The 55,313-nt window shown below is 68.8% G+C and carries 53 protein-coding genes (1 of these 53 running past the window's edge); 27 read left to right on the forward strand and 26 right to left on the reverse strand.

The annotated features are described in order from the left end of the window. Positions 1-21: 21 nt before the first annotated feature. On the forward strand, positions 22-486 hold the full coding sequence (locus tag CYR75_RS14725) for a PTS sugar transporter subunit IIA (RefSeq protein WP_101500722.1): 465 nt from the start codon (positions 22-24) through the stop codon (positions 484-486). A 100-nt stretch (positions 487-586) separates the two neighbouring features. Continuing rightward, the gene (locus CYR75_RS14730; protein WP_101500723.1) at positions 587-778 is read left to right on the forward strand and encodes a hypothetical protein; all 192 of its coding nucleotides are present in this window, start codon (positions 587-589) and stop codon (positions 776-778) included. On the opposite strand, the gene mutY is transcribed toward CYR75_RS14730, so the two are convergent. Next, positions 775-1,800: an A/G-specific adenine glycosylase gene (gene mutY, locus CYR75_RS14735; protein WP_101500724.1), complete on the reverse strand. Its 1,026-nt coding sequence runs from the start codon at positions 1,798-1,800 to the stop codon at positions 775-777. The two genes, CYR75_RS14730 and mutY, sit on opposite strands and share 4 nt — an antisense overlap. Before the next feature lie 84 nt (positions 1,801-1,884). On the opposite strand from mutY, the gene CYR75_RS14740 reads away from it, so the two are divergent. Genes CYR75_RS14740 through CYR75_RS14750 form a run of 3 tightly spaced genes read left to right on the forward strand, consistent with a single transcriptional unit; the run spans position 1,885 to position 4,219 of the window. Continuing rightward, positions 1,885-2,412, forward strand: coding sequence for a DUF721 domain-containing protein (locus CYR75_RS14740; protein ID WP_101500725.1), 528 nt, complete (start codon positions 1,885-1,887; stop codon positions 2,410-2,412). Further along, positions 2,412-3,089 carry a DsbA family protein gene (locus CYR75_RS14745; RefSeq protein WP_101500726.1) on the forward strand — a complete coding sequence of 226 codons (678 nt, stop codon included), beginning with the start codon at positions 2,412-2,414 and terminating at the stop codon, positions 3,087-3,089. Before CYR75_RS14740 ends, CYR75_RS14745 begins: the two co-directional genes overlap by 1 nt. Beyond that, complete coding sequence (locus CYR75_RS14750) at positions 3,086-4,219, forward strand: CaiB/BaiF CoA transferase family protein (protein ID WP_101500727.1); 1,134 nt, start codon at positions 3,086-3,088, stop codon at positions 4,217-4,219. The genes CYR75_RS14745 and CYR75_RS14750 overlap by 4 nt, the downstream gene beginning before the upstream one ends. Positions 4,220-4,270: 51 nt before the next feature. On the opposite strand, the gene lpxK is transcribed toward CYR75_RS14750, so the two are convergent. The 4 genes from lpxK to CYR75_RS14770 form a co-directional block, all read right to left on the reverse strand. Then, positions 4,271-5,284 (reverse strand): tetraacyldisaccharide 4'-kinase, encoded by a 1,014-nt coding sequence (gene lpxK, locus CYR75_RS14755; RefSeq protein WP_101500728.1) that lies wholly within the window; start codon positions 5,282-5,284, stop codon positions 4,271-4,273. Beyond that, a complete protein-coding gene (locus tag CYR75_RS14760) occupies positions 5,281-6,444 on the reverse strand; it encodes a 3-deoxy-D-manno-octulosonic acid transferase (protein ID WP_101500729.1) in 1,164 nt (387 codons plus the stop codon). Before CYR75_RS14760 ends, lpxK begins: the two co-directional genes overlap by 4 nt. 92 nt (positions 6,445-6,536) lie before the next feature. Beyond that, the gene (locus CYR75_RS14765) at positions 6,537-6,782 is read right to left on the reverse strand and encodes a DUF4170 domain-containing protein (protein ID WP_101500730.1); all 246 of its coding nucleotides are present in this window, start codon (positions 6,780-6,782) and stop codon (positions 6,537-6,539) included. Between the two features lie 45 nt (positions 6,783-6,827). Next, entirely contained in the window at positions 6,828-7,544 is a 717-nt protein-coding gene (locus CYR75_RS14770; RefSeq protein WP_101500731.1) for a CbiX/SirB N-terminal domain-containing protein, read from the reverse strand. A gap of 85 nt (positions 7,545-7,629) precedes the next feature. On the opposite strand from CYR75_RS14770, the gene CYR75_RS14775 reads away from it, so the two are divergent. Beyond that, positions 7,630-8,250 (forward strand): NnrU family protein, encoded by a 621-nt coding sequence (locus tag CYR75_RS14775; RefSeq protein WP_225972764.1) that lies wholly within the window; start codon positions 7,630-7,632, stop codon positions 8,248-8,250. Positions 8,251-8,305: 55 nt separating this feature from the next. Here CYR75_RS14775 and CYR75_RS14780 read toward each other — a convergent pair whose 3' ends face one another. After that, on the reverse strand, positions 8,306-9,337 hold the full coding sequence (locus tag CYR75_RS14780) for an NAD(P)/FAD-dependent oxidoreductase (protein ID WP_101500732.1): 1,032 nt from the start codon (positions 9,335-9,337) through the stop codon (positions 8,306-8,308). Between the two features lie 48 nt (positions 9,338-9,385). Between CYR75_RS14780 and mnmD the strand changes: the two genes are divergently transcribed. Beyond that, complete coding sequence (gene mnmD, locus CYR75_RS14785; protein ID WP_101500733.1) at positions 9,386-10,042, forward strand: tRNA (5-methylaminomethyl-2-thiouridine)(34)-methyltransferase MnmD; 657 nt, start codon at positions 9,386-9,388, stop codon at positions 10,040-10,042. A gap of 6 nt (positions 10,043-10,048) precedes the next feature. Here mnmD and CYR75_RS14790 read toward each other — a convergent pair whose 3' ends face one another. After that, positions 10,049-12,505 carry a lytic transglycosylase domain-containing protein gene (locus CYR75_RS14790; protein ID WP_158644677.1) on the reverse strand — a complete coding sequence of 819 codons (2,457 nt, stop codon included), beginning with the start codon at positions 12,503-12,505 and terminating at the stop codon, positions 10,049-10,051. 111 nt (positions 12,506-12,616) lie between these two features. On the opposite strand from CYR75_RS14790, the gene dapA reads away from it, so the two are divergent. Next, positions 12,617-13,492, forward strand: a complete 876-nt coding sequence (dapA, locus tag CYR75_RS14795; protein WP_101500734.1) for a 4-hydroxy-tetrahydrodipicolinate synthase — start codon at positions 12,617-12,619, stop codon at positions 13,490-13,492. A gap of 65 nt (positions 13,493-13,557) precedes the next feature. On the opposite strand, the gene CYR75_RS14800 is transcribed toward dapA, so the two are convergent. From CYR75_RS14800 to CYR75_RS14825, 6 genes are read right to left on the reverse strand one after another with little or no spacing between them, the layout of a single operon-like run. Continuing rightward, entirely contained in the window at positions 13,558-13,962 is a 405-nt protein-coding gene (locus CYR75_RS14800) for a Na+/H+ antiporter subunit G (RefSeq protein ID WP_192876663.1), read from the reverse strand. Positions 13,963-13,971: 9 nt separating this feature from the next. Next, positions 13,972-14,241 carry a K+/H+ antiporter subunit F gene (locus CYR75_RS14805; protein WP_101500735.1) on the reverse strand — a complete coding sequence of 90 codons (270 nt, stop codon included), beginning with the start codon at positions 14,239-14,241 and terminating at the stop codon, positions 13,972-13,974. Further along, positions 14,238-14,726 (reverse strand): Na+/H+ antiporter subunit E, encoded by a 489-nt coding sequence (locus CYR75_RS14810; RefSeq protein WP_101500736.1) that lies wholly within the window; start codon positions 14,724-14,726, stop codon positions 14,238-14,240. Before CYR75_RS14810 ends, CYR75_RS14805 begins: the two co-directional genes overlap by 4 nt. Beyond that, complete coding sequence (locus tag CYR75_RS14815) at positions 14,723-16,324, reverse strand: monovalent cation/H+ antiporter subunit D (protein ID WP_101500737.1); 1,602 nt, start codon at positions 16,322-16,324, stop codon at positions 14,723-14,725. The genes CYR75_RS14810 and CYR75_RS14815 overlap by 4 nt, the downstream gene beginning before the upstream one ends. After that, the gene (locus CYR75_RS14820; protein ID WP_101500738.1) at positions 16,321-16,686 is read right to left on the reverse strand and encodes a Na+/H+ antiporter subunit C; all 366 of its coding nucleotides are present in this window, start codon (positions 16,684-16,686) and stop codon (positions 16,321-16,323) included. Before CYR75_RS14820 ends, CYR75_RS14815 begins: the two co-directional genes overlap by 4 nt. Further along, entirely contained in the window at positions 16,686-19,532 is a 2,847-nt protein-coding gene (locus CYR75_RS14825) for a monovalent cation/H+ antiporter subunit A (RefSeq protein WP_101500739.1), read from the reverse strand. The genes CYR75_RS14820 and CYR75_RS14825 overlap by 1 nt, the downstream gene beginning before the upstream one ends. A 140-nt stretch (positions 19,533-19,672) precedes the next feature. Here CYR75_RS14825 and ruvC point away from each other — a divergent pair, with 140 nt between their 5' ends. The 5 genes from ruvC to CYR75_RS14850 are packed head-to-tail and all read left to right on the forward strand — an operon-like array spanning position 19,673 to position 23,144. Next, positions 19,673-20,167 carry a crossover junction endodeoxyribonuclease RuvC gene (gene ruvC, locus CYR75_RS14830; protein ID WP_101500740.1) on the forward strand — a complete coding sequence of 165 codons (495 nt, stop codon included), beginning with the start codon at positions 19,673-19,675 and terminating at the stop codon, positions 20,165-20,167. Next, positions 20,164-20,847, forward strand: a complete 684-nt coding sequence (ruvA, locus tag CYR75_RS14835) for a Holliday junction branch migration protein RuvA (RefSeq protein ID WP_101500741.1) — start codon at positions 20,164-20,166, stop codon at positions 20,845-20,847. Before ruvC ends, ruvA begins: the two co-directional genes overlap by 4 nt. Before the next feature lie 6 nt (positions 20,848-20,853). Next, the gene (locus tag CYR75_RS14840) at positions 20,854-21,699 is read left to right on the forward strand and encodes a M48 family metalloprotease (protein WP_101500742.1); all 846 of its coding nucleotides are present in this window, start codon (positions 20,854-20,856) and stop codon (positions 21,697-21,699) included. After that, the gene (gene ruvB / locus CYR75_RS14845; protein ID WP_101500743.1) at positions 21,686-22,717 is read left to right on the forward strand and encodes a Holliday junction branch migration DNA helicase RuvB; all 1,032 of its coding nucleotides are present in this window, start codon (positions 21,686-21,688) and stop codon (positions 22,715-22,717) included. Before CYR75_RS14840 ends, ruvB begins: the two co-directional genes overlap by 14 nt. 19 nt (positions 22,718-22,736) lie before the next feature. Next, the gene (locus CYR75_RS14850; RefSeq protein WP_101500744.1) at positions 22,737-23,144 is read left to right on the forward strand and encodes a PaaI family thioesterase; all 408 of its coding nucleotides are present in this window, start codon (positions 22,737-22,739) and stop codon (positions 23,142-23,144) included. Positions 23,145-23,455: 311 nt separating this feature from the next. Here the strand turns inward: CYR75_RS14850 and CYR75_RS14855 are convergent, their stop codons facing one another. The 4 genes from CYR75_RS14855 to asd are packed head-to-tail and all read right to left on the reverse strand — an operon-like array spanning position 23,456 to position 27,476. After that, on the reverse strand, positions 23,456-23,941 hold the full coding sequence (locus tag CYR75_RS14855; RefSeq protein WP_101500745.1) for a peroxiredoxin: 486 nt from the start codon (positions 23,939-23,941) through the stop codon (positions 23,456-23,458). Positions 23,942-24,000: 59 nt separating this feature from the next. After that, positions 24,001-26,031, reverse strand: a complete 2,031-nt coding sequence (gene recQ / locus CYR75_RS14860; protein ID WP_101500746.1) for a DNA helicase RecQ — start codon at positions 26,029-26,031, stop codon at positions 24,001-24,003. Between the two features lies 1 nt (position 26,032). Then, positions 26,033-26,323 (reverse strand): YggT family protein, encoded by a 291-nt coding sequence (locus CYR75_RS14865; RefSeq protein ID WP_101500747.1) that lies wholly within the window; start codon positions 26,321-26,323, stop codon positions 26,033-26,035. Between the two features lie 4 nt (positions 26,324-26,327). Next, complete coding sequence (gene asd, locus CYR75_RS14870) at positions 26,328-27,476, reverse strand: aspartate-semialdehyde dehydrogenase (RefSeq protein ID WP_264080893.1); 1,149 nt, start codon at positions 27,474-27,476, stop codon at positions 26,328-26,330. A gap of 130 nt (positions 27,477-27,606) precedes the next feature. Between asd and CYR75_RS14875 the strand changes: the two genes are divergently transcribed. The 6 genes from CYR75_RS14875 to CYR75_RS14900 all read left to right on the forward strand — a co-directional run bounded on the left by CYR75_RS14875 (position 27,607) and on the right by CYR75_RS14900 (position 33,677). After that, positions 27,607-28,167, forward strand: coding sequence for an acyl-CoA thioesterase (locus tag CYR75_RS14875; RefSeq protein ID WP_101500748.1), 561 nt, complete (start codon positions 27,607-27,609; stop codon positions 28,165-28,167). A gap of 105 nt (positions 28,168-28,272) precedes the next feature. Beyond that, positions 28,273-29,631 (forward strand): MFS transporter, encoded by a 1,359-nt coding sequence (locus CYR75_RS14880; protein ID WP_101500749.1) that lies wholly within the window; start codon positions 28,273-28,275, stop codon positions 29,629-29,631. Then, on the forward strand, positions 29,628-30,512 hold the full coding sequence (gene mepA / locus CYR75_RS14885; RefSeq protein ID WP_404825356.1) for a penicillin-insensitive murein endopeptidase: 885 nt from the start codon (positions 29,628-29,630) through the stop codon (positions 30,510-30,512). Before CYR75_RS14880 ends, mepA begins: the two co-directional genes overlap by 4 nt. Then, positions 30,485-31,402 (forward strand): esterase-like activity of phytase family protein, encoded by a 918-nt coding sequence (locus tag CYR75_RS14890; RefSeq protein ID WP_101500751.1) that lies wholly within the window; start codon positions 30,485-30,487, stop codon positions 31,400-31,402. The genes mepA and CYR75_RS14890 overlap by 28 nt, the downstream gene beginning before the upstream one ends. 99 nt (positions 31,403-31,501) lie before the next feature. Beyond that, positions 31,502-32,116, forward strand: a complete 615-nt coding sequence (locus CYR75_RS14895) for a queuosine precursor transporter (RefSeq protein ID WP_101500752.1) — start codon at positions 31,502-31,504, stop codon at positions 32,114-32,116. Positions 32,117-32,417: 301 nt separating this feature from the next. After that, positions 32,418-33,677, forward strand: a complete 1,260-nt coding sequence (locus CYR75_RS14900) for a PP2C family protein-serine/threonine phosphatase (protein ID WP_101500753.1) — start codon at positions 32,418-32,420, stop codon at positions 33,675-33,677. 161 nt (positions 33,678-33,838) lie between these two features. On the opposite strand, the gene CYR75_RS14905 is transcribed toward CYR75_RS14900, so the two are convergent. Beyond that, positions 33,839-37,276, reverse strand: coding sequence for an indolepyruvate ferredoxin oxidoreductase family protein (locus CYR75_RS14905; protein WP_101500754.1), 3,438 nt, complete (start codon positions 37,274-37,276; stop codon positions 33,839-33,841). 178 nt (positions 37,277-37,454) lie between these two features. On the opposite strand from CYR75_RS14905, the gene CYR75_RS14910 reads away from it, so the two are divergent. Beyond that, positions 37,455-38,468, forward strand: coding sequence for an NAD-dependent epimerase/dehydratase family protein (locus tag CYR75_RS14910; RefSeq protein ID WP_101500755.1), 1,014 nt, complete (start codon positions 37,455-37,457; stop codon positions 38,466-38,468). A gap of 305 nt (positions 38,469-38,773) precedes the next feature. Here the strand turns inward: CYR75_RS14910 and CYR75_RS14920 are convergent, their stop codons facing one another. The 3 genes from CYR75_RS14920 to CYR75_RS14930 are packed head-to-tail and all read right to left on the reverse strand — an operon-like array spanning position 38,774 to position 41,789. Continuing rightward, positions 38,774-39,790: an ABC transporter substrate-binding protein gene (locus CYR75_RS14920; RefSeq protein ID WP_101500757.1), complete on the reverse strand. Its 1,017-nt coding sequence runs from the start codon at positions 39,788-39,790 to the stop codon at positions 38,774-38,776. Beyond that, positions 39,763-41,127: a sensor histidine kinase gene (locus tag CYR75_RS14925; protein WP_101500758.1), complete on the reverse strand. Its 1,365-nt coding sequence runs from the start codon at positions 41,125-41,127 to the stop codon at positions 39,763-39,765. The genes CYR75_RS14920 and CYR75_RS14925 overlap by 28 nt, the downstream gene beginning before the upstream one ends. After that, the gene (locus tag CYR75_RS14930) at positions 41,124-41,789 is read right to left on the reverse strand and encodes a response regulator transcription factor (protein ID WP_101500759.1); all 666 of its coding nucleotides are present in this window, start codon (positions 41,787-41,789) and stop codon (positions 41,124-41,126) included. The genes CYR75_RS14925 and CYR75_RS14930 overlap by 4 nt, the downstream gene beginning before the upstream one ends. Positions 41,790-41,889: 100 nt before the next feature. On the opposite strand from CYR75_RS14930, the gene CYR75_RS14935 reads away from it, so the two are divergent. The 4 genes from CYR75_RS14935 to CYR75_RS14950 all read left to right on the forward strand — a co-directional run bounded on the left by CYR75_RS14935 (position 41,890) and on the right by CYR75_RS14950 (position 45,969). Then, positions 41,890-42,846: a Bug family tripartite tricarboxylate transporter substrate binding protein gene (locus CYR75_RS14935; RefSeq protein WP_101500760.1), complete on the forward strand. Its 957-nt coding sequence runs from the start codon at positions 41,890-41,892 to the stop codon at positions 42,844-42,846. Beyond that, entirely contained in the window at positions 42,846-43,286 is a 441-nt protein-coding gene (locus CYR75_RS14940; protein WP_101500761.1) for a tripartite tricarboxylate transporter TctB family protein, read from the forward strand. Before CYR75_RS14935 ends, CYR75_RS14940 begins: the two co-directional genes overlap by 1 nt. Before the next feature lies 1 nt (position 43,287). Continuing rightward, positions 43,288-44,814, forward strand: coding sequence for a tripartite tricarboxylate transporter permease (locus tag CYR75_RS14945; RefSeq protein WP_101500762.1), 1,527 nt, complete (start codon positions 43,288-43,290; stop codon positions 44,812-44,814). Between the two features lie 90 nt (positions 44,815-44,904). Beyond that, positions 44,905-45,969, forward strand: a complete 1,065-nt coding sequence (locus CYR75_RS14950; RefSeq protein ID WP_101500763.1) for an AbrB family transcriptional regulator — start codon at positions 44,905-44,907, stop codon at positions 45,967-45,969. Between the two features lies 1 nt (position 45,970). Here CYR75_RS14950 and CYR75_RS14955 read toward each other — a convergent pair whose 3' ends face one another. Next, positions 45,971-46,843 (reverse strand): dienelactone hydrolase family protein, encoded by an 873-nt coding sequence (locus CYR75_RS14955; RefSeq protein WP_101500764.1) that lies wholly within the window; start codon positions 46,841-46,843, stop codon positions 45,971-45,973. Continuing rightward, positions 46,840-48,522 (reverse strand): alpha/beta hydrolase, encoded by a 1,683-nt coding sequence (locus tag CYR75_RS14960; protein ID WP_101500765.1) that lies wholly within the window; start codon positions 48,520-48,522, stop codon positions 46,840-46,842. The genes CYR75_RS14955 and CYR75_RS14960 overlap by 4 nt, the downstream gene beginning before the upstream one ends. A 233-nt stretch (positions 48,523-48,755) precedes the next feature. Here CYR75_RS14960 and CYR75_RS14965 point away from each other — a divergent pair, with 233 nt between their 5' ends. Further along, complete coding sequence (locus CYR75_RS14965; protein ID WP_101500766.1) at positions 48,756-50,915, forward strand: DEAD/DEAH box helicase; 2,160 nt, start codon at positions 48,756-48,758, stop codon at positions 50,913-50,915. 84 nt (positions 50,916-50,999) lie between these two features. Next, positions 51,000-52,256, forward strand: coding sequence for an MFS transporter (locus tag CYR75_RS14970; RefSeq protein ID WP_101500767.1), 1,257 nt, complete (start codon positions 51,000-51,002; stop codon positions 52,254-52,256). 6 nt (positions 52,257-52,262) lie between these two features. Here the strand turns inward: CYR75_RS14970 and CYR75_RS14975 are convergent, their stop codons facing one another. Next, complete coding sequence (locus CYR75_RS14975; protein ID WP_101500768.1) at positions 52,263-52,922, reverse strand: DsbA family protein; 660 nt, start codon at positions 52,920-52,922, stop codon at positions 52,263-52,265. Positions 52,923-53,112: 190 nt separating this feature from the next. Here CYR75_RS14975 and CYR75_RS14980 point away from each other — a divergent pair, with 190 nt between their 5' ends. After that, positions 53,113-54,579, forward strand: a complete 1,467-nt coding sequence (locus CYR75_RS14980; protein WP_101500769.1) for an inorganic phosphate transporter — start codon at positions 53,113-53,115, stop codon at positions 54,577-54,579. Positions 54,580-54,639: 60 nt separating this feature from the next. Here the strand turns inward: CYR75_RS14980 and CYR75_RS14985 are convergent, their stop codons facing one another. Next, positions 54,640-55,101 (reverse strand): tellurite resistance TerB family protein, encoded by a 462-nt coding sequence (locus CYR75_RS14985; protein WP_101500770.1) that lies wholly within the window; start codon positions 55,099-55,101, stop codon positions 54,640-54,642. Between the two features lie 112 nt (positions 55,102-55,213). Continuing rightward, positions 55,214-55,313 carry the final stretch of a polyphosphate kinase 2 gene (gene ppk2 / locus CYR75_RS14990; RefSeq protein WP_101500771.1) on the reverse strand. 806 nt of this gene lie beyond the right edge of the window, so only the last 100 of its 906 coding nucleotides appear in the window; its start codon lies off the right edge, out of view; it ends in the stop codon at positions 55,214-55,216.

The following is a 55,313-nucleotide window of genomic DNA, read 5'->3' on the forward strand; positions in this document are numbered from 1 at the left end:
CGCCGCAAGGACCAAGGTGACATGCAACTCAGCACGATTCTCAAACCCGCCGCCGTGCGTGCCCTTCCGCAGGTCACGTCGCGCAAGCGGCTGTTTCAGGACATCGCCGCCCTTGGCCGTCAGGTCTATGGCCTGGACGAGGGGCGGACGCTGGATGCCCTGCAGGAACGCGAAAGCCTGGGCCCGACCGGCGTCGGCAATGGCGTGGCCCTGCCCCATGCGCGGCTGCACCAGCTCAAGGATGTGGCGGGGGTGTTCGTCAAGCTGGATCGCCCGCTGGATTTCGACGCCGTGGACCGCCAGCCGGTCGATCTGGTCTTTGCGCTGTTCGCGCCCGATGACAGCGGAGTGGACCACCTGAAGGCCTTGGCGCTGGTCTCGCGCACCCTGCGCGACGCCGATCTGCGCGCCAAGCTGAGGGCCAATTCCGACCCGGCGGCGCTGCATGCGATCCTGACCTCGGGGCCGGGGATGAAGGCCGCCTGATCGCGGCTGCTTGGCAAACGCCCGATCCGCGCTATCATCACCTTTCCGGCGGCCCCCAGACGGCCCAGCCGTGACGATCCGCCAGCGACAGGAGGATGCGATGGCCAAGACCCCATTCGACCGTGAACGCAGCATCGGCAGCGGCAGGCTGCGCGCTTTTACCGTGAAAGAGCGCGAATCGGGCCTGCACCCGACCATCCTGATCCTGCATCGCCGCCCGCATCAGCGCAGCCAGCAGGACAGCCGCAAGCTGGGCGAATATGCCCGCATCGCGCGCGGCTGGCAGGTCTAACCCCCCTCGATTTCCGGCAGCACCCGCGCCCAGACCTTCCGCATCAGCCCCGGCAGGTCGCGGGACGCAAATTCCGGGCGCGGCAGCCAAGAACCGCGCGCCGCATTGGCAGGCGCAGGCAGCAGCGCCAGATGCACCTGCAGGCGCAGCGCGAAATGGGTGAAGACATGCTCGACCGGCTCCAGCATCTGCCACTCGGCCATCAGCGGCGCCGGGCTGTCGCTGTTGTCCCAGCCGGTCGAGGGGAAGGCGAGCGTGCCGCCCAGCAGCCCCTTGGGCGGGCGCCGCTCCAGCAGGATCAGATCCGGCGTCAGCGCCACCCAGGCGGTGCCGATGCGCTGCGGCTTGGCGGGCTTGGGGCTGCGGCGGGGCAGTTCGGGCGCGATGCCGGCGCGGAACGCCGCGCACATCGCGTTCAGCGGACACAGCGCGCAGGCCGGGTTGCGCGGGGTGCAGATCGTGGCCCCCAGATCCATCATCGCCTGCGCGAAATCCCCCGGCCGGGTCTGCGGCGTCAGCGTCGCGGCCAGCCGGGTCAGTTCCGGCTTGGCAGCGGGCAGCGGGGTTTCGACCGCGAACAGCCGCGCAACCACACGTTCGACATTGCCATCGACCACGGTCTCGGGCTGGTCAAAGGCGATCGCCGCAATCGCGGCCGAGGTATAGGGACCGATCCCCGGCAGGGTCATCAGCGCGGTCCGGTCCTGCGGAAACCCGCCCTGCGCCACCACCTGCCGCGCGCAGGCCAGCAGGTTGCGGGCGCGGGCGTAATAGCCAAGCCCCGCCCATTCCGCCATCACCTGCGCGTCATCGGCGGCGGCCAGCGCCTCGACCGTCGGCCACAGCGCGGTAAAGCGCAGGAAATAGGCCCGCACCGCCGCCACCGTGGTCTGTTGCAGCATGATCTCGGACAGCCAGACGCGATACGGATCGGCCCGCCCGCCCCCCGGCGGCACCCGCCAGGGCAGGCTGCGGGCGTGGCGGTCATACCAGGCCAGCAGGGCGGGGGCGACTTCACGCATGGTTCACGGCTTTTTTGCCCCCTCTGACTGGCATAAGATGCGCAGCTTGATACAGTCGGTCCGTTCTTACCCGCGAGGCATCGCATGTCACAGCCCCCCCGCAGATCGCGCGGCTTTCGTCAGGCCTCGAGCCTGCTGGCCAGCCAGATCCGCCGCGCCGCCGAGGGGCGGGGCTTTGCCGTGGCCCGCCTGCTGACCCATTGGCCCGAGATCGCCGGCCCGGATATCGCCGCCAAGGCGCGTCCGGTCAAGGTCAGCCACCCGCGCAGCGGCTTTGGCGCGACGCTGACGCTGCTGACCACCGGTCCTTATGCGCCGCTGCTGGAAATGCAGCTTCCCGTCCTGCGCGAACGGGTGAACGCCTGCTATGGCTATAACGCCATCGCCCGCATCACCGTGACCCAGACTGCCGTGTCGGGCTTTGCCGAGGGGCAGGCGGTGTTCGATGCCGCCCCCAAGCCTGCCGCCCCTGCGGTCCCCGATGCCCAGATCCAGCAACAGGCGGCGCGCATCGCCGCCGATATCGACGATCCCGCACTGCAGGCCGCCATCGCGCGTCTTGCGGCGCTGAAACTGGTCCGCGCGGCCAAACCCAACCGAAAGGCCCCTTGATGAGCTTCGATTTCCGCCGCTTCCTGTCCGTCTCGCTGATTTCCGCCGCAATGGCGCTGCCCGTGACGGCGCAGACCGCGCCGCAACCGGCCGACACCCCGGCCGACGCCGCTGCCGCCCAGCCGCAGATCCAGCCCGACCTGTTTCTGGGGGCCGAGGACGCGCCGCTGACGATCTATGAATATGCCAGCTATACCTGCCCGCATTGCGCGAATTTCCATCAAGAGAACCTGCCCAAGCTGAAGGCCGAATATATCGACACCGGCAAGGTCCGCTTCGCGCTGCGCGATGTCTATTTCGATCAGGTGGGCCTCTGGGCCGGGATTCTGGCCCGCTGCGACAGCGACAAGTTCTATCCCGTCGCTGGTCTGCTGATGGAGGAGCAGTCCGACTGGCTGGGCGCCCAGAACAGTCAGGATCTGGTCGCCAATCTGCGCAAGATCGGTGCCAAGGTTGGGATGACCGGCGACCAGATGGATGCCTGCTGGAACGATCAGGCGCAGGTCGCCAATCTGGTCGCGACCTTCCAGCAGAATGCCGAGGCCGACAAGATCAACGCCACCCCGACCTTCATGATCGGCGGCGAGCAGGTCGAGAACATGGCCTGGGACCAGCTCAAGGCGCGGATCGACGGAAAACTGGCCGAGGCCGAAGCCGCAGCCCCGGCGGCCCAGTGATGACGCCGCTCGCCGGGTTGAAGGTGGTCGAACTGGCGCGGATTCTGGCGGGCCCCTGGGCCGGCCAGATCCTCGCCGATCTGGGCGCCGAGGTGATCAAGGTCGAGGCGCCCGAGGGCGACGACACCCGCCGCTGGGGTCCGCCCTTCATCGAGCGTGAGGGCGACCGCAGCGCCGCCTATTTCCACGGCACCAATCGCGGCAAGACCTCGGTCACCGCCGATTTCCGCACGCCCGAGGGGCAGCAGAAGGTCCGCGACCTGATCGCCGACGCCGACATCCTGGTCGAGAATTTCAAGGTCGGCGGGCTGGCGAAATATGGCCTCGATTTCGTCAGCCTGTCCGCGCTGAACCCGCGGCTGATCTATTGCAGCGTCACCGGCTTTGGCCAGACCGGCCCCTATGCCCATCGCGCGGGCTATGACTTTATCATCCAGGGCATGTCCGGGCTGATGAGCGTCACCGGCGAGCCCTCGGGCCAGCCGCAAAAGGTCGGCGTGGCCGTCACCGACATCTTTACCGGCATCTATGCCGCGACGGCGATCCTTGCCGCCGTCGAGATGCGCCACCGCACCGGGCGCGGGCAGCATATCGACATGGCGCTGATGGATGTGGCCGTGGCGATCATGGCCAATCAGGCGATGAACTATCTGGCGACCGGGCAGGCGCCGGTGCGGATGGGCAACGCGCATCCGAACCTTGTGCCCTACGCGGTCTTCGACTGCGCCGATGGCTGGATCATCATCGCGACCGGCAATGACGCGCAATACCGCCGGCTGTGTCAGGTTCTGGGCCTGCCGGCGCTGGCCGAGGCACCCGATTATGCCACCAATGCCGACCGCATCCGCAACCGTGAGGCGCTGACCGCCGCGCTGTCGGCGGTGACGCGGGGGATGCAGCGCGACGATCTGCTGGCCGCGCTCGAAGCGGAGGGCGTGCCCGCCGGGCCGATCAACGACATGCAGGACGTCTTTGCCGACCCGCAGGTGATCGCGCGCCAGATGCAGATCACGCCCGAGGGCGTCCCCGGCGTCCGCCTGCCGGTGGTGTTTTCCGAGGCCGAACTCGCCACCGACCGCGCCTCGCCCCGGCTGGGGCAGGGGGATGCGGGCGAGGGCAGCGAGGGGTGAGGGCTGGCCTGCCGTCAGAGCAAGCCTTTGACCCCGCGTCGACCTGACCGGCTAGGCTGACAGCCCCGCCAGCAGGGGCTGCAGCACCGCGTCCAGCATCGCCTCGTCCTCGAACGCCAGCCGCACGGGCAGGGCCAGCACCTCGCGGCGGAAGTCGTAGGGCAGGCGCACCGCGTCCTTTTCCGTGGTCACAAGCTGGGCGCCGGTCAGGCGCGCTTCGGTCGTCAGGCGTTGCAGAATCGCGGGGGTGAAGGGCTGGTGGTCGTCCAGCGCCTCGGCCCGGATCAGATCGGCGCCCAGATCGCGCAGCGTGGCAAAGAATTTCTCGGGGTGGCCGATACCCGCAAAAGCCAGCACGCGGTGGCCCTGCCAGTCGATGCCGGTCTGCAGCGGCTTCAGCGCCCCGCGCAGATGCGGCAGGTCCAGCGCTGCGCCCCATTCGCGCTGAAACCGCGCCTGCATCTGCGGCCCGCCGATCGAGATCACCGCATCCGCCCGCGCCAGCCCCGCCTCGACCGGCTCGCGCAGGGGGCCGGCCGGGATGCACAGCCCGTTGCCGAAGCCCTTGGCGGCATCCACCACGACCAGCGCCAGATCATGCGCCAGCGCGGGGTCCTGGAACCCGTCATCCAGCAGAATCACCTGCGCCCCGTCATCCGCCGCCGCCTGCGCGCCCGCGAGCCGGTCATCGGCGACCCAGACCGGGGCAAAGGCCGACATCAGCAGCGGCTCGTCGCCGGTTTCGGCGGCGCTGTGGCGGCGTTCATCGACCCGGGTGGGGGCGGTCAGCGAGCCGCCATAGCCGCGGCTGACGATCTGGGGCGCGATCCCCTTGGCCTGCAGATATTGCGCCAGCGCGATCACGGTGGGGGTCTTGCCGGTGCCGCCTGCGTTCAGATTGCCGACGCAGATCACCGGCACGCCGACCCGCGCCCGCCCGGCCTCGGCCCCGCGCGCCAGCCGCCGCGCGGTGGCAGCGGCATATAGCGCCCCCAGCGGCCGCAGCGCCTGGGCGCGCGGGCCGGGCTTGCGCCGGAACCAGAAGCCGGGGGCGCGGCGGCTCATGTCTCGGCCCCCAGAATCGTGTCGCGGACGGCATGGGCGATGCGGTTCGCCACCCCCGCGCCGCCGGTCGAGACGGACCACGCATTGGCCGCGATCAGCGCCGCCTGATCGGCCGCCAGCATCGCCACCACCGCCTGCGCCAGCCCGGCCGCATCCTCGACCCGCCGCGCGGCCCCGGCCCCGTCCAACTGCCCCCATTCCGCCGCGAACGGCCCGTCATGCGGCCCGTGGATCGCGGCCGAACCAAGGGCCGCGGCCTCGAACGGGTCGCGCGCGGCCTCGGTCGGGCCAGCCAGCGTGGTGCCGAAAAAGCAGGAGGGCGACAGCCGATACCACAAGCCAAGCTCGATCAGATCGTCGACCAGATAGACATTCACCTCATCCGCCGGGTCTTCGTCCAGGCTGCGCTGCGCCACGGTCAGCCCGGCCTCGGCCATGCGGGCGGCCATGGCGGCGCTGCGGCGGGGATCGTCGGGAAGCGCGATCAGCATTGCGCGGTGACTGTGGCGCAGCAGGGTCAGCTGCGCCTCGATCACGGCGTCCTCCTCGGCCTCGGTGACGCTGACGGCGAGCCAAAGCTGCCGGCCCTTGAACGCCTCGGCCAAGGCGGCGCGTTCGGTTTCCAGATGCTTCAGCGGCTCGCGGATCTGGGTGATCGGGCCGGTGACCTCGATCCGTTCTGGGCTCGCGCCCATTTCCAGCGCGGCGCTGCGGCTGACGGTGTCGGGCAGCAGCAGCAGCGTCAGTTGCGACAGGACCGAGGGCCGCCCGATGCCCAGGGCGGAAAAGCCCCAGCCCCGGCGCGGGGGTTGCAGCCGCGTCTCGGCCAGGATCACCGGCAGGTCGCGGGCCAGCGCGGCCTCGATCAGCGGGCGGGGCAGGTCAGCGCCGATCAGCAGCAGCGCCTGCGGGTTCATCGCGTCCAGCTGCGCCTCGGCCAGCGGGCCGGTCTGGGCGTTGTCGGGCACGGCCGAGATGCCGCGCGTCGACAGGTCGGGCGGCGGGCCTTGGGCGCGGCTGACGGCGATCTGCAAGCCGCGCCGCCGCAACTGCATCAGCAGATGCTTGACGGTGGCGGGCAGGGCGGCGTCGCGCCCCTCGGGAATCTCGGTCCCCAGCCGCAGCCAGACCAGCGGCCCGTCGCCCGAAGGCAGCGGCATCCGGGGCGCGGCAGGGGGGCGCGCCGCGGCGGGCGCGTCCAGCAGGCGCTGCCACCACCCCGCAGGGCTTGGGCCGGACGCCTGCGTCACGCCTAGATGCCCAGTTCGGCGGTGGGGCTGGTCTCGCGCCCCTCATCCATCAGGCGGTGCAGGTGGGCGATGAAATAGCGGGTCTGCGCGCTGTCCACGGTGCGCTGCGCCGCGCCCTTCCACGCCGCATGGGCCGAGGCAAAGTCGGGGAACACGCCGACCACGTCGATTTTCGAGGTGTCGCGGAATTCGGTGCCTTCGATGTCGGTCAACTCGCCGCCAAATACCAGATGCAGTCGCTGAGTCATCGGAATCGTCCTTTCGTGATCGCCGGTCTGTCGCTGGCGCGGACACTAATTCGGCGGCTGGCCCGACGCAATCACGGCCTCGGCGCGGTTGATCGCCGCAGCGATCAGCGCGGGCACGCCGTCGGCCAGCCCGATGGGCGGCAGGCAGGGCCCGTCAAAGCCCGCTTCGGCCAGCCCCTGCGGGATGTCTTCCAGCACATGTTCGGCCTGCGTGGCGAAGAAGGGCAGCGCGATCGCCTGCGGCCCGATGTCGCGGGCGGCGTCGGTCAGGAAGGGCGCTTCCTCGATATAGCCGGTCACGACCTTGCCCAGCCGCAGCCGCAGCAATTCGGCCATCGCCTCGGTCCCCTTGGCCGAGCCGCGCGCCCGCTGCGAGCCATGCGCGATCAGCAGCAGCGTCGCCTGCGAGGTCTGCCAGCCCTGCGCCGCCGCGGCCTCGGCGATCTGGCTCATGCACAGCGCGGGCAGGGTGGGATCAAGCCCGAAAGGCGCGTGAATCCGGGCATTTGCGGCCCCGGCGGCGGCCAGACGGCGGGGCAGTTCGGTGCCGGTGAACCAGCCGGCCGCCATGAACATCGGATAGACCAGCGCATCGGGCGCGCGGGCGACCGCATCCTCGAGCGCGCCGGGCTGCGCCAGCGTCGCCCCGATCACCTGCCGCCCCGACACCTGCGCCACGCGGTCGGCCAGTGCCTCGACCGCCTGTTGCTGCGGGCCGGGGTCCGAGGGCTGGCCGTGAGAGACGATGATGGTGGGGGTCATGATACTGGCATCCGGCTGGCGATGGGATTAGGTCTCGGACCCGTAACAGACCACGCCACGCGCGCGACCACAAGAAGGGGCTCTCATGTCGGGTTGGGCCGAGTTCATCATCGCCTTCGCGGCCTTCATGGCGGCGCATGTCATCCCCATGCAACCAAGGCTGAAATCGGGGCTCATCGCGGCCCTCGGCCGGGGCGGCTATATCGCCGCCTTCAGCGCGCTGTCGCTGGGGTTGCTGTGGTGGCTGCTGATGGCGTCGGGCCGCGCGCCCTATGTCGAGATCTGGCCGCAGGCCGAGTGGCAGCGCTGGCTGGCCAATCTGGCGGTGCCGGCGGCGGTGCTGCTGACGACGCTGGCGATCGGGGCGCCGAACCCGTTCTCGTTCGGTGGCAAGGCGCAGGGCTTCGACCCCGAGCGGCCGGGCATCATCGGGCTGACGCGGCATCCGCTGATGTGGGCCTTCGCGCTGTGGGCGGGGGCGCATCTGCTGGCCAATGGCGATCTGGCCCATGTGATCCTGTTCGGGTTGCTGTTCCTGTTCGCGCTGACCGGGATCTGGGCGGCCGAGGGGCGGGCGCGGCGCAACCTGCCCGATTTCGCGCGGCTGGCGGCGCATAGCTCGGTCTGGCCGGGGGCGGCGCTGCTGGATGGGCGCTGGCGGCCGCGCGGGCCGCTGCCCTGGCTGCGGCTGGGGGTGGGGTGCTGATCTGGGCGGCGCTGCTGCATCTGCACCCGCCGCTGATCGGCGTGTCGCCGCTGCCCTAGCTGCGGAACTCGGGCGGGATGCGGTCCTGCCCGTCGATGGCGAGATCGGCGATCATCCCGGCCAGCACCGGGGCCATGCCGAAGCCGATCTTGAAGCCGCCATTCAGCACGAACTGCCCCGCGCGCCCCGGCCACGGCCCCAGCAGCGGCGCGCGCGAGCGGGCACGGGGCCGGATTCCCGCCCAGCGTTCCAGCACCGGCGCATCGGCCAATGCCGGACAGGTCGCGCGGGCGCGGGCGATCACGTCGTCAAGCTGCGCGTCGACGTGGTCATGGGTGTATTCGTTCTCGGAGGTCGAGCCGACGCCCACCGTCCCGTCGGCATGCGGCACGACATGCAGCCCCTCGGCATAGACCTGCGGCGCGTCGGGCGCGGCGAAGCCAAGGCTGGCGCTTTGGCCCTTGACCCCCTGACCCTGCTTGCGGCCAAGATCGTTGCCCAGCATCGCCAGCCCCTCGGCACCGGTGGCCCAGATCGTGGGGGCGGGGACGTCATCGGGGTGCGCGGCCTTACCGCAGATGATCTCGCCGCCCTGCGCGCGGATCGCGGCGGCCAGCGCCTGACAGGCCAGCCGGGGCGAGAGGCGGGCCGACAGATCGTCCTGCAGCCACCAGCCATCGGGGCTGTCCGGCACCAGATCGCCGCCCGGTCGGGTCTGGGTCAGCCACATCCGCGCCTGCCCCTGCCAGTTGCGGGCGGCCCCCTCGATCCGCTGGCGCAGCCGGTCCAGATCGCCACGCGCCACCGCCTGCACGCGGCCCTGGCGGGCATAGCCGGGGTCGCAGCCGCCGGTCTGGGCGACGCCGTCCCAGAACCCTCGCGCCGCCAGCAGGCTGTCGAGCTGCACCTGCTTCTTGCGGTTCCAGCTATCCGGCGCATGGGGCGCCAGCGCCCCGACCGTGCCGCCCGACGATCCGGCGCCGATCCCGCGCGCCTCGATCACTTGGACCGGGTGGCCCCGCCGCGCGATCTCATATCCCGCCGCCAGCCCGAAGATGCCGGCGCCGATTACCGTGATGCTTGTCATTCGCCGCCCCTTTCGCCACTGCTGCCGCAAGGGGACCAGTTAGACCGCATGACCGAGCAGGACCAGACACCGCAGCTGAATTGGCGGGACGGAGGCATCCCCGTCTCGACCCGTTTCGACGATCCGTATTTCAGCCTCGCCGGCGGGCTGGCCGAGGCGGGGCATGTGTTTCTGGCCGGCAACGATCTGCCCGCCCGGCTGCGTCCCGGCTTTCATGTCGCCGAGCTGGGATTTGGCACCGGGCTGAACCTGCTGGCCTTGGCGCAGGTCGCCCGCGCGCCGATCCGCTTCACCAGTTTCGAGGCGTTTCCGATGTCGCAAGCCCAGCTTGCGCAGGCCCATGACGCCTTCCCCGAACTGGCCGAGGCCAGCGCCGCCCTGCGCGCGGGCTATCCGGCCCGCCGCTTTCGCGTCGGTTCGGTCGAGGCCGAGGTGATCATCGGTGACGCCCGCGACACCCTGCCGGCATGGCAGGGCCGGGCGGATGCGTGGTTTCTGGACGGCTTCGCCCCGGCCCGGAACCCGGAACTGTGGGGCGAGGGCCTGATGGCCGAGGTCGCCCGCCACACCGCGCCGGGCGGCACCTTCGCCACCTATACCGCCGCCGGCCATGTCCGCCGCGCCCTTCAGGCTGCCGGCTTCGAGGTCACCCGCACACCTGGCCATGCCGGCAAGCGACATATGAGCCGGGGTCGGCTGGCGTAGGTGGTTCTACAGGGTGTCCGGGAGGTCCGGGGCAGGGGTCAAAGCCGCCTCTGGCAATGTCGCTGCATCTGTGGCCGAGGGTTCATCTGTCGCTGCGTCCGTTCCGCTGCGGTCCCGCTCTGACGTGTCGGTGCCGAGCGAGTCCGATCCTGCTGCGCCGGTCAGATCGCTGTCCGGCCCTGCCTCTGCCTCCATGCCGTTCGGTCTCGGCGACTCCGCCTCCACATCCTGCGGCACGGCTGCGCCACTTGCCTCCGCGTCAGGCGCGAGCGTTTCCTCACCCGCGTCAGCCTCACGAGTCCCCGCCGCCCCGGCGGCCTCTGGCTCTGCGCCCTCCGCTTCTGCCCCCATCGCGACCGTGCCCGGACGCGGGGTGGGACGCGTTGGCGGCGCCTCGCCGGGCTCGGTAAAGCGGGCGGCGGCGGCAGAGAGCGGGGTGCCGGGGCGCGGCGGGATCAGCGAGCGGGTCAGCACCTCTTTCAGCGTCTGCACCGGCTTTGGCGGCGGCGGGATGAAGCCGTCGCCGGTCAGGTCGCGCGTCGGCGTGGGCGCGACGGGGGCGCCGGTGATGCGGGCGCGATAGACCGGCAGCGCCTCGGTCACGCGCATGACATAGTTGCGGGTCTCGTCAAAGGGGATCATCTCGACCCAGTCCACCGGATCGGCGCCGCCGCGAATGTCGCCGAACCGCTCGGTCCACTGCCGCGAGCGTCCCGGCCCGGCATTGTAGCCCGCCGCGACCAGTGCCGAGGACGGGCCGAAGCGGTCGCGCAGCGTCGTCAGATAGGCCGTGCCCAGCCGCGCATTATACAGCGCGTCGCGCGTCAGCCGCGCGCGGTCGTAATCCACGCCCAGCTTGCGGGCCATCTGCTCGGCCGTGCCGGGCATGAGCTGCATCAGCCCCAAGGCCCCGGCATGGGACGAGACACCGTGATTGAACTCGGATTCCTGACGCGAGATGGCCATGACCAGTTCCGGCGGCAGGTCCAGCCCCTCGACCTCGAGCCCGGTCAGCGGGAAATAGGCGGCGGGATAGACCACGCCGCGCCCGGCCGCGCGCTTGGCGAGGCGCAGCGCGTGCCAGGGATAGTGCATCTCGAGTGTCAGCCGCGCCATGCGGCCGATATCCTCGGGCGGGGCGGTTTCGGACAGATGCAGGAAAAACCGCTGCCCCAGATCGGGCTGACCGGCGGCAAAGGCCCAGACCCCGGCCTGAAAGACGGTGTTCTCGCGCAGATCGGCGTGGCGCCATTGCGGCAGCGCGGCCTCGGCCCGGCCGGGGATCGACAGGTCGGGGTCGGGGGGTGCGCCGATGCGTTCGGCGGCCAACTGGCCGTAATAGCTGGACTGCATCCCCGCCGCCGCCTGATAGGCCGCCATCGCGGCATCAAGGTCGCCCGCCGCGTCATGCGCCCGGCCCTGCCAGTACAGCGCGCGCGATTGCGACACGACGCCGGTGCTGCCATCGGCGAGATGGGTGAAATGACGCAGCGCGCGGTCGGGCGCACCGCCGCGCAGGGCGGCATAGCCGGCGAGGAACTCCAGATCGGCAAAAGCCTCGCTGCCGGGCGGCAGGTGATGGGGCGCGGCGATGGCCTCGGCCGCGGCCCAGTCGCCGTCGCGCAGGCTGGCGCGGGCATAGTCGCGCCGCGCCCCGGCCCAGATCTCGGGCCGGCGCAGCGTTTCGGCCGAGGTGGATTGCGCCAGCATCAGCTCTTGCGCCAGATCGTGCCGCTTGGCCTGCATGCGCCAGCGGAAGCGGTCCATGGCAAGGCCGGGATCGTCGCGGGCGGGCTGCGGCAGGGAAAGGATCAGCGCGTCGGCGCCGCTCTGCCGCGCTTGCGTGGCGATGCGGGCCTGCGCCAGCGGCCGCGCCTCGGCGCTGATCCGGGGCAGGGCGGATTGCGCGGCCTGCCACTCTCCCTGATCCAGCAGCGCAAAGATGCGGCTGTCGGCGTCGTCGATCAGCGCGCGATGGGCGGTCAGAAAGGCGGTTTCCTCGTCCGGCGTCATCTTGAGCGTGGTCCAGGCGCGGTTGGCCTCGGCCCGGGCGGCGGGGAGGTCGTCACCGAGCGCCGCGATCAGCGCCGTTGCCCCGCGCGCGGTCTGCGGCAGGCGGCCCGCGAACAGCGCGCGCACATCCTCGTGCCGGGGTGCTGCGGGCAGCCTGGCCTCGGCCTGCAGCATCAGCAGATCGAGGCCGGGCCAGTCGCCGTGATCGCGGAGAAAGGCCAGATAATCCGCAAACTCGCCCTGACCGGCCCGCAGCGCGTGCCACGCCACCATCTGCTCCGCCAGCGGCCCGGACCGCGCCGCCGCCGCGCGCGCGGCGTCCCAGTTGCCCGCGCCCGCCGCGTCAAGGGCGGCGGCAACGTCGGTCAGCGATTCCGCCCGCGCCGGGGCCTGCCAGCCGGCCAGCGCGATCAGCCCGGCCAGCATCAGTTTCTGCATCCGTGTCATCATCGCGCCAGTCTGCGGCGGGGCCTTGCCACCTGCAAGACACATCCTTGGCAAATCGGCCTGCCGGGGCTAGTGTCCGCCCAGTTTTGCAATCTTCCGCGACAGGAACCTCTCATGTTCAAAGGCTCGATGCCGGCCCTCGTCACCCCGTTCACGCCCGAGGGAGAACTTGACCTGGACACGCTGAAAACCTTTGTCGAATGGCAGATCGATCAGGGCAGTCACGGGCTGGTGCCCTGCGGCACGACCGGCGAATCCCCGACACTGAGCCATGAGGAAGACCGCGCCGTCGTCCGCCAGGTGGTCGCCGCCGCCGATGGCCGGGTGCCGGTGATCGCGGGGGCGGGGTCGAACTCGACCCGCGAGGCGATCGGGCTGTCGCAGCACGCGCAGACCGCGGGCGCCGATGGGTTGCTGATTGTCACGCCCTATTACAACAAGCCCACGCAGGCCGGGCTGGTGGCGCATTTCACCGCCATCCACGACGCGACGACGCTGCCGATCATCATCTACAACATCCCCGGCCGCTCGGTCGTGGACATGACCCCCGCCACCATGGGCGAGCTGGCGCAGCTGCCGCGCATCGCCGGCGTCAAGGACGCGACCGGCCGGTTGGAGCGGGTGAGCGAGCAGCGCATGACCTGCGGCGAGGATTTCATCCAGCTTTCGGGCGAGGACGCGACCGCGCTTGGCTTCAACGCCCATGGCGGGGTCGGCTGCATCAGCGTGACCGCGAATGTGGCGCCCAAGCTGTGCGCGGATTTCCAGCAGGCGATGCTGGACGGCGAATGGGGCAAGGCGCTGGAGTTGCAGGGCAAGCTGATGCCGCTGCACATCGCGCTGTTCATCGAGCCGGGGCTGGTGGCGGCGAAATACGCGCTGACCAAGCTGGGCATCGGGACCGAGCGCGTGCGCCTGCCGCTGCTGGGGCTGACGCAGGCGACCAAGATCCGCATCGACGACGCCATGCGTCATGCCGGTCTGATCTGATCCGCCGATCGCACGCGAAGAACCGCGCGGCCTTATACGGGCAGCGCGGTTTTTTCCCGCCGGGTTCAGTCGCCGTCGCTTAGCAGCCGGTGGTCGGCGCCGTCATCCATCAGGCTGGGCGCGTCCGACAGCGTGGCCCAGGGCGCGCCGGTGCCGGTCGGGGGCAGATCCTCGGGACGCCAATACAGATGGATGTTGGTCTTGGCGATCATCAGCCCGGTCAGCGGCGAGGTCAGGAAGATGAACAGCGTGATCAGCAGCTCGTGATAGCTGAGCCCGTCGCGGAAATAGCCGTTATACAGCATCGAGGCCAGCAGCACCCCGCCCACCCCCAGCGTGGCGGATTTCGTGGGCGCGTGCAGGCGGGTCATCGGCTCGGGCAGCTTGACCAGCCCGTAAGAGCCGACGAAGCCGAAGAACCCGCTGATGACCAGCAACGCCGAGATGAGGATTTCGACCAGCAGTTCCATGAGCGCCCCCTATTCGATGATGTCGCCGCGCAGGATGAACTTGGCATAGGCGACGGTCGAGACGAAGCCCATCATGGCGAACAGCAGCGAGGCCTCGAAATACATGGTCGTGCCCTCCATCACGCCGTAAAGCGCCAGCACCGCCAGCATGTTGATGGTCATGGTGTCCAGCGCGAGGATGCGGTCGGTGACGCCGGGCGCGAAGACCACGCGATACAGGTTGAACAGCAGCGCGATGCCAAAGCAGCTGAAGGCAAAGACGAGTGCATAATCGATCATGCAAAAATCTCCTTCAGGCGGGATTCATAGCGTGACTTTATCTCGCGCACGACGCTGTCGGGGTCGGGCGCGTGCAGGCAATGGACGAGCAGGGCGTGGCCGTCCTCGGACAGGTCGCAGCTGACGGTGCCGGGGGTCAGGGTGATGGTCCCGGCCAGCACGGTGATCGCCTCGGGCGAGCGCAGTTCCAGCGGGACGGCGATCCAGGCGGGCTGCAGTTGCGAGTTGGGCTTGAACAGCACGATCTTGGCGACGTCGATATTGGCGCCGATGATGTCCCACAGCACCAGCAGGAAATAGCTGAAATAGCGCCAGGGCCGGCGCAGTGCGGTGTCGGCCGGCCAATAGGGCGCGATCAGCAGCGGCAGGGCCACGGCGATGATGATGGCAAAGACCAGCGAGCCCCAGCGGAAATCATTGACCAGCAGCAGCCAGACCACGACCAGCAGCAGCGACAGCACGGCATGGGGCAACAGGCGTTTCATGGCCGCGCTCCTTCCTGATGGACCAGCACCGACTGAAAATAGGGGCCGGGGTCGAACAGCTGGTCGGCAATCGCCTCGGTCATGCGCAGCGCGGGCGCGGCCAGCAGGGTCAGCGCCACCAGCCCGGCCAGCAGCAGCCCGGTCGCGGCGAAACCCAGCGCCGGGGACACCGCGTCGCCGATGTCCTGAATCTGCTCGTCCGGTTCCAGTTTGGGCAGGATCGGGCCGTTATGTTCGCGCCCGTGGTGGTCGGAGTGGTGCCGGGCCTCTTGCTGCAACTGGAAGGGCTTCCAGAACAGGGTCGAACCGGCGCGGGCGAAGCCCAGGATGGCGAACAGCGAGGTGATCAGGATGGTGGCCCAGATGCCCACCCACCACGGATCGGCCCGCGTCGCGTCCAGCACCAGCAGCTTGCCGAGAAAGCCCGACAGCGGCGGCATCCCGGCCACGGCCACCGTCGCGGCAAAGAACATCGCCGCGATCAGCCCGCTATCGGCGATGCGCGGGCGCACCGACAGCCACAGGTTCCCGCCGCGCCGCTGCGCGACCATGTCGCTGATCAGAAACAGCGCCCCTGCCGACAGGGTCGAGTGCATCAGATAGTAAAGCGCGGCCGAGATCCCCTCGGGCGTGAACATCGACACCGCGACGATCAGCGTCCCGATGGACGCAATCGCCGCCATCGCCGCCACCCGTCCCAGATGCCGCCCGCCCAGAATCCCGATCTGGCCCACGACCAGCGTCACCAGCGCCGCCGGCAGCAGCATGTCGGCCACGATGCTGCCGATCACCGATTCAGCCGGGAAGATCAGCGTATAAAAGCGGATGATCGCATAGACGCCGACCTTGGACATGATCGCGAACAGCGCCGCCACCGGGCCGGGTGCGTTGCCATAGGTCGAGGGCAGCCAGAAATGCAGCGGCACCAGCGCCGCCTTGATGGCGAAGACCAGCATCAGCAGCACGGCGCCGGTCCGCACCAGCGCGGTATCCTCGGGCGGGATCTCGGCCACGCGCAGCGCCATGTCGGCCATGTTCAGCGTCCCGGTGACGGCATAGAGCGTCCCCAAGGCGGCCAGAAACAGCGCCGAGCCCATCAGGTTGATGACCACATATTGCACGCCCGCGCGCAGCCGCAGCCCGCCGCCGCCATGGATCATCAGCCCGTATGAGGCGATCAGCAGCACCTCGAAAAAGACGAACAGGTTGAAGGCGTCGCCGGTCAGGAAGGCGCCCATCAGCCCCATCAGCTGGAACTGCCACAGCGCATGGAAGTGCCAGCCCTTGCGGTCCCAGCCCGAGCCGATGGCGTAAAGCTGCACCGACAGCGCCAGAAACGAGGTCAGCACCAGCATCAGCGCCGCCAGCCGGTCCAGCATCAGCACGATGCCAAAGGGCGCGGGCCAGTTGCCCAGGCGATAGACAAAGATCTCGCCGCCGCTGGCATGCAGCGCCAGATACAGCGACACGCACAGCAAAACCGCCGTGCCTGCGGTCGAAAAGACGCGCTGCAGCAGCAGGTCGTGACGCATCCACAGGATGATCAGGCCGCCCATCATGGCGGGCAGGACGACGGGGGCGATGATGAAATGGCTCATCTGCGCTTCCCGTTCTCGTGGCGGTCGCCTTCGGGCATGTCGATGTAATCGTCCCCGCCTTCCAGAAACGCCCCCAGCGACAGCAGCACCACGACCGCCGTCATCCCGAACGAGATCACGATCGCCGTCAGAGTCAGCGCCTGCGGCAGCGGGTCGGTATAGAGCATGGGCGAGATGTCGCCATTGGCCTGCAGGATCGGCGGCTTGTCGATGGCCAGCCGGCCCGACACGGCGACGAACAGGTTGATCGCATAGGACAGCATGGTCATGCCGATGATGACCGGGAACGTCCGCAGCCGCAGCACCAGATAGATGCCAGAGGCGCTCAGCGCTCCGATGGCGATTGCAACAAGAGCTTCCATCACTGCGCCTCTGTCACGGTTCGGGACGGATCGACGTCCATCGGTTCGATATTGACCGGCGCCCCTGTCCGGCGCGCGATCCGCGACAGCGAGTTCAGCGCCAGCATCACCGCGCCCAGCACGCACAGGAAGACCCCCAGATCAAAGGCCATGGCGGTCGCCAGCTCGAACTTTTCGATCAGCGGCAGCTTCACATAGCCATAGGTCGAGGTCAGGAAGGGCAGCCCGAACAGCCACGCGCCCACCCCCGTCGCCGCCGCGACCAGCACGCCCGCGCCGATCAGCGCGTGGAAGGGCACCCGCTGGCGTTCCTGCGCCCAGGCAAAGCCCGAGGCCATGTATTGCATCAGCAGCGCGATGGCGACGATCAGCCCGGCGATGAAGCCGCCGCCCGGCTCGTTATGCCCGCGCAGGAAGATGAACAGCCCCACGGTCAGCGAGATCGGCAGGATCAGCCGCGTCGCCACCACCAGCATCAGCGGATGGCGGTCGCCGGCGCGACGCTGGTCGTGGCGCCAGTTGGTCAGCCGGCGGGCGGAACTGCCGGTCAGCAGCGTCTCGGTCATGGCAAAGATGACCAGCGCGGCGATGCCCAGAACGGTGATCTCGCCAAAGGTATCATAGCCCCGGAAGTCGACCAGGATCACGTTGACCACATTGGTCCCGCCGCCCTGGGTATAGCTGTTGGCCAGCAGATAGTCCGAAATCGTGCCGAGGTCGAAATCGCTGCGCAGGATGACATAGGACAGCCCCGCCATGCCCAGCCCGACCATTGCCGCGATCAGCGCATCGGCGCCGCGCCGGACGGCGCCGGTCTCGACCCAGGTGCGTTTGGGCAGGAAGTTCAGCGCCAGCAGCATCAGCATCACCGTCACCACCTCGACCGAGATCTGGGTCAGGGCCAGATCGGGGGCCGAGATATAGACAAAGGCGCAGGACACGATCAGCCCGACAATGCCGATCAGCACCAGCGCGAGGATGCGGTTGCGGTGGAAGGCCACGACGCAGCCGGTGGCCACGATCAGCAGCACGAAGCCGATGAAGGGCACGGTCGAAATCGGCAGCATGGGGCGGCTGTGGGGCGGGGCGATCCCGGTGATCCAGGCCAGCCCGCCGGCCGCGACGGCGGTGACCGACATCATCGCCGCGCCGCGCGCCAGCCGGCCGTCATGCAGCGCTGTATCCAGCGTCTGCGCGATCGACACCGCGTGGCCCACCAGCCAGTCGAAGATGACCTTCGCCTCGGGCCGGGGCGCCGCGTCCCAGGCGCGTTGCAGCGGCGCGTGGATCGCCACCAGCAGCGCCCCCACCGTGACCGCCACGATCGAGGCGATCAGCGCCGGATTGACCCCGTGCCACATCTGGATATGCGGATCGGTCGGCATCCCCGTCACCGCATCGGCCGAGGCGCGGACCAGCCAGCCGACCATGGTCATCGGCATCAGCCCGATCAGCACCACCAGCGCCACCAGCACGGCGGGTCCGAACAGCAGCCCCGGCCCGGCCTCGTGCGGGGTCTCGGGATAGGTTTCGCGCGTCGGGCCCATATAGACCTGCCAGATGAAGCGCAGCGAATAGGCCACCGAAAAGATCGAGGCAAAGCCCGCGATCAGGAAGAACAGGTTGTCGGTGCCGAACCACTGGGTGCCGGCGGCCTCTTGCAGCATCATCTCTTTCGACAGAAACCCGTTCAGCGGCGGGATGCCGGCCATGGACAGCGCCGCCAGCGTGCCGATCAGGAAGGTCGCGGGCATCAGCGCCCGCAGCCCGCCCAACAGCCGGATCGAGCGGGTGCCGGTGCCGTGGTCGATGATGCCCGCGATCATGAACAGTGACGCCTTGAAGGTAGCGTGGTTGATGATGTGGAACACCGCCGCAATGGCCCCGGCCTTGGTGCCCAGACCCAGCAGCATGGTGATCATGCCCAGATGGCTGACGGTCGAGAAAGCCAGCAGCGCCTTGAGGTCGTCCTTGAACAGCGCGATCACCGCGCCGATCAGCATGGTCGCCAGCCCGGTGGTGGCGACGATGTGGAACCACTCGGTCGTGCCGGCCAGCACCGGCCACAGCCGCGCCATCAGGAACAGCCCCGCCTTGACCATCGTGGCCGAGTGCAGATAGGCCGAGACCGGCGTCGGCGCGGCCATCGCATGCGGCAGCCAGAAATGGAACGGGAACTGCGCCGATTTGGTAAAGGCCCCGGTCAGGATCAGCAGCAGCGCCGGCAGATACAACGGCGAGGCCTGCACCAGATCGCGCGCCGCCAGGATCTCGCTGATCCGGTAGCTGCCGGCGATCTGGCCAAGGATCAGCATCCCCCCGATCATCGCCAGCCCCCCCATCGCCGTCACCGTCAGCGCCATGCGCGCCCCCTGACGGCCATCGGGGAGGTGCTTCCAATAGCCGATCAGCAGGAATGACGACAGCGAGGTCAGCTCCCAGAAGATCAGCAAAAGCAGGATGTTGTCGGACAGCACGATGCCCACCATCGCGCCCTGGAACAGCATCAGATAGGTCAGGAACTGGCCCACCGGGTCTTCCCGGTCGAGGTAATAGCGGGCATAGATGATGATCAGCAGACCGATGCCCAGGATCAGCATGGCAAACAGCAGCGCCAGCCCGTCGATGCGAAAGCTGATGTCCAGCCCAAGCCGCGGGATCCAGGAATAATGCGCGGTGATGGTGTCGCCATCCAGCACGCCGGGGATGTGCAGGCACAGCCCGATCAGCGCCAGCAAGGTCAGCGTCCCGCAGGACGTCGCCGCGACATTGCGCCCCGAACGGATCAGCAGCCCGGGCAGCAATGCGCCCAGAAACGGCAGCGCGGCGATCAAGGCTGGCGACATCGGTCCTCCACCGTCAGACTTGGAGTTGTGTCGGGGATGGGCGCGCGGGAGTCAAGCAACGCCGCGCCGCGAAAACGACCCCTTTCCCGATGTTCGCGCTTCGTGCTAGCGTCGCCAAAACAAAAGGCAAAGGGCAGGGCATGAGGGTTCTGGGCATCGATCCGGGGTTGCAGAACATGGGCTGGGGGGTCATCGAAATCGACGGCCCACGGCTGCGGCATATCGCGAACGGCACGGTGCGGTCGGGGACCGGACCCTTGGGCGGGCGGCTGCTGCGGCTGTATCAGGGCCTCTGCGCGGTGATCGTGACACACGCGCCGACGGTGGCGGCGGTCGAACAGACCTTTGTCAACAAGGACGCCGCCGGCACGCTGAAACTGGGGCAGGCGCGCGGCATCGCCCTGCTGGCCCCGGCCGAGGCTGGGCTCGAGATCGGGGAATACGCCCCCAACGCGGTCAAGAAGGCCGTGGTCGGCGTCGGCCATGCGGCCAAGGAACAGGTGCAGCACATGGTCCGCCACCAGCTTCCCGGCGTCTGTTTCGGCGGGCCGGACGCCGCCGACGCGCTGGCCATTGCCATCTGCCACGCCCATCACCTGCAATCGCGCGCCATCCGCATCAAGGTGCGGGCATGATCGGCCGCATCGCAGGCGTGATCCTGCACCGCGCGCCCGATCATGTGCTGATCGACGTGCGCGGCGTGGGCTACCTGGTCCATATCAGCGAGCGCACCGCCGCCAGCCTGCCCCCGGTCGGGCAGGCCGCCGCGCTGTATACCGAGCTTCTGGTGCGCGAGGATCTGCTGCAGCTGTTCGGGTTCACCTCGCTGCTGGAAAAGGAATGGCACCGGCTGCTGACCTCGGTTCAGGGGATCGGGGCCAAGGCGTCGCTGGCGCTGCTGGGCACGCTGGGGGCCGAGGGGCTGGCCCGCGCGATCACGCTGGGCGACTGGGCCGCGGTGCGAAAGGCGCCGGGGATCGGGCCCAAGCTGGCGCAGCGGGTGGTGCTGGAGCTGAAGGACAAGGCGCCCTCGGTCATGGCGATGGGCGGCGCGCTGACCGTCGATGCCGGCGCCGCGCTGATCGAGCCCACCGAGGCCGGTGCCCCCGATCTGCCGGCCGCCCCCGCGCCCCGCGCCGCGCCCCTTTCCAGCAGCGCCGCGACCCAGTCCGAGGCGCTGTCGGCACTGACCAATCTGGGGTATAACCCGTCCGAAGCCGCCGGCGCGGTCGCCGCTGCCGCGCAGGCCCATCCCGATGCCGCCACGGCCGCGCTGATCCGCGTCGCGCTGCGATCACTGGCCCCCAAGGAGTAGACGCCGATGCCCGGAAACCTGCGCACCTTCATCCTGATGGCGGCGATGACGGCGCTGCTGATGGCGCTTGGCGGGCTGATCGGCGGGCGCGGCGGGGCGATCATGGCGCTGGTCTTTGCCGGCGTCGGCAATATCTGGGCGTGGTGGAACAGCGACAAGGCGATGCTGCGCCAGCAACAGGCGATCCCGGTCACCGCCGAGACCGCGCCCGACCTGCTGGCGCTGGTTGCGGGGCTGGCGGACCGCGCCGGGCTGCCGATGCCGGCGGTCTATATCATGCAGCAGGACCAGCCCAACGCCTTCGCCACCGGCCGCAACCCGCAGAATGCTGCCGTCGCGGTCACCACCGGGCTGCTGCGGCTTTTGAACCGCGAGGAACTGGCCGGCGTCATCGCGCATGAGCTGGCCCATATCCGCAACCGCGACACGCTGACCATGACGGTCGCGGCCACCCTCGCCGGGGCGATCGCCATGCTGGGCAACTGGGCGCTGTTCATGGGCAACCGGAACGAGCGCGGCGGGTTGCTGGGCAGCCTGCTGATGATGATCCTCGCCCCGCTTGCCGCCGGGATGCTGCAGATGGCGGTGTCGCGGGCGCGAGAGTTCCACGCCGATGCGCAGGGGGCCCGGATCGCGGGCCAGACGCGCGGGCTGTCGAACGCGCTGCGCAAGATCTCTGCCGCCGCCGGGCGGGTCGTGAACGAACCGGCCGAGCGCAACCCGGCCTCGGCCGCGATGTTCATCATCAACCCGCTGTCCGGCCTGCGCATGGACAGCCTGTTCCGCACCCACCCGCCGACCGAGGCGCGGCTGGCGGCGCTTGACGCATTGGACCTGCATGGACAACCCTGACCCGACGCTGCGCCCCGAACCGCTGCCCGAGGACGAGCCCGGCCGCGCCCTGCGCCCGCAGGCACTGCGCGAGTTCGTGGGCCAGGCCGAGGCGCGCGCCAACCTCGCCGTCTTCATCGAAAGCGCCCGCCGCCGGGGCGAGGCGATGGACCACACGCTGTTTCACGGCCCGCCCGGCCTCGGCAAGACCACGCTGGCGCAGATCATGGCGCGCGAACTGGGCGTCAGCTTCAAGATGACCTCGGGACCGGTGCTGGCGCGGGCGGGGGATCTGGCCGCGATCCTGACCAATCTGGAAGCCCGAGACGTGCTGTTCATCGACGAGATCCACCGCATGAACCCGGCCGTGGAAGAGGTGCTCTATCCCGCGATGGAGGATTACGAGCTGGACCTGATGATCGGCGAGGGCCCCGCCGCCCGCACCGTCCGGATCGAGCTGCAGCCCTTCACGCTGGTTGGCGCGACGACCCGCCTTGGTCTGTTGACGACGCCGCTGCGCGACCGCTTCGGCATCCCGACGCGGCTGCATTTCTATACGATCCCGGAACTCGACCTGATCGTGCAGCGCGGGGCGCGGCTGATGGGCATGGGCGCCGATCCCGAAGGCACGCTGGAGATCGCCCGTCGCGCCCGTGGCACCCCCCGCATCGCCGGCCGGCTGCTGCGCCGCGTGGCCGATTTCGCGCTGGTCGAGGGCGACGGGCGGCTGACGCGGGCCATCGCCGACAGCGCGCTGACTCGGCTGGGGGTGGACGATCTGGGCCTCGACGGGGCCGACCGCCGCTATCTGACGCTGATCGCCGAGAATTACGGCGGCGGCCCGGTCGGGGTCGAGACGCTGTCGGCGGCGCTGTCGGAAAGCCGCGACGCCATCGAAGAGGTGATCGAGCCCTATCTGCTGCAACAGGGCCTGATCGCCCGCACACCGCGCGGCCGGATGCTGGCCAGCAAGGGCTGGCGGCATCTGGGGCTGGACGCCCCGGCGCCGCCCGCGCAGCCGGGTTTGTTCGAAAGCTAGCCAGACGAGGGGGGAAGGAATGGAGATCGACAGCCGCATCCGCGACAGTTTCGGGCGCCAGACGATGATGCAGACGCTGGGGGCGACCCTCGACAGCGTGGAATCGGGCCGGGTGGTGATCGTCGCGCCGATCCTGCCCACGGTGCTGCAACAGCAGGGGGCGGGACATGCGGGGCTGGCCTTCTCGATCGGCGATTCGGCGGCGGGGTACGCGGCGCTGACGGTGATGGAGGAGGGCGTCGAGGTGATGACGGTCGAGATGAAGATCAACCTGATGGCCCCCGCGCTGGGCGAGCGCCTGCGCGCCGAGGGCCGGGTGATCCGCGCCGGCCGCCGCATCGTCGTCGTCGCCGCCGATGTCTGGGCCGAGACCGGCGAGACGCGGAAACACGTCGCGATGCTGCAGGGGACGATGATCCCGGTGTGAGCGGGCGGGCGGGTTCAGGGATTCGGGCGCCGATGGGGCGGCCGCCTGACCCGGCAAGGCGCGGGTTCGTCAGACGGGCAGGATGGTTTGGTCGCGCTATCCCGGAGGGGGCCTTACCTCTCGCCGGGCGGGGGGGTGCAAGGCGCGGTTTTCCCGGCGAGGCAACGCCGCTTTTCATCCAGGTCCCGGCGCGGCCCGCCTCAAGCCGCGTCGTTTTGACTGCGAGATCAGGCGCGACGCGCCAAGCCGCACCCGTCGCTAGCGCAGGTTCCGGCGCGACCCGCTCTCACACGCCGCGCCGTTCCTCGGTTTCAGGCCCGTTCCAGCAGCGACTCGCCGCCCGAGACGGTGCATTGGCCGGGCGAGGTCTCAGCCTGAAGCGCGGTGATCTTGCCGTCCTCGACCAGCATCGCGTAGCGCTTGGAACGGCCGAACAGCCCCGCCTGCGGGGCGTCGAACGCCATCCCCATCGCCTTGGTGAATTCCCCGTCGGCATCGGCGAGGAAGGTCAGCCCGGCCTCGTCCGCGCCGGTGTCGCGTGCCCAGGCGGCCATGACGAAGGGGTCGTTGACGCTGATGCAGACGATCCGGTCGACGCCTTTCTCGCGAAACTGGTCGGCGGTGCGGATGAAGCTGGGGACGTGCTGGGTCGAGCAGGTGCCGGTATAGGCGCCGGGCAGCGCAAAGATCGCCACGCGGCCGGTCGCGTAATCGGCCATGTCGACGGTTTCGGGGCCATTCTCGCCGGATTTCAGCAGCTTGCCTTGCGGCAGTTGGTCGCCTTCGCTGATGGTCATGGGAGTATCCTTTCTGGTTGCAGGGTCAGCCTAGCGGGCGCACCTGCCGCCGGAAAGGGTCAGTCTGCCTCGATTTCCGACAGAAACGCCTGACCGAACCGGTCGAGCCGCGCCTCGTCCAGGATGCGGCCCAGCGCGCCGCGGCTGGCGGGCCGGGTTTCGGCGATGCGGCGAAGCTGCCCGGTCGAGCAGGAGAGCGGCTTCTCCGTCCCGTCCACCCCGCGCGCAAGCTGCATCTGCGCGTCGGCCAGCCGGTCGAACAGCGCCCCCGCCGGCCGTCCCGCCAGCGCGCGCCGGGCCGGGTGCATGTCCGGCACCTCGCCCGCGATCACGGACAGGAACGCCGCGCCATAGCTTTCCAGCTTCTTCGCGCCGACCCCGTTGATCCGCGCCATCTCGTCCAGTGTCTGCGGGCGGCGTTCGGCCATCTCCTGCAGGGTGCGGTCGGGGAAGATGACATAGGCGGGCACCCGCGCGGCCTCGGACAGGGCCCGCCGCTTGGCCTTGAGGGCGGAAAACAGCGGCGCATCCTCTTCTGCCACCTGCATCTTGGGGACGAAGGCGGGCTTGGCGCGGCGCAGGCTGTCCTCGCGCAGGGTCACGGTCTGCTCGCCGCGCAGGATCGGGTGGGCGGCGTCGGTGATGTGCAGCGCGCCGTGGCGGGAAGGGTCGGGGCGGCAGAGGTCCAGCCCCATCATCTGCCGGACGATCGCCTGCCATTGCGCGCGCGACCATTCCGCCCCGACGCCAAAGGTCGGCAGCTGGTCATGCCCGCGCTCGCGCAGCTTTTCGGTCGCGTTGCCGGTCAGGATGTCGATGACATGCCCCGCGCCAAAGCGTTCGCCGCTGCGCAGCATGGCCGACAGCGCCATCTGCACCGGGCGCGTGGCGTCGAACAGCACCGGCGGCGCGTCGCAGAGATCGCAGTTCCCGCAGGGCGCGGCCGTCTCGCCGAAATAGGACAGCAGACGGACGCGGCGGCAGCCGGTCGCCTCGGCCAGACCCAGCAGCGCGTTCAGCCGGGCGTGGTCGGCCTGCTTGCGGTCGTCCTGAGCCAGCCCCTCGTCGATCTGGGCGCGGCGCATCCGGATGTCATCGGGACCGTAGAGGGTCAGCGTCTCGGCCGGCAGGCCGTCGCGGCCGGCGCGGCCGATTTCCTGATAATAGGCCTCGATGGATTTCGGCAGGTCGGCATGGGCGACCCAACGGATGTCGGGCTTGTCGATGCCCATGCCAAAGGCCACGGTGGCGGCGACGATCAGCCCGTCCTCGCGCTGGAACCGGGCCTCGGCGTCGCGCCGGGCCTGCGCCTCCATCCCGCCGTGGTAATGCAGGGCGGAATGACCGGCGGCGTTCAGCGCGGTGGCCAGCGCCTCGGTCTTGGCGCGGCTGCCGCAATAGACGATGCCCGACTGTCCGGGCCGGGCAGCGGCAAAGTCGAGGATCTGCCGGCGCGGCCCGTCCTTGGCCTGAAACGCCAGATGGATATTGGGCCGGTCGAAGCCGCGCAGGAAGGTCTGGGGGGTGGCGTCGCCGAACAGGCGGCTGACGATCTCGGTCCGGGTTTCGGCGTCGGCGGTGGCGGTGAATGCCGCCAGCGGCACGCCGAGCGCCTGTTTCAGCGCCCCGATCCGCAGATAGTCGGGGCGGAAATCGTGGCCCCACTGGCTGACGCAATGCGCCTCGTCCACCGCAATGGCGGTGACACCTGACCGGCGCAACAGCGCCAGCGTCCCGCCCGAGGCCAGCCGTTCCGGCGCCATGTAAAGCAGCTTCAGCGCGCCGTCATTCAGCGCGGCAAAGACCTGATCGGTCTCGTCCTCGGTATTGCCCGAGGTCAGCGCCCCGGCGGCGACCCCGGCCTCGCGCAAGGCGCGGACCTGGTCGCGCATCAGCGCGATCAGCGGCGAGATCACCACCGTCACCCCGTCGCGCATCAGCGCCGGAAGCTGGTAGCACAGCGATTTGCCGCCGCCGGTCGGCATGATCGCCAGCACATCGCGTCCCGCCGCGACCGCCTCGACGATTTCCTGCTGGCCGGGGCGGAAATCGTCAAAGCCGAAGATCTGGCGCAGCAGGTCCGCAGGCATGTCAGCCGTAGAAGAAGGCGGCGTTGTTCTGCATCGCCATGCGGATGACGACGATGCCGATGAACACCACCAGCGGCGCCAGATCCAGTCCGCCCGCATAGGGCAGCAGGCGGCGGATCGGGGCGTAAAGCGGCTCCAACAGGCGGTTCAGCCCGTCCCAAAGCTGGGCCACCAGCGGCTGGCGCAGGTTCAGCACCTGAAAGTTGATCAGCCACGACATGATGATATGCGCGATCATCACGAACCACAGGATGTCCAGCAGCAGCATCACGACCTGATAGAATGTGGTCATGCCCTCAACCCTCAATCAGGATGCGCAGGATGCGGCGCAGCGGCTCGGCCGCGCCCCACAAAAGCTGGTCGCCGACGGTGAAGGCGCCCAGATACTCCGGCCCCATCGCCAGCTTGCGGACGCGGCCGACCGGGATGGTCAGCGTGCCGGTGACGGCGACCGGGGTCAGCGCCTCCATCGTCGCCTGCTTTTCGTTCGGGACCAGCTTTACCCAGTCATTGTCCGAGGCGATCATCCCCTCGATCTCGTCCAGCGGCACGTCGCGGGTCAGCTTGAAGGTCAGCGCCTGGCTGTGGCAGCGCATGGCGCCGATGCGGACGCAGAAACCGTCGATCGGGATCGCCTCGCCGCCCGGCACGCCGATGGCGTCTTCGCCCAGACCGAGGATCTTGTTCGTCTCGGCCATGCCCTTCCATTCCTCGCGCGACACGCCGTTGCCCAGATCCTGGTCGATCCACGGGATCAGCGAGCCGCCAAGGACGGCGCCGAACTGCGCGGACTCGTCGCTGTCCAGCATCGCCCGCTGCCGGGCCAGCACCTTGCGGTCGATTTCCAGAATCGCGGATTTCGGGTCGTCCAGCAGGTCGCGGACCTCGGCGTTCAGGGTGCCATACTGGGTCAGCAATTCGCGCATGTGCTGCGCACCGCCGCCCGAGGCCGCCTGATAGGTCTGGGTGGTCATCCACTCGACCAGCCCGGCCTTGAACAGCGCGCCCACGCCCATCATCATGCAGGACACGGTGCAGTTGCCGCCGATCCAGTTGCGGTTGCCGGCGGCAAGGGCGCTGTCGATCTGCGGCCGGTTGACCGGGTCCAGCACGATCAGCGCGTCCTTTTCCATCCGCAGGGTCGAGGCCGCGTCGATCCAGTGCCCGTCCCAGCCCTGCGCGCGCAGGTCGGCAAAGACCTTCTTGGTATAGTCGCCGCCCTGACAGGTCAGGATCGCATCGCAGGATTTCAGCGTGTCGAGGTCATAGGCGTCGGCCAGCGGCGCGTCGCCGCGCGGGGCCTTGCCGCCCGCGTTCGAGGTCGAGAAGAACACCGGCTCGATCAGGTCGAAATCGCCCGAATCCGTCATCCGGTCCATCAGGACCGAGCCCACCATTCCCCGCCAGCCGATCAGGCCGACACGCGGCGTCTGCGTCATTGCCATCGTCATAATCCCCTGCGTTTTCGGCCCTGACCTATGTCAGCCGGGCCTCGCGTGCAAGCTGTCGCTGCGTCCGCGTTGACTTTGCGTCCCGGCGCTGCCAGCCCCTGTCGCGCAGCTAGAAGGGCCCCAGATGTATCCGCTGATCCGTTTCGCCAAAGAGATGATCAAGTTCCGCCGGGCGCCGCGTCTGGCGCCGCTGGGCACGCATGTCTCGGACCATATCTGCTGGCCATGGGATCTGGACCCGTGGATCGAGCTGAACAACGGCCGCACGCTGACGCTGTTCGATCTGGGCCGCATCCCGATGGCATCGCGGATGGGGCTGATCGGCCAGCTGCGCGCGCAGGGCTGGGGGATCACGGTCGCGGGCAGTTCGGTCCGCTATCGCCGCCGTGTCCGGGCGTTCCAGCGCTTTCGCATGACCTCGCGGGTGATCGGCTGGGACGCGCGTTTCGTCTATATCGAGCAGGCGATGTGGCGCGGGACCGATTGCTGCAACCACGCGCTGCTGCGCACGGCGGTCACCTCTGCCGAGGGCATCGTCCCGCCGCAACGGGTGCTGGACCTGCTGCAGGCCAGCCATCAGCCGCCGCCGCTGCCCGATTGGGTCGAGGCGTGGATCGCCGCCGAACAGACCCGGCCCTGGCCGCCGGAACTGCCGCCCGACGCGCAGGCGGCGCTGACCCGGTGACGGGCGGCGCAGCCGTGGCCGCGACCGGGGTGGGCGAAAAATCGTTGCCAATCAGTCCGCTTTCCGCCTTATCCTGCGCGCGCAGTCAGGCAGGGGGCAGTCAGGGTGAACCGAAAGCGCATCTGGGGGTGGTGGTTTTTCGATTGGGCGGGGCAGCCCTATCACACCCTGCTGGTCACCTTCATCTTCTCGATCTATTTCGCCGAGGTCGCCAAGCGCGCCTATATCGCGCAAGGCCACGACGTCATGCTGGCGGGCGCCCATGCGCAGACGCTGTGGGGGTATGGTCTGGCGATCAGCGGCGCGGTGATCGCGCTGCTTGCGCCGCTGCTGGGGGCGGTGGCGGACCGTTCCGGGCGCAAGCTGCCGTGGATCTGGTTTTTCTCCGGCATGGTCGTGGTCGGGGCCTCTGGCCTGTGGCTGCTGACCCCGCAGGACCCGCGCCTGATCACGGCGCTGGCGTTTTTCGGCGTCGGCCTGATCGGGATGGAGTTCGCGACCATCTTCACCAACGCCCTGCTGCCCGGCCTCGCGCCAAGGGACGAGATCGGGCGGCTGTCGGGGTCCGGCTTTGCCTTCGGCTATCTGGGCGGGCTGGTGGCGCTGGCGATCATGCTGCTGTTCTTTGCCGAGACGCCCAGCGGGCGGACCCTGCTGGGCATCCCGCCGCTGTTCGGGCTGGACCCGGCCTTGCGCGAAGGCACGCGCTTTGTCGGGCCGTTCACGGCGCTGTGGTATGCGGTCTTCATGCTGCCCTTCTGGTTCTGGGTGACAGAGCCGAAGGGCCTGCGGATGGGGCCGATCAGCCTGCGCGCGGCGGCTGCCGATCTGTGGCAGACCGTCAAGGGGCTGCGGCAGCGGCGCAGCCTGGCGGTCTGGCTGGTGTCGTCGATGCTGTCGCGGGACGGGCTGAACGCGCTTTACGGCTTTGGCGGGGTCTATGCCGGCACGGTGCTGGGCTGGCCGGTGTTCCTCTCGGGCGTGTTCGGCGTGGTCAGCGTCATCTCGGCGGCGGTGATCTCGTGGCTGGGCGGGCGCGCCGACCGGCGCTATGGGCCCAAGCCGGTGATCGTGAGCGCGATCCTGCTGCTGACGCTGGTCTGCGTCATCATCGTCGGCATGACGCGGGAAACCCTGTTCGGCCTGTCGCTGGCAGCGGGCAGCCGGGTGCCGGATGTCATGTTCTTCATCTGCGGGGCGATGATCGGCGGCGCGGGCGGGGCGATGCAGGCGGCCTCGCGCACGCTGACGGTGCGCCACACCAGCGACGAGCGCGCGACCGAGGTGTTCGGTCTTTATGCGCTGTCGGGCAAGGCCACCGCCTTCCTCGCGCCCTTCCTGATCGCGCTGGTCACCGACCTGACCGGCAATCAGCGGATCGGGGTCACGCCGCTGATCGTGATGTTTCTTCTGGCCCTGTTCCTGCTAAGATGGGTCAACAAGAACGGAGAGGGGCCGCAGTGATCCGCAAATTTCTTCTGACCGTCGCCGCAGCGGCGGCCTTGGCGATGCCCGCCATGGCCGACCCGCTGGCCAAGGATGTCTTCGGCCGCGTGCCCGGCCCGACCGCCGGAACCCCGGTGTCGATCGGCACCTACAGCAAGGGCTGCGTCTCGGGCGCGGCGCAACTGCCGGAAAGCGGGCCGACATGGCAGGCCATGCGGCTGTCGCGCAACCGCAACTGGGGCCATCCCGACATGGTCGGTTTCGTCATGGGCCTGTCGCAGGCGGCGGCCAAGATGGGCTGGAAGGGCATCTATGTCGGCGATATGAGCCAGTCGCGCGGCGGGCCGATGCTGACCGGCCATGCCAGCCATCAGTTGGGGCTGGACGCCGATATCTGGATGCTGCCGCCCGCCAGCCTGTCGCTGACGCCGGCGCAGCGCGAGAGCATCTCGTCGATCTCGGTCGTGGCCAAGAACGGGCTGGGCGTGAACGGCAACTGGACGCGCGGCCATGCCGGGCTGATCCAGTCGGCCGCCATGGACCCGCGCGTCGACCGCATCTTTCTGGACGCCGCGATCAAGGTTGCGATGTGCGACATGAACGGCGACCGGGGCGCGTGGCTGCAAAAGCTGCGGCCGACGCCGAACCACGATTACCACTTCCACGTCCGGCTGAACTGCCCGGCGGGCAGCGGCACGGGGTGCCAGAACACCGCCGCACCGGTGGCCGCGCTGTCGGGCAACGACAATGGCTGCGGCGCGGCGCGTCAGGAACTCGCCTATCGCGCCAACCCCTCGACCCGGCCGAAATACACGCCTGACCCGGATTACCGCCATCCGCGCAGCTTCCGCCTAAGCGAGATGCCCCGGCAATGTCAGGCCGTCGCGACCGCCCGGTGATCCTTGCCGCGCTGCTGTTCCTGCTGGCCGGACCGGCGCTCGCGGCCGAGGCCGATGGCGCCCGGCCGCAGATGGAATACATCGCCACCCATGTCTGGCGCGAGCCTGATGCCGATTTCGGCGGGTTCTCGGGCATTGAGGTGTCTGAGGACGGGTCGCAGTTCCACGTCATCACCGACCGCGCCTGGATCCGCTGGGGCCGGATCGAGCGGGACAGCGCCGGCCGCATCCGCGATCTGACCACGCTGGGCCGCGCGCAGTTGCAGGACAGTCAGGGCCGACCGCTGCCGCCGGGCCGGCTGGGCGACAGCGAGGGGCTGGCCATCGCCACCGACGGCACCATCTATGTCAGCTTCGAAGGCCTGAACCGGGTGGCGCGCTATGACGACCCGGACGGCCCGGCGACGCCCCTGCCGATCCCCGAGGAATGGGCCGAGCTGGTCACCAATGAGGGGTTCGAGGCGCTGGCGATCACCGATGACGGCGATGTGCTGACCCTGCCCGAATACGCGCCCGACGGCCGCAGCTTTCCGATCTGGCGCTATCGCGACGGCGCATGGGCGCAGCCCTTTTCCATTCCCGGCGATCCCGACTGGCAGGCGGTCGGGGCGGATATGGGGCCGGATGGACGGCTCTATCTGCTCGAGCGGAATTTCCGCTGGCTGCTTGGCTTTCGCTCGCGCGTGCGGCGGATGGAGCTGACCGAGACCGGCCCCCAGCAGATCGAAACCCTGCTGACCACCAGCACCCTGCAATACGACAATCTTGAGGGCATCGCCGTCTGGTCCGACGATCTGGGCATCCGCATCACGATGATTTCTGACGATAATTTCCTGCCCGTGCAGCGCACCGAGGTCGTCGAATACCGGATCATCGACCCCACGCCCTAGCCGCGCGTCCCCGTTGACAATCCGCGCGTCACGGCGCATCTAGCTGCCGTCCGCCTCGCGGGCCGAGTTTTTCCGCCACCTTGTAAAACGGAAGCATCCATGACCCGCTTTCTTCCCGGCGTGATCGCCATGGCCGCCATTGTCGTGGCCTCCAACATTCTTGTGCAGTTTCAACTGGGCGCGCATCTGACCTGGGGCGCGATCACCTATCCCTTTGCCTTTCTGGTGACGGATGTGATGAACCGCGTCTATGGTGCGAGGGCGGCGCGGCGCGTGGTGCTGGCCGGGTTTGTCACCGGGGTCGCTTGTTCGCTGCTGGCGGCCGGGATGGAGCGCACGACGCTGCGCATCGCCACCGCCTCGGGCACCGCCTTCCTGCTGGCGCAGCTTGTCGATATCGGCATCTTCAACGCCATGCGGCATCTGTCGGGCTGGTGGAAGGCGCCGCTGGTGTCGTCGCTGCTGGGCTCGATCCTGGATACCACGCTGTTCTTCTCGATCGCGTTTTCGACCAGCTTTGCGTTCATCGACCGGGCCGACGACGTCGCCTGGGCGAATGAGATGGTGCCGCTCCTGGGTCTTGGGCCCGACGCGCCGGTCTGGACCTCGCTCGCCATGGCTGACTGGCTGATGAAGCTGGCGCTGGCCCTGCTGGCGCTTGTGCCCTTCCGCCTGATCGTCCGCAACATGTTGCGTCAGCCCTCGCGGATTTAGAGTTGACATATTGCGGCGCTGTGGCAACCTGCCCAGACGTGGCAACATATTGAAAGGAGGTGGTCCAGTGTCGAGAGTGATATTGGAGAGAGGTGTCGGGACAGTCGGGGGGGCCGCGGCCTGAGGGCAATCCCAAGGGTTCAGAACCCTGGCTGGGACGGACGGATCTTTCGATCCCTAACCGGACCATCTCCGTAGATCTCGCGGGCCGCGACCGAAAGGCGCGGCCCGTTCTGCATTTTTAGCCTTCGGGTCGGTGCGGATTCACAATGGGTTAGGATGTTTCGGTTACTGCGGAACCATGTCCGACCGGAATCAGCCAGACCGACCGCAGCACGGCGCCCAACGCAGGCGCCTGGTGCTGGTCGTCGATGGCAGTCGCGCCCACCGCGCCATGATCCGCATCCACCTGACCCGCGCTGGCTATGAGGTGGCCGAGGCCGACACCGGCGAGGCCGCGCTGGAGTTCTGCCAGACCCGCTGGCCCGATGTGGTGATGTCGGACTGGGTGATGGCGGGCATGACCGGGCCGCAGCTGTGCCAGCATCTGCGGGCGGCGGGGCGCAACGCCTATGTGTTTTTCATCCTGCTTTGCGTCAAGGACCAGCCCGCCGATATCGCCTTTGGTCTCGAGGCCGGGGCCGACGAGTTTCTGACCAAGCCCTGTTCCGCCGCCGAATTGCTGGCCCGTCTGCGCGCCGGCATCCGCATCCTGCGGCTGCAGGACGAGACCCACCGCGCCAACCAGCGGCTGAAACAGACGCTGTCGGCGCTGCGTGCCGCGCAGGTGGCGATGGACCGCGACCTGAACGAGGCCCGCCGCCTGCAGCAGGGCCTGATCGGCGAGCGGCAGGCCAAGTTCGGCGATTTCGACGTCTCGAACCTGCTCAGCCCGGCGGGTCATGTCGGCGGCGATCTGACCGGCAGCTTTGCGATCAATGCCCGCCGTTTCGGTGTGTTCGCCATCGACGTGTCCGGCCACGGGGTCGCGGCGGCGCTGCTGACGGCGCGGCTGGCGACGCAGTTCTCGCATTCGGTGGACCAGAACGCGGCGCTGTTCATCAACGATCTGGGGCTTTACGATTCGCGGCCGCCCTCGATTCTGGCGCGTTACCTCAATCACCTGATGCTCGCCGATCTGCGCGTGGATACCTATTTCACCATGGTCTACGCCGTGATCGACCAGAGCAACGGGCAGGTGACGCTGGTCCAGGCCGGGCATCCCCACCCGCTGCTGCAACGCGCCGATGGCTCGGTCGAGGTGATCGGGCAGGGCGGGCTGCCCATCGGGGTGGTCGAGGACGCCCAATATGACGAGGTGACGCTGACGCTGGAGCCGGGCGACCGGCTGCTGATCGCCTCGGACGGGGTCTGGGACGCGACCAATGCCGCCGGGCAGATGCTGGGCGAAGAGGGGATGCGCGCGATCTTCCAGACCAACCAGCTGAACCGCGGCCAGGCCTTTGTCGAGGCGATGAGCTGGTCGGTGCTGGCCTTCGCCGGCGGCCGCCAGCAGGACGACGTCTCCGCCGTGCTGATCGAGCGGCAGAGGGCGCCGTGACAGGCCGGCATGGCTTCGGGCCGCCTGCGGCGGGATACGGGGCCGCCGCCTTCGCCGGCGGCCGCCAAGGGGATTGCCGCTGTGCTGATCGACCGGCAGGTGGCACCGTGACGGCGTGGCATGGGTCCGGGCCGCATCTGGCGGGACTGGTGGTCGCCGCCTCAGCCGGCGGACAATTCCGCCATCGCCGCCTCGGCCAGCTCTTTCTGGCGGGCCACAGCCGCGCGTTTCACCGGGCCATAGCCGCGCATCAGCTGCGGCGCGCCGAGGATCTGGACTGCGGCCTCGGCCGCGGCGTCCTGCCGGTCGGGCGACGCACTCGCAAGCATCGGCGGCAGGTCGTGCAGGATCGCCTCGAACCAGCCGATCAGCTCTCGCTCTTCCCGCCGCTCGGCGCTGTAGGAGAAGGGGTCGAGCGTCCCGCCCCGCAGCGATTTCCCCCGCGCCATGACGCGCAGCAGGGGCGTCAGCCACGGCCCGAAGCTGCGCTTGACCGGGCGTCCGCGCGCATCCTTGCGGGCGGGCAGGAAGGGCGGCGCCAGATGATAGACGACGCGCCCGCCCTGCCAGTCCTTCGCCAGCTTGTCGGTAAAGCCGGGATCGGTCAGCAGGCGCGCGACCTCGTATTCATCCTTGTAGGCCATCAGCCGGAACAGCGACTGCGCCGCGATCCGCGTCAGGTCGTCGGGAATCGCGTCGGGCAGCGCCTGCTGGAACTGCTTGATCCTGCTTTCGAACCGCTCGGCATAGGCGCGGTCCTGATAGGCCGAAAGCTCCTGCGACAGCCGCGCGATCAGGGCGGGCGTCGTCTCGGGCGCCTCGGGCTGGCCGGGCAGGGGCAGGCGTTCGGGCGCGGCTGCCAGCACGCGGCCCAGATCGATGGCGCGCAGGTTCATCTCGACCGCCGTGCCGTTCAGCCGGATCGCCTCGCGCAGCGCCTCGAGGCTGACCGGCACCAGCCCCGACTGCCACGCATGACCCAGCAGCAGCACATTGGCAAAGACGCTGTCGCCCAGCAGATGCTGGGCCAGACGGTTGGCGTCCAGCGCCATGACATGTTCGCGACCGACCGCCTGCGCGATGGCGTCAAGCCGGTCGTCGATCCGCAGATCGGCGTCGGGGTTCAGCACCAGATCGCCGGTGGGCATCTTTGCAAGGTTCAGCAATACCCGCGTCCCGCGCCGATACAGCGCCGACGCGCGCGGGGCCGAGGCCACGACAATATCGCAGCCGATGACCGCGTCGGCGGCGCCGTTCTCGATCCGCAGCTGGTTGATCTGCTCAGGCGTGTCGGCCAGCCGGACATAGCCCAGGACCGTGCCGAATTTCTGCGCGAACCCTGTGAAATCCAGCACCGAGGCGCCGTTGCCCTCAAGATGCGCGGCCATGGTGACCAGCGCGCCCACCGTCACCACCCCGGTCCCGCCGACGCCGCCGATCAGCAGGTCGAAGGGGCGTTTCAGGCTGGGCAGCTCGGGATGCGGCAGGCCCGACAGCGCCGCGCTCAGGTCCAGATCGGCGGCCTGGTCCTTGGCCCGCGTCGCGCCTTCCAGCGTAACGAAGCTGGGGCAGAACCCGCCTAGGCACGAGAAATCCTTGTTGCAGCTGTTCTGGTTGATCTGCCGCTTGCGGCCAAAGGGCGTCTCGATCGGCTCGACCGACAGGCAGTTCGACGCGACCGAGCAATCGCCGCAGCCCTCGCAGACCCGGTCGTTGATCACCACCGAGCGCGCCGGCTCGGGCGCCAGCCCGCGCTTGCGGCGGCGGCGCAGTTCGGTGGCGCAGGTCTGCTCGTAGATCAGCACCGACACGCCGGGGATCTCGCGCAATTCGCGCTGCACCCGGTCGAGCCGGTCGCGAGGGTCAAAGCTGGTCTCGGCGGGAAATTCGCTGCGGGCGAACTTGTCGGGGTTGTCGCTGACCACGGCGATGCGGGTCACGCCCTCGGCCCGGCAGGACTGGGCGATGGCGGCGGCGCTGATCGGCCCGTCGACCGGCTGCCCCCCGGTCATGGCGACGGCATCGTTATACAGGATCTTGTAGGTGATGTTCGCACCACCCGCGACCGCTTGACGAATGGCCAGCGAGCCCGAATGATACCACGTCCCCTCGCCCAGGTTCTGGAAGATGTGCTTGCCGCCATTATAGCGCTGCCGGGCGATCCACGGCACGCCCTCGCCACCCATCTGGGCGTAGCCGACCGTCTCGCGGTCCATCCAGCTTGCCATGACATGACAGCCGATGCCCGACGCCGCCATGCTGCCCTGCGGCAGCTTGGTCGAGGTGTTGTGCGGACAGCCCGAACAGAACCACGGCGTCCGCGTCGCCCCCGCAACATTCATCGTCAGATCCGGCACCTGCATCAGCCCGGCGGCGCGGGCAGGCAGGTTTTCGTCGGGAAAGTGACGGTGCAGCCGCTGGGCGAGGATCGGGACCAGCAGACGCGGCGACAACTCGCCCGAGAACGGGATCAGCGGCGCGCCGGTCTCGTCATGCTTGCCCACCATCGCCTGCGGCTTGTCGCCGGGCCAGTCGTAGAAATGTTCCTTGAACTGGCTTTCGATGATGCCGCGCTTTTCCTCGATCACCAGCACCTCGGCCTTGTGACGCATGAAGCGCAGCGCGTCGCGGCGGGCCAGCGGCCAGACCATCCCGACCTTGTAGATGTCGATCCCGAGGCGGCGGCAGGCGGCCTCGTCCAGCCCCAGCAGGCGCAGCGCCTCCATCAGGTCGAGATGCCCCTTGCCGGTGGTCACGATGCCAAAGGATGCGTCGCGGATGTCATAGATGCGCCGGTCGATGGGGTTGGCCTCGACAAAGGCCTCGACCGCGCGCAGCTTGTGGGTCAGCCGTGTCTCGATTTCTGGGCTGGGCAGGTCGGCGCCGCGGATATGCAGCCCGCCCGGCGGCGGATCGAAGGGCGGCAGGGTGAACTGCCGGTCCGCCGGCAGCTCGACCGAGGCCCCGGATTCGACCGTCTCGGAAATCGCCTTGAAGCCGACCCAGGTGCCGGAATAGCGCGACAGGGCATAGCCATACTCGCCAAAGCTGAGATATTCCGCGACGGAGGCCGGGTTCAGCACCGGCATGAACCACGCCATGAAAGCCACGTCCGACTGGTGCGGCATCGAGGACGAGACGCAGCCGTGATCGTCGCCCGCGACCACCAGCACACCGCCCTTGGGTGCGCTGCCATAGGCGTTGCCGTGGCGCAGCGCGTCGCCCGAGCGGTCCACCCCCGGCCCCTTGCCATACCACATCGCAAAGACGCCCTCGACCCGCGCGTCGGGGTCCAGCACCGCCTGCTGCGCGCCCAGAACCGCGGTCGCCGCCAGATCCTCGTTCACCGCCGGCAGAAATATGATGTCCGCCTGCTTCAGCCGCGATTTGGCCCGCCACAGCTCTTGATCGACGCCACCCAGCGGCGAGCCGCGATAGCCCGAGACATAGCCCGCCGTGTTCAGCCCGGCCGCACGGTCGCGGCGCGCCTGATCCAGCAGGACCCGGACAAGGGCCTGGGTTCCGGTCAGAAACACCCGTCCGGTGGTTGCGTCATAGCGATCTTTCAGCCGATAGCTGTGCGGCGCGTGGTCCCGCATGGCTCCTCCTTATGCGCGTTGCCTTGGCAGCATAGACCCAAATGCAGCGGAAATCCGGCAAAGTTGAAGCTGCTTTGCAAAAAATCGCCGATCTGGCGGGGCATGGTCCCGGCAGCAAGGCTTGCGGCTCCGGCAGGGGTCGTGACACGAAGAGCCGATCTGGAAAGAAGGTTGCGTCATGAGGGTTCTGATTACCGGCTCGGCCGGGTTCATCGGCTATCATTTGTCCGATTTGTTGCTGTCCGAGGGGCATGAGGTCGTCGGCCTGGACAGCCACAACGACTACTACGACCCGGCGCTGAAGGCCGCGCGCGAGGCGCGTCTGAGCGGACGCGACGGCTTTACGCCAGTGCGCGGCAAGGTCGAGACGCCCGGCCTGCTGGCAGAACTGTTCGCCCGCCACCGGCCCGAGGCGGTGGTCCATCTGGCCGCGCAGGCCGGGGTCCGCTATTCGATCGAGAACCCGCGCGCCTATGTCGAGGCCAATCTGCTGGGCAGTTTCGAGCTGCTCGAGGCCGCGCGCGCCCATCCGCCGCGCCACCTGCTGATGGCCTCGACCAGTTCCGTCTATGGCGCCAACACCGAGATGCCCTATCGCGAGACGGACAAGGCCGACAGCCAGATGTCCTTCTATGCCGCGACCAAGAAATCGAACGAGGCGATGGCGCATAGCTATGCGCATCTGTTCGACATTCCCACGACGATGTTCCGGTTCTTTACCGTCTATGGCCCCTGGGGGCGGCCGGACATGGCGCCTTACCTGTTCACCAGCGCGATCCTGGACGGGCGGCCGATCAAGGTCTTCAACCATGGCGACATGCGGCGCGATTTCACCTATGTCAGCGACCTGGTGCGGGCGATCCGGCTGCTGATCGACGCCGCGCCCGGCCGCCCGGCGACGCCGGATCAGATCGAGCCGGGCGACAGCCTCTCGCCCGTCGCACCGTGGCGGGTGGTCAATATCGGCAATGGCGAGTCGGTCCCGCTGCCCGAGTTCATCGCCGCGATCGAGGCCGCGTCGAACCGGCAGGCGATCCGCGAACTGCTGCCGATGCAGCCCGGCGATGTGCCCGCGACCTGGGCCGATACGGCGCTGCTGCGGCGATTGACGGGATACGCGCCGCAAACTTCGGTTCAGGAGGGCGCCCGGGCCTATGTGGCGTGGTTCCGGGAGTATTATGGGGTGAGTTGAGCGGCGAGAGCCGGAGGGGAGCCGCGGGCAAAACAGGCTGCGGAGAAAAGCTGCTTGCGGGCAGAAACCGCTTGCTGGGACGAGGACATCGCGGCAGCCCCGGTCAGGGCTTGGGTCAGGGCTTGGGTCAGGGCTTGGGTCAGGGCTTGGGTCAGGGCTTGGGTCAGGGCTTGGGTCAGGGCTTGGGTCAGGGCTTGGGTCAGGGCTTGGGTCAGGGCTTGGGTCAGGGCTTGGGTCAGGGCTTGGGTCACTTCCGCCCCGTGTCAGCCGCGTGCAGCCTTGGTCATACGACCAATCCGCCCAGCCTACGGCTGCGTCATCGCCGCTGACCATTCGGCCAGCAGGCTGGCGCGGCGGGCGCGGTCCTCGTCGACCAGCAGGCCGACATCCAGCGGGATCATCCGCAGATGGGGCGGCGGTGCGGGACCCTCATCCGCCAGAAGCGGTGTGCCGGACATCGCCACGATCCCCGCCTGCGCCGGGCGGGTCAGCAGCCATTCCAGCAGCATCGCGCCCCCTTCCGGGTCGGGCGCGTTCTGCGGCACGAAGGCGGTGCGCTGGATCGCCAGCGTGTAATCGGCGAAATCGAGCCGGATCATTTGCGGATCGTCGGCCAGCGTCCGCGCCGCATAGCTGGCCACGACATTATACGCCAGCGCCAGCTTGCCCGCCCGCAGATCCGCGATCATGTCGCCCGAGCAGCAATAGAGCCGGGCGTTCAGCCGGCCCATCACCTCGGCCAGACGCCAGAAGCCCTCGGATTTGCGCGCGTCCTGCGCCAGCAGGAAATAGCCCACGCCCGACACCGCCGGATCATAGCTGCCGATGCGGCCCTCGAACCGGTCGGGATGTTCGCGCAGCAGCGCCGTCAGTTCGCGCCGTGTCGCGGGCAGCGGCAGATCGCCAAGCGCGTCGCGCGAGATCAGTGCGATCACCGGTTCCAGCCCCACGCCGTAAAGCTGGCCGCGCCATTGCGCCCAGTCGGGCAGTCCGGGCGCGGGCAGGGCCAGCCGGCGCGCGAAGCCGTCATTGACCAGCCGCACCTGCAGGCCCATGGCCGAGGAAATGACCAGATCGGCGGGCGGCTCTGCTGCGCGGACGGCGGCGTCGATCTCGACACTCGCCGCCTGCAGATAGCGCAGCGTGATGCCGGCATGGCTGGCGGCGAAATCGTCCAGCACCTGTTCGACGGCCGCCACATCGGTCGTCGAGATCACGGTCAGATGCCGCGGGCCGGTGCCGAAGCTCGCCTCGGCCTCGATCTGCATGGCCTGCGCGGGCAGGGCGAGCAGGATCAGAGTGGCAAGAAGAATTGCGCGCATGTCCCACCTGTCGGTTGCGGGGTCAGGGTGAAGCGGCCGCGATGGGCGCGGGCGGCCTCGGCCACGATGGTCAGCCCGAGGCCAGAGCCGATGACGTCCTCGACGTTCTGGCCGCGCTGAAAGCGGGTGGCGAAGCCGCTGCCGCGCAGGCCGCGGCCCTGATCGCGGATGGTGATGACGGCCTGCCCCGCCGTGACCGTCAGCGCGGCGGTGATCGCGCCGTCGGGTTCGGAATATTTGATCGCGTTGTCCAGCAGGTTGCGCAGCGCGACCTCGATAATGCGGATGTCGCCGCGCAGGGTCAGGGGGCCGGGCGGCAGCTCGGCGGTCAGGCCGATATCGCGCATCTCGGCGATGGGGGCGACGCCGGCCACGACGTTGGACAGCAGGCGCGACAGGTCGAAATCCTCATGCGTCGGCCGCTCGGCCCGGTAGAGCACCATGGCGTGATCGAGGATCTGGTTGGCCGAGCGGCTGCTTTCCTCGACCGCGCGCAGGATGCGGCGCAGACGTTCGCGCATCTCGGGCGTGCGGGCCTGGCGCAGGGCGATGTCGGTTTCGGTCCTGACCAGCGACAGGGGCGTGCGCAGCCGGTGCGCGGCTTCCAGAATGAAATGCTCGGCCCGCGACAGCGTGTTGCGCAGCCGCGCGATCAGCCCGTTCAGCGCCGCGACCAGCGGCACCAGCTCTTGCGGGGCCGGGTGGCGGACCGGGCGCAGGTCATGGGCGCCGCGCAGACGCACGGCCTGGGCCAGCCGCTCGACCGGGCGCAGGGCAAGGCCCGCCGCCCACATCGCCAGCGGCAGCGCCAGCACCAGAAAGGCCAGCGCCAGCCCGGCGGCATTGCGCGCCGTGGTCCGGGCGATCTCGGCCTGGCCATAGCGGGTCTGGCCCAGCACGACCAGCAGACGCTGACTGCGGCCATCGACCAGCAGCGTCCGGCCCAGTGCCGCCAGCCGCAGATCGGCGTCGCGGTAGCGGGCGGAATAAAACCGCGCATCCTCGCTGTTGCGACGGTCGGCGCCGGGCGGCAGTGGCAGGTCGTCGTAACCCGTCACCGGCTGGTCATCCAGCGCGATGCGGTAGAAGACCCGTTCCTCGCCCATCGCGCCCAGCATCGAGAAACTGGCATAGGGCAGGTCGATCTCCAGCCCGTCATCCTGCGGCCGGATGTCGTCGGTGATCGAGCGCAGCGCCGCCCCCAGCACCGCGTCCGAGGCCGCCCCCGAGGCGCGCTCCGCCGTCACCCGCACCGCCAGAAATAGCGCCAGCGCCAGTATCAGCGCCAGCGCCACCCATTGCGCCGCCAGCCGCTGCCGAAGCGAGACGGGTGTCATTCCGGCAGCAGCCGGTAACCCAGCCCGCGCAGCGTTTCGAGCCGCGCGCCCGAGCCGTCCAGCTTGCGGCGCAGGCGGCCGACATAGACCTCGATCGCGTTGTCGCTGACCGTCTCATCATAGGAAAACAGCCGGTCGATCAGATGCGATTTGGAAAAGGTCTGGCCGGGCCGGGTCAGCAGGATCTCGAGCAGGCGCAGCTCGCGTGCGCGCAGCTCTCGGGTCTCGGCGCCGATGGTCAGGGTCGCGGCGAGGGGGTCGAAGGCAAAGCCCGCGAACTGCCGCAGGCTTTGCGCCACACCGCCGCGCCGCCGCAGGATGGCGCGGCAGCGGGCCTCTAGTTCGTTGAAATCAAAGGGCTTGGTCATGTAATCGTCAGCGCCGATGTCCAGCGTATCGACGCGGTCGCCGACGGCGGAACTGGCGGTCAGCACGATCACCGGCGTGTCGATGCCGCGCGCGCGGGCGCGGGTCAGGAATTGCCGCCCGTCGCCATCGGGCAGCGCCAGATCCAGCAGGATCAGGTCATAGGGCGCGCCGGCGGTGAAGTGATCGGCATCGTCGAGCGTGGCCGCGCGGTCCACCCCGTGGCCGTCCAATGACAGCCTTGCAACGATGGCCTGCGCCAGATCGTCGTTATCCTCGACCAGAAGAAAGCGCATTCCGCCGGAAAATTCCGCATCCGTGACAGCTTGATGTCAGCTTTTCAGCAAAAGCTGTAGGCTGCAAGGTGATTGCCTGCTGAATCAATGGGAGGACAGCATGAAGAAGACTATTCGCGCCGCAGCAGCGGCCCTGATCCTGACGGCCGCGCCGGCCATGGCGGCCGAGTGCATCGCACCCGCCAACCCCGGCGGCGGCTGGGACTTTACCTGCCGCCAGATCGGCAAGATTATGCATGATCTGGGGCTGGTCGATAACATGGTGCAGGTCACGAACCTCGCCGGTGCGGGCGGCGGCGTCGCCTATGCGCAGGTCGTCAGCAAGCGCAACAACGACGCCGATCTGTTCGTGGCCGCGTCGTCCGCGACGACCACCCGTCTGGCGCAGAACGCCTTCGCCGGTGCGACCGCCGATCAGGTCCGCTGGGTCGGGTCCATCGGGGGCGATCCGGGCGTGATCGTGGTCGCCGCCGACAGCGAGATCAAGGATCTGCCGCAGCTGATCGAGATGGTGAAGGCCGATCCGGGTTCGGTCGCATTCGCCGGCGGCTCGGCCGTGGGCGGTTTCGATCACCTCAAGGTGTTGATGGTGATGGACGAGGCCGGCGTCGAGGACCTGCGTCAGATCAAGTATATCGGCCTGAATGGCGGCGCCGAGGCGATCACCCAGACCGTCGGCGGCTTCTCGCAGGCGATGACGGGCGACCTGTCCGAAATCACCGGCTTCATCAAGTCGGGCGATGTGCGTCCGATCGCGGTGCTGGCCGATGAGCGCGTCGAGGGGTTCGAGGACATCCCCACCGCCAAGGAACAGGGCGTCGACATGACGGCGATGAACTGGCGCGGCATCTATGTGCCCAAGGGCATCTCGGACGAGGACTACGCCAAATGGGTCGATCGCCTGCAAAAGGTCGGCGCGTCGGACGAATGGAAGAAGGCGATGGCCGAGAACGGACTGGCGCCCTATGACATGTTCGGCGACGAGTTCGAGGCGTTTGTCGATGACAACATCGCCCAGATCAAGGAAATCTCGCAAGAGATCGGACTGATCCAGTGATGCGCGGCGACCGGATCTTTGGTCTGGTCATGATCTTTGTGGCGCTGGGATATATTCTCGGCGCCCGAAATATCGCGACCAGCTTCATGTCGGACCCCGTGGGGCCCAGGGTCTTTCCCTATATCATCGCGGGCGTGACGCTGATCTGCTCGCTGGTCATGGTGCTGCGTCCCGATCCCGAGCCGGACTGGCCTGTGGCGGGCACGCTGGTGCAACTGGGCATCGCGCTGGCGGTGCTGCTGGGCTATGCCTATCTGATCGACGATCTGGGCTTCATCCTGCCGACAATCGTCGCCTCTGGGATCATCAGCTATCTGATCAATCCCCGCCCCGTGGCCGCGGCGCTGACCGGCGTCGGGCTGGGGATCGGGCTGTTCCTGCTGTTCAAGGTGGTGCTGGGGCTGGGCCTGCAAGGGCTGCCGCAGGGTTGGGGGATCTGAGATGGACGTGTTTTCCAACCTGATGATGGGCTTTGGCATCGCGGCCTCGCCCTATACGCTGATGCTGGCGGTGATCGGGGCCTTTATCGGCACGATTGTCGGGCTGCTGCCGGGGCTGGGGCCGTCGAACGGCGTGGCGCTGCTGATCCCGATCTCGTTCTCGATGGGGCTGGATGCGATTTCCGCGCTGGTGCTGCTGACCAGCGTCTATTACGGCGCCATGTATGGCGGCCGGATCTCGTCCATCCTGCTGAACATCCCGGGCGATGAACCCGCCATGATGACCACGCTGGACGGCTATCCCATGGCCCGCAAGGGTCAGGCGTCCGAGGCGCTGGTGGTGTCGGGCGTCGCCTCTTTCGTCGGCGCGATTGTCGCCACGATCCTGCTGATGTTCCTGGCCCCGATGCTGGCGCGCGTCGCCTATCGCTTTGGCCCGGCTGAATATTTCGCGCTGTATATGCTGGCCTTCTGCACGCTGGGCGGGATGGGGTCGAACAATCAGGCGAAATCGGCGCTGGCCGCCGCCATCGGTCTGGGGCTGGCGATGATCGGCATGGACCAGACCACGGGGATGCCGCGCTTTACCTTCGGCCAGTTGCACCTGATGGACGGGATCGATTTCCTGGTCGCCATCGTCGGTCTGTTCGCCGTGGCCGAGGTGTTCTTCTTCATCGAATCGCACGGCAAGAACAGCGCCATCGGCGTCAAGCTCAGCAAGGTGCTGGTGCCGTGGCGGATGCTGCGGCAGACCTTTGGCGCCATGCTGCGCGGCACCGGGATCGGCTTTGTCGCCGGTGTCCTGCCGGGTGCGGGCGCCTCGCTGGGGTCGTTTCTGGCCTATATGGCGGAAAAATCCGTGGCGCGGGACAAGTCGAGCTTTGGCAAGGGCAACCCCAAGGGCGTGGCCGCGCCCGAGGCAGGCAACAACGCCGCCGCCGGTGGGGCGCTGGTGCCGATGCTGACGCTGGGCGTGCCGGGGTCGGGGACCACGGCGGTCCTGCTGGCGCTGCTGCTGACGCTGAACATCACGCCGGGTCCGCTGCTGTTTGCCGAGCGGCCCGAGGTGGTGTGGTCGCTGATCGCCTCGCTTCTGATCGCCAACGTCGTGCTGCTGCTGATGAACGTGCCGATGGTCCGCATCTTTGTGCTGATCCTGTCGGTGCCGGCCTGGGTGCTGCTGCCGGGGGTGACGATGGTGGCCTTTGTGGGCATCTTCTCGCTGACCGGGTCCAGCTTCGACATGATGATGATGGTCGGCTTCGGCCTGCTGGGCTACGTCATGCGCAAGCTGGACATGCCGACGGTTCCGGTGATCCTCGGCATCCTGCTGGGCAACCAGATGGAGGATTCGCTGCGCCGCGCCATGGTGCTGTCGAATGGCGACTGGACCTATCTGTTCAGCTCGCCCATCTCGATCGGGCTGTGGACGGCGGCGGTCATCGGCTTTGTCGCGCCGCTGTTCCTGCGCCGCCTGCTGAAAAAACCGCCTCTGCCCGCCACGGCCGAGGGCGCGAACGAGGACTAGGCCCGCCGGCCTGCGTCCCCGGCGCCGCGCCTGCCGCAGCAGCGGCGGCGCGGCGTCTTTCCTTTGCCAGCGATTGACCTGATGCCCGTGATGCCGCCCGTTTTCCGCCACAAGCTGACGCGCCGCCGCGCGCTGACCTTTGCCATTGCCGGGGTCGGCGCGGCGGTGTTCGTGGCGCTGGGCCTGCCGCTGCCGATGCTGCTGGGGCCGATGCTGGCCTGCCTTGCGGCGGCGCTGATGGGGGCGCGGCTGGCCGGGTCGGGGCAGCTGGGCGTCTTCATGCGGACCTTTCTGGGTGTCGCGGTCGGGGCCTCGATCACGCCGCAGGTGGTCTCGCGGCTGGGTGATATTGCGGTCTCGCTTGCCATGGTGCCGCTGTTCGTCTGCGTTATCGCGCTGGTCGGCTATCCGCTGTTTCGCCGCGTCTTCGGCTTCGACCACGCGACCGCCTGGTATGGGGCGATGCCGGGAGGGCTGCAGGACATGCTGGTCTTTGGCGAAGAGGCCGGCGGCGATGTGCGCGCGCTGTCGCTGATCCATGCAACCCGGGTGCTGGTCATCGTCACCGTGGCGCCGCTGATGATGTCGATGGCCTGGGGGCTGGACCTGTCGCAGCCGCCCGGCACGCCGATCGCGCAGACCTCGCTGCGCGAGATCGCGGTCATGGTCGCGGCCGGGTATATGGGCTGGAAGATCGCCGAGCGGCTGGGCCTGTTCGGCGCTTCGATCCTGGGGCCGATGATCCTGGCCACCATCCTCAGCCTGACCGGCATCATCCATGCCCGCCCCCCGGCCGAGGTGATTCAGGCGGCGCAGTTCTTCATCGGCATGTCGGTCGGCGTGAAATATGTCGGCATCACGCTGCGAGAGCTGCGCGTCGATGTCACCGCCGGGCTGGCCTATACGCTGGCGCTGGCGCTGATCAGCCTGATCTTCATCGAGACGCTGGTCAGCCTTGGCCTTGCCCCCGCCCTCGAGGCGTTTCTGGCCTTTCTGCCCGGCGGTCAGGCCGAGATGGTGGTCATCGCCATCATCGCCGGCGCCGATCTGGCCTTTGTCGTCAGCCACCACCTGTTGCGGCTGGTGCTGGTGATCCTGCTGGCCCCGGTGGCCGCCCGTCTGCTGGTGCGGGGCGACGACAGAACGCGACGCTGAGTCAGTTCGCTGCCAGAAACGCGCGGACCAGATCGGCGGCGTGCGCGCGCTGCGCGGGGTCGAAGGTCAGGGTCGAAAACGCCGCCCGCTCGCGCTGGTCGAATCCGTGCCCGGCCCCCGGCAGCACATGCCAGTCGATCCGCGCCCCGCGCTGGCGCAGCCGCTCGGCCAGCGCGGCGCAGGCCGGGGTGCTGACGATCTCATCCTCGGCCGCGCCGACCATCAGGATCGGCGGCGCGTTCTGCCAATCGCCCTGATCGGCCCCGTTCAGCAGCCCGCAATAGGGGTAAAGCAGCACCACCGCCTGCACCTGCGGCAGCAGATTGTCGGGGCGGGCGGGGCCGCCCTCGATCCCCGGCGGGGTGGTGCCGGTCACGGCCTGGGCCAGAAACTCCAACACCGTCCAGCCGCCATGCGAGGCCCCCAGCAGCACCACGGGCGCCCTGCCGGTCAGCGACAGGCCCGCGACCAGATCGCCCGCGCGTTCGGCCCCCGGCAGCACCTGACCGGCGCAGACCAGACGCCACAGCTCCCACCCGTCCAGATGGCGGGGCGAGTGGCTGTCGATGATCAGACCGGGGCGGCCGGTTTCAGCCAGCAGCCCGGCCCAGAAATCCATGTTGTCGCGCGGCCCGTCGCAGCCCGACATCAGCACCGCGCGGGCCTGCGACAGCGCCGCCTGCGGCGGGACCATGCGCCAGAACGGGGCGAGTTCCGCCACCCGCTCGGCGATGCTGTCATGGACCGGCGTCAGCCCGGCGCGGTTGCGCACGGTGTTCGCGCCGATCCCGGCCAGCAGCAGCACGATCAGCCCCGCGCCCAGCAGCAACCCGCGCCGCCAGCGGCGCCGCCTGTCGGGGCGCGGCGCGCTCATGATGCCGCCGGATCGGGGCAGCCGCGCTTGAGGCCCTTGTTCTCGCCCGCGCTGCAAATGGCGATCAGGCGGGCGCTATCGGCATCGGTCCAGCCTTCGGGCGCGGTCACCGCCTGCCACGGGCTGACATAGTCGCGGGGGTAATAGGAATGGCCGTGGCCGGGCGGCGCGGTGTTGGCCAGCAGCATGTCGACGACAAGCTGCGCCTGCGTGACCAGCGGGATGAAACGCAGCGCGGGCGAGACATCGGGGGCGGGCGGCTCTCGCATCCATTGCGGGGCGCGCCAGACCGAGGTCGGCTCGTAGAAGGTGATCGGGTCCGAGGCGTATTGCAGGAACACCAGCCGCATGCTGCCCCAGCCGCCGGTCCCGCCCGCATCGCGGGTGTGGCTGGCAAAGCGGATCAGCCGGCCATCGGCCACGTCGGGCGCGACATAGCGCGAGCCGGGATTGCGCCGGGCCATCGCCTCGTTCCACAGCCCCGAGGGGAAGGGCGGTCCGGCCCACAGCGCGCCATGCACCGGGTCGTCGAGCAGCGCGAACAGGTCGGTGCCATACATCGACGCCCATGCGCCAAGGCTGAGCCCGTGCATGTACAGCCGGGGCCGCGCGTCGGGCGGCAGGTCGCGCCAATAGCGGTGGATGGTCGAGATCAGGCTGCGCGCCTGCGACAGCCCGGCATCGGTTTCAAAGATCAGCGCCATGGGCGATTGCAGATAGGAATACTGCACCGCCACCGTCGCGACATCGCCGCCATGCATGTATTCCAGCACGTCATGGCTGCCGGGGTCCATCCAGCCGGTGCCGGTGGGCATGGTGACGACCAGCACCTTGCGGTCGAAGCCGCCCAGCCGGATCAGCTCGGCCAGCGCCAGCTCGGCCCGGTCCTCTGGCTCGTCAAGCTGGGCGAGGCCCACATAGACCCGCACCGGGTCAAGCGCCGGCTGCCCGGTAAAGGCCGAAATGGCGGCGGCGTCCGGCCCTCCGGTGACGAAATCGCGTCCGGGCTGTCCCATGGCGGCCCAGTCGACGGCCGATCCCGGCCCGCCCGGCACCAGCGGGCTGTCCGGCGCGGGGGGCGCGGTGTCGAACAGGTCCTGCGCGGTGAAATAGACCTGGTCGAGCATCCGATAGAGGCGGTCGACGACGCCGTCTCGGGTCAGGAAGAACAGCGCCAGCACCGTGATAAGCAGCCCGATCGCGTTGCTGCGTCGGCGCGGCATGTGGCGATACAGCCGGTGGCGCACCCAGTCAAAGCCGAACTGCACCGCGAAACCCACCAGCAGCAGCGCCAGCCCGACCAGCGCCGCCAGCAGCACGACGCGAACCTCGTGGCCGGCATCGGCCAGCGGCAGGCCCATGCGCGTGCGGATGTCGTTCTGCCAGTCCAGCGCGTGAACCAGCGCCACCGCCAGCGCGCCCAGCACCAGCCCCAGCAGCAGCGCATGGGCCCAGCCGGCGGCGCGGCCGCGCAGCATCGGCATCGCCATCTGCCGCCAGGCCGACATGATCATGCTGCCGGTCAGATACCCCAACGCCAGCACCACGCCGCCCAGCACGCCCTGCACCAGCCAGCTTCGCGGTAGCAGGGACGGGGTCAGCGAGGCCGCGAAACAGGCAAGGCCAAGGGTCAGGGGAAACAGGGACAGGCCGAATGGCCGGATTGGGTCGATGCGCATCGCCACCTTCGATTTCAGATCCCTGGACGGATCAACCCACGGGTTAGCGCGAAACCGCCGCCCCGGTCCAGTGCCCGCCGCAACGTCGCCTTGATTCGGCCTTTGACATGACCGGACGAGGCGTCTAGAACCGCGGATCGGCTGTTTGAGGCGGCCCGCGGGCAATTGGGGCCGCGCGGCGCAGCGGACCGGGCCGAGTTTCCCGGCCCGAGTGGCCTCATCAGGCAAAGAACATGACCCTACAAGATATTGCCGCGCCTCTGGCCGCGACGCTGGCCGAACGCGGCTATGAGACATTGACCTCGGTCCAGAACGCCGTTTTGGAACCCGATCTGCGCGGCCGCGACCTGCTGGTCTCGGCGCAGACCGGCTCGGGCAAGACGGTGGCCTTCGGGCTTGCCGCCGCGCCCGATCTGCTGGGCGGCGCAGATGTGATGCCGCAATCCGACGCGCCGCTGGCGCTGGCGATTGCGCCGACGCGCGAACTGGCGCTGCAGGTGGCGACCGAACTCAGCTGGCTTTACCGCGACACCGGCGCGCAGGTCGCGACCTGCGTCGGCGGCATGGATTACCGGACCGAGCGGCGGGCGCTGGCGCGTGGCGCGCAGATCGTCGTCGGCACCCCCGGCCGTCTGCGCGACCATATCGAGCGCGGCAGTCTGGACCTGTCGGCGCTGCGCGTCGCGGTTCTGGACGAGGCCGACGAGATGCTGGATCTGGGCTTTCGCGAGGATCTGGAATTCATCCTCGGCTCGGCCCCGGAACAGCGGCGGACGCTGATGTTCTCGGCCACCGTGCCGCCCGCGATCGAGAAACTGGCCCGCGATTTCCAGCGCGACGGACGCCGGATTGCGGCGATGGGCGAGGCGCGTCAGCATGGCGACATCACCTATCGCGCCCTGACCGTCGCCGCCCGCGACCGCGAGAACGCGATTTTCAACCTGCTGCGCTATTACGAGGCGCGGACCGCGATCATCTTCTGCAAGACCCGCGCCAATGTGAATCATCTGCTGGCGCGGATGGGCAATCGCGGTTTTCGCGTCGTCTCGCTGTCGGGCGAGCTGTCGCAACAGGAACGCACCCACGCGCTGCAGGCGCTGCGCGATGGCCGCGCCCGCGTCTGCATCGCGACCGACGTGGCCGCTCGCGGGATAGACCTGCCGGGGCTGGAACTGGTGATCCACGCCGATCTGCCGACGAATTACGAGATCCTGCTGCACCGCTCTGGCCGGACCGGACGGGCGGGCGCCAAGGGCGTCTCGGCGCTGATCGTGCCGCCTGCCGAGTATAAAAAGGCGCAGCGGTTGCTGCAGGGGGCCAAGGTCACGGCGGAATGGGGGCAGGCGCCCTCGGCCGACGAGGTCACGGCCCGCGACGACGCCCGCATGATGCAGGACCCGGCGCTGAATGCCGAGCTTGAGGACATGACCGTGGCCGATGCGCTGCTCGAACGTCTGGGTCCGCGGCAACTCGCGGCCGCCTTCGTCCAGCTTTGGCGCGAAGGCCGCCCGCCGCCGGAAGAGCTGTCGGACATGCCCGCCCCCGGTCAGGCGCCGCCACCGCGTCCGGCGCGCGAATTCGGGGCCTCGATCTGGTTTACCCTCTCGGTCGGCCATAGCGGCCGGGCCGAGGCGCGCTGGCTGCTGCCCAAGATCTGCGAGGCCGGCAGCATCACCCGCGACGCCATCGGCGCGATCCGCGTGCGCGAGCACGAGACCCATGTCCAGATCGCGACCGGCGACGCCCCCCGCTTTGGCGACGAGATCGAGCTGGAACCGGGTCTGGTCATGCGCCGGATGCGCGGTGAGCCGGACCTGACCCCGCAGGCCCCGCGCCCGCGTCTGGACAAGACGGATCGCAAGCCGCATCGCAAGGGCCCACGCACGGCCGAGGCACCCGCCGCGCCGCCGGCACCGGCCGCGGCGCGGGAGACCCCCGCGCCTGCCGAAAAGCCGGCGCGGAAATGGACGCCGGTTCAGGCCGAACCCGAACAGGCCGCGCCGGACCACGCCCCGCGTCCCGACCGCGCGCCCAAGCCGGATGATGGCAAGGCCCATTATGGCAAGCCCGATCATGGCAAATCGGACCATGGCAAGCCGGGCAGCGGCAAGCCCGGCAACGGCAAGCCCGCCTACGCCAAGCCTGCCTACGCGAAGTCCAAGCCCTGGGACAAATCCGCCAAACCGGGCGCGGCTGCCAAACCCTTTGGCAAACCCGCCAAGCCCGGCGCGGCCGCAGCCAAGCCCTATGGCAAGCCCGCCAGCCGCCCCGGCGCGCCCAAGCCCGCCGCCAAGGGCAGCTATGCGCCCAAGGGCAAGCCGGCCCGGCCCGGTGCGGTGCGCAGCCGGCCGGGTGGCGACGCCCCGCCGCGCCGTCCCAAGAACCGCATCTAGCCCGTCAGGCCAGACCGGCGCCAAGCTGCCAAGCAGGCTTGACGCCGGTCGCCTGCGGGTCGAATAAGGCGGGCAGAGGACAACATGTCGCAGGCTGCCCCCATCTCTGCCCCGCCGCCCCCGGCCGCGGCCACCGCGCCCGAGCGGACGACCTGGCTCATTCTGGGCTGGATCAGCCTCTGCCATCTGCTGAACGACGTGACGCAATCGCTGCTGGCGGCGATCTATCCGCTGCTCAAGGCCGAATTCGCGCTGCAGTTCTGGCAGATTGGGCTGCTGACATTCGCCTTTCAGGGCACCGCCTCGCTGCTGCAACCCGCCGTGGGTCTGATGACCGACCGCCGCCCGATGCCGATGTCGCTGCCGCTGGGCATGACCTCGTCGCTGCTGGGGCTGGTGGCGCTGGCGCTGGCGCCGAATTATCCGGTGCTGGTCACCGGGGCGATGCTGATCGGCGTCGGCTCGGCGATCTTTCACCCCGAATCGAGCCGGGTGGCGCGGATGGCTTCGGGCGGGCGCTATGGCACCGCGCAATCGCTGTTTCAGGTCGGCGGCAATGCCGGGTCCGCGATGGGTCCGCTGCTGGCGGCGTTCATCGTGGTGCCGCAGGGGCGCGGGTCGATCCTGTGGTTCACGGTGCTGGCGGCGCTGGGCATCGTCATCCTGACCCGCGTCGGGCGCTGGTATGGCGAGCGGGTGCGCGCCTCGGCCGGGGCGCGGATGCGGGTGGTCACGCATGGGCTGTCGCGTCGTCGGGTGCGGCAGGCGGTGGTGGTGCTGGCGCTGCTGACCTTTTCCAAGAACATCTACACCGCGTCGATCACCAGCTATTACATGTTCTTCCTGATCGACCGCTTCGGCCTTAGCCAGCAGCAATCGCAGCTGATGCTGTTCCTGTTCCTGGCCGCGATGGCGGCGGGGGTGATGCTGGGCGGGCCGCTGGGCGACCGCTTCCGGCCGCTGACGGTGATCTGGATCTCGATCCTGGGGGTGCTGCCCTTCACGCTGGCGCTGCCCTATGTCGGGCTGTTCGCGACCGGGGTGCTGACGGTGATCATCGGCGTCATCCTAGCCTCGGCCTTCCCGGCCATCGTGGTCTTTGCGCAGGAACTGGTGCCGGGCCGGGTCGGGCTGATCGCGGGGATCTTCTTCGGCTTTGCCTTCGGCATGGGCGGGGTCGCGGCGGCCGTGCTGGGGCTGGTCGCCGACAGCCACGGCGTCGCCTTCGTCTACAAGATCTGCGCCTTCATGCCGCTGATGGGGCTGCTGGCGATCCTGCTGCCGCGCAAGGCGGAACTGGCGGGCTTGACCCTTGGCCCCGGCCCGGCCAAGGCGCCATAGCGGCGGCTAGACCTCGTATTTGCGGGCATCCGCAACCAGCGATTTCAGATCCGACAGCGACAGCTTGCCGAACGCCGCCTCGTGCCCGGCGATGAAGCTGGGCGTGCCGGTCAGCATCATGGTGTCGGCCAGATCCATCGTCTCGTAGATCTGGTCGAGGATCTCGCGCTTTTCCATGTCCGCGCGCAGCTTGTCGATGTCGAGGCCGACCTGACGCGCGGCGCGCAGCACCGTCGCCTCTTCCGCGCGGCCGGTCATGGTCATCATGGCGCTGTGAAAGGCCCAGTATTTCCCCTGCCGCAGCGAGGCGAGCGAGGCCTTGGTCGCGAACATCGAGCCCTCGCCAAAGACCGGCCATTCGCGGAACACCACGCGCAGCTGCTTGTCCTCGTTGATGAGACGCTGCACGTCCTTCATGTTCTTGCGGCAGAAGGGGCAGTTATAGTCGAAAAACTCGGTCAGCGTGACATCGCCCTTGGGGTTGCCCAGAACCGGTGTCGCGGGGTTGCGTTCCAGCGCCTTGCGCAGCTCGGCCGGCATCGGGTTGGGATGCGGGATGCGCGCGCTTGCCGCCGCCGGCAGCAGGCTGACCGCTGCGGCCCCGGCGCCTGCCGCGATCAGGCTGCGCCGGTCGATGGCGGAAAGGGTGGGGCGTGGATCGGTCATGGGGGCCTCATGCGGTTGAAGTCGGGCGGTTGGGGTCGTGCGGTTGAAACGGCGGTCTGAAAACTCGCCGCGACCCTGACGCTGCGTCGCTTCCTTGGCAACCAAAGCCTGCAAACAAAGACGTGAGGCGTTTCGATTGCCGCCGGGGGCCAGACCTGCTACCCGAGCGTCACGAAATGGCGGGGGCAGCATGCCGGGAACCGATCTGAAAAGCTGGAAGACGCTGAACAAGGATCTCGCGCGTTTCGCCAGTCTCGAGCAGGCTGCGGCCTATGTCTCGCGGCCGCTGGTCGCGCCGGGCATCGCGCTGGCCTTCATGGTGCTGGTCGGGCTGACCGTCGCCGGCTTCGCCGGGATCACCCCGGCCACGGCCATTGTCATCGCGGCGGCGGTGGTGGGCGCCTATATGGCGCTGAACATTGGCGCGAACGACGTCGCCAACAATATGGGCCCGGCGGTGGGCGCGCGGGCCATGACCATCGGCAGCGCCCTGATCATCGCCGCGATCTGCGAAACCGCGGGCGCGCTGCTGGCGGGGGGCGAGGTCGTGTCGACCATCTCGCGCGGGATCGTCGCGCCCGAGGCGGTGGCCCAGCCCGGCGTCTTCGTCTGGGCGATGTTCTCGGCGCTGCTGGCGGGGGCGCTGTGGATCAACCTCGCCACATGGATCGGCGCCCCGGTCTCGACCACCCACGCCATCGTCGGCGGGGTCATGGGCGCGGGCATCGCCGCGGCAGGGTTCGGCGCGGTCAACTGGCCAACCATGGGCGCGATCGTCGCCAGCTGGGTGATCTCGCCCCTGCTGGGCGGGGTGATCGCGGCGATGTTCCTGGCCTTCATCAAGACCCGCATCATCTATACGCCCGACATCCTGCACTCGGCCCGGCGCTGGGTGCCGCTGCTGATCGGCATCATGGCCGGCACCTTCGCCGCCTATCTGGCGCTGAAGGGGCTGAGCAAAGTCTGGGATGTGGGGCTGGGCCTCGCGCTGCAAATCGGGCTGGTCGTGGCGGTGCTGACGGCGCTGGTCATGCGCCCGATCATCGCGCGGCAGTCGGTCGGGCTGGAGAACCGCAAGAAATCGCTGAAGGAGCTGTTCGCGATCCCGCTGGTCCTGTCGGCGGCGCTGCTGTCCTTCGCCCATGGCGCGAATGACGTGGCCAACGCGGTCGGGCCGCTGGCGGCGATTGTCCATGCGGTGCAGGACGGCACCTCGGGCGATCAGGTGCAGATCCCGCTGTGGGTCATGCTGATCGGGGCGCTGGGGCTGTCGGTCGGGCTGCTGCTGTTCGGGCCGAAGCTGATCAACATCGTCGGCAACGAGATCACCCGGCTGAACGCGGTGCGCGCCTATTGCGTGGCGCTGTCGGCGGCGGTGACGGTCATCATCGCGTCGTGGCTGGGGCTGCCGGTCAGCTCGACCCATATCGCCATCGGCGGCATTTTCGGCGTCGGCTTCTTCCGCGAATGGTATCACGAGAAGATCATCGGCGAGCGCCGCGACGACACCGAATCCTCGCCAGAGCTGCGCCGCCGCCGCAAGGTCGTGCGCCGCACGCATTTCACCACCATCCTCGCGGCGTGGGTCATCACGGTGCCGGCCTCGGCGCTGCTGTCGGCAGGGTTGTTCCTGCTGTTCCTAAGGTTCTGGCACTGAACCCGCCAAGCCTGCGTCGGACGAGGCCGCGAGGCCAGGCCGCCCGATCAGCCCGAACGATCAGGCCTCGTCGAGGCCCATTTCGCGGGTCACGCGCTGCCGGATCAGGCCAGAATCCAGGTCGCTGACGCCCATCAGCCCCGCCACCAGCCGGACCAGTGATTCCTCGGCCGGGCTGCGGGTGCCGTCGGCATAGGTGACCTCCCACAGGGCGGCGAGGATCTCACTGCGGTCCTCCAGCGCGATGCGGTCCTTGATCAGCCGGGTGAAGCGCACGGTGTCCGGCGCCTCGGCCTCGATCATCTCGGCGGCGGCGCGGCGTTCGGCGGCCTCGGTCATGTCCAGACCGCGACGGCGGGCCAGAATCCGGTCGATGCGCTGCTCTTCTTCCTTTGAGTAGCGGTCATCGGCGCGGGCCACCCGGACCAGCAGCGCGGCAAGCGCAACCTCGGCGTCCTGGCCACTCAGCCGGGTCGTGGGTTCGTCCTGGCCGAAAAGGCGAGAGATAAGGTTGCGGAACATGGGGCCATAATAAAAGGAAGCGCAGAAAACACAATATCTTGCTGCGCCGAAAACACTTTCGGCCTGCGTGTTATCGTCGCGTCGAAAGCGGCCTGTCGGGTGATAGAAAGCGTCAGTATTTCTGCGGCACATACAGCGAACGCGGCAGCACCTGACGTTCGTAATCGAGGTTGAAGACCCGGTCGGGCAGGGTGATCTCTTCCTGCGGGACG

The organism is Paracoccus jeotgali (assembly GCF_002865605.1).
In the GTDB taxonomy this organism is placed as follows: Bacteria; Pseudomonadota; Alphaproteobacteria; order Rhodobacterales; family Rhodobacteraceae; genus Paracoccus; species Paracoccus jeotgali.

Excerpts from the sequence above, each read along its gene's own strand:
- CYR75_RS14725 (WP_101500722.1), top strand. The coding sequence starts at position 22 with ATGCAACTCAGCACGATTCTCAAACCCGCCGCCGTGCGTGCCCTTCCG.
- CYR75_RS14730 (WP_101500723.1), top strand. The coding sequence starts at position 587 with ATGGCCAAGACCCCATTCGACCGTGAACGCAGCATCGGCAGCGGCAGG.
- mutY (WP_101500724.1), bottom strand. The coding sequence starts at position 1,800 with ATGCGTGAAGTCGCCCCCGCCCTGCTGGCCTGGTATGACCGCCACGCC.
- CYR75_RS14740 (WP_101500725.1), top strand. The coding sequence starts at position 1,885 with ATGTCACAGCCCCCCCGCAGATCGCGCGGCTTTCGTCAGGCCTCGAGC.
- CYR75_RS14745 (WP_101500726.1), top strand. The coding sequence starts at position 2,412 with ATGAGCTTCGATTTCCGCCGCTTCCTGTCCGTCTCGCTGATTTCCGCC.
- lpxK (WP_101500728.1), bottom strand. The coding sequence starts at position 5,284 with ATGAGCCGCCGCGCCCCCGGCTTCTGGTTCCGGCGCAAGCCCGGCCCG.
- CYR75_RS14760 (WP_101500729.1), bottom strand. The coding sequence starts at position 6,444 with ATGCCGCTGCCTTCGGGCGACGGGCCGCTGGTCTGGCTGCGGCTGGGG.
- CYR75_RS14765 (WP_101500730.1), bottom strand. The coding sequence starts at position 6,782 with ATGACTCAGCGACTGCATCTGGTATTTGGCGGCGAGTTGACCGACATC.
- CYR75_RS14770 (WP_101500731.1), bottom strand. The coding sequence starts at position 7,544 with ATGACCCCCACCATCATCGTCTCTCACGGCCAGCCCTCGGACCCCGGC.
- CYR75_RS14775 (WP_225972764.1), top strand. The coding sequence starts at position 7,630 with ATGTCGGGTTGGGCCGAGTTCATCATCGCCTTCGCGGCCTTCATGGCG.
- CYR75_RS14780 (WP_101500732.1), bottom strand. The coding sequence starts at position 9,337 with ATGACAAGCATCACGGTAATCGGCGCCGGCATCTTCGGGCTGGCGGCG.
- mnmD (WP_101500733.1), top strand. The coding sequence starts at position 9,386 with ATGACCGAGCAGGACCAGACACCGCAGCTGAATTGGCGGGACGGAGGC.
- CYR75_RS14790 (WP_158644677.1), bottom strand. The coding sequence starts at position 12,505 with ATGATGACACGGATGCAGAAACTGATGCTGGCCGGGCTGATCGCGCTG.
- dapA (WP_101500734.1), top strand. The coding sequence starts at position 12,617 with ATGTTCAAAGGCTCGATGCCGGCCCTCGTCACCCCGTTCACGCCCGAG.
- CYR75_RS14800 (WP_192876663.1), bottom strand. The coding sequence starts at position 13,962 with ATGGAACTGCTGGTCGAAATCCTCATCTCGGCGTTGCTGGTCATCAGC.
- CYR75_RS14805 (WP_101500735.1), bottom strand. The coding sequence starts at position 14,241 with ATGATCGATTATGCACTCGTCTTTGCCTTCAGCTGCTTTGGCATCGCG.
- CYR75_RS14810 (WP_101500736.1), bottom strand. The coding sequence starts at position 14,726 with ATGAAACGCCTGTTGCCCCATGCCGTGCTGTCGCTGCTGCTGGTCGTG.
- CYR75_RS14815 (WP_101500737.1), bottom strand. The coding sequence starts at position 16,324 with ATGAGCCATTTCATCATCGCCCCCGTCGTCCTGCCCGCCATGATGGGC.
- CYR75_RS14820 (WP_101500738.1), bottom strand. The coding sequence starts at position 16,686 with ATGGAAGCTCTTGTTGCAATCGCCATCGGAGCGCTGAGCGCCTCTGGC.
- CYR75_RS14825 (WP_101500739.1), bottom strand. The coding sequence starts at position 19,532 with ATGTCGCCAGCCTTGATCGCCGCGCTGCCGTTTCTGGGCGCATTGCTG.
- ruvC (WP_101500740.1), top strand. The coding sequence starts at position 19,673 with ATGAGGGTTCTGGGCATCGATCCGGGGTTGCAGAACATGGGCTGGGGG.
- ruvA (WP_101500741.1), top strand. The coding sequence starts at position 20,164 with ATGATCGGCCGCATCGCAGGCGTGATCCTGCACCGCGCGCCCGATCAT.
- CYR75_RS14840 (WP_101500742.1), top strand. The coding sequence starts at position 20,854 with ATGCCCGGAAACCTGCGCACCTTCATCCTGATGGCGGCGATGACGGCG.
- ruvB (WP_101500743.1), top strand. The coding sequence starts at position 21,686 with ATGGACAACCCTGACCCGACGCTGCGCCCCGAACCGCTGCCCGAGGAC.
- CYR75_RS14850 (WP_101500744.1), top strand. The coding sequence starts at position 22,737 with ATGGAGATCGACAGCCGCATCCGCGACAGTTTCGGGCGCCAGACGATG.
- CYR75_RS14855 (WP_101500745.1), bottom strand. The coding sequence starts at position 23,941 with ATGACCATCAGCGAAGGCGACCAACTGCCGCAAGGCAAGCTGCTGAAA.
- recQ (WP_101500746.1), bottom strand. The coding sequence starts at position 26,031 with ATGCCTGCGGACCTGCTGCGCCAGATCTTCGGCTTTGACGATTTCCGC.
- CYR75_RS14865 (WP_101500747.1), bottom strand. The coding sequence starts at position 26,323 with ATGACCACATTCTATCAGGTCGTGATGCTGCTGCTGGACATCCTGTGG.
- asd (WP_264080893.1), bottom strand. The coding sequence starts at position 27,476 with ATGGCAATGACGCAGACGCCGCGTGTCGGCCTGATCGGCTGGCGGGGA.
- CYR75_RS14875 (WP_101500748.1), top strand. The coding sequence starts at position 27,607 with ATGTATCCGCTGATCCGTTTCGCCAAAGAGATGATCAAGTTCCGCCGG.
- CYR75_RS14890 (WP_101500751.1), top strand. The coding sequence starts at position 30,485 with ATGTCAGGCCGTCGCGACCGCCCGGTGATCCTTGCCGCGCTGCTGTTC.
- CYR75_RS14895 (WP_101500752.1), top strand. The coding sequence starts at position 31,502 with ATGACCCGCTTTCTTCCCGGCGTGATCGCCATGGCCGCCATTGTCGTG.
- CYR75_RS14900 (WP_101500753.1), top strand. The coding sequence starts at position 32,418 with ATGTCCGACCGGAATCAGCCAGACCGACCGCAGCACGGCGCCCAACGC.
- CYR75_RS14905 (WP_101500754.1), bottom strand. The coding sequence starts at position 37,276 with ATGCGGGACCACGCGCCGCACAGCTATCGGCTGAAAGATCGCTATGAC.
- CYR75_RS14910 (WP_101500755.1), top strand. The coding sequence starts at position 37,455 with ATGAGGGTTCTGATTACCGGCTCGGCCGGGTTCATCGGCTATCATTTG.
- CYR75_RS14920 (WP_101500757.1), bottom strand. The coding sequence starts at position 39,790 with ATGCGCGCAATTCTTCTTGCCACTCTGATCCTGCTCGCCCTGCCCGCG.
- CYR75_RS14925 (WP_101500758.1), bottom strand. The coding sequence starts at position 41,127 with ATGACACCCGTCTCGCTTCGGCAGCGGCTGGCGGCGCAATGGGTGGCG.
- CYR75_RS14930 (WP_101500759.1), bottom strand. The coding sequence starts at position 41,789 with ATGCGCTTTCTTCTGGTCGAGGATAACGACGATCTGGCGCAGGCCATC.
- CYR75_RS14935 (WP_101500760.1), top strand. The coding sequence starts at position 41,890 with ATGAAGAAGACTATTCGCGCCGCAGCAGCGGCCCTGATCCTGACGGCC.
- CYR75_RS14940 (WP_101500761.1), top strand. The coding sequence starts at position 42,846 with ATGCGCGGCGACCGGATCTTTGGTCTGGTCATGATCTTTGTGGCGCTG.
- CYR75_RS14945 (WP_101500762.1), top strand. The coding sequence starts at position 43,288 with ATGGACGTGTTTTCCAACCTGATGATGGGCTTTGGCATCGCGGCCTCG.
- CYR75_RS14950 (WP_101500763.1), top strand. The coding sequence starts at position 44,905 with ATGCCGCCCGTTTTCCGCCACAAGCTGACGCGCCGCCGCGCGCTGACC.
- CYR75_RS14955 (WP_101500764.1), bottom strand. The coding sequence starts at position 46,843 with ATGAGCGCGCCGCGCCCCGACAGGCGGCGCCGCTGGCGGCGCGGGTTG.
- CYR75_RS14960 (WP_101500765.1), bottom strand. The coding sequence starts at position 48,522 with ATGCGCATCGACCCAATCCGGCCATTCGGCCTGTCCCTGTTTCCCCTG.
- CYR75_RS14965 (WP_101500766.1), top strand. The coding sequence starts at position 48,756 with ATGACCCTACAAGATATTGCCGCGCCTCTGGCCGCGACGCTGGCCGAA.
- CYR75_RS14970 (WP_101500767.1), top strand. The coding sequence starts at position 51,000 with ATGTCGCAGGCTGCCCCCATCTCTGCCCCGCCGCCCCCGGCCGCGGCC.
- CYR75_RS14975 (WP_101500768.1), bottom strand. The coding sequence starts at position 52,922 with ATGACCGATCCACGCCCCACCCTTTCCGCCATCGACCGGCGCAGCCTG.
- CYR75_RS14980 (WP_101500769.1), top strand. The coding sequence starts at position 53,113 with ATGCCGGGAACCGATCTGAAAAGCTGGAAGACGCTGAACAAGGATCTC.
- CYR75_RS14985 (WP_101500770.1), bottom strand. The coding sequence starts at position 55,101 with ATGTTCCGCAACCTTATCTCTCGCCTTTTCGGCCAGGACGAACCCACG.